Origin of the sequence: Marinobacter aromaticivorans (genome assembly GCF_002806975.1) — a bacterium.
Lineage (GTDB): Bacteria > Pseudomonadota > Gammaproteobacteria > Pseudomonadales > Oleiphilaceae > Marinobacter > Marinobacter aromaticivorans.
In genome coordinates this window covers 115,035-172,705 of the sequence record NZ_NIHD01000005.1, presented here as the reverse complement: position 1 = coordinate 172,705, position 57,671 = coordinate 115,035, and the positions used below count along the sequence as shown (strand labels likewise).

Sequence of the window (57,671 nt, the reverse complement as noted above, 5' to 3'; positions counted from 1 at the left end):
GCAAAGGGGGCAGGTCTTGCCCCCAGTCCGGATGACCTTCCGGGCGGGGGCGACGCAGGATCTTTTTGGGTGTCATTCCGGGTTAAGAGTTCTTCCAATGTTTTGCAATGAAGTCCTGAACGCCTGCCCTGTCGTTGTCGAGCACGGTATAACGCTCCTCGCGCTCAAACAGGTCCGCCATGTGGGCCGGAAGTTCTGGCTTAACTGTCAGGCCGGATTCAACGATGGCATCCGGAAACTTGGCCGGGTGGGCGGTTCCGAGGGTGATCATCGGAATCCGGGCATCGCGGCGACAGTCACGGGCAGCGCGCACACCAATGGCCGTGTGAGGGTCCAGCAGATATTCGTTCTGCTGGTAGACTTCACGGATGGTGTCACACGTCGTCTTGTCATCAACCGCAGCGCTGTCGAACAGTTTTCGTGCCTGTTTCCAGCGGTAATCTTCGATACTTACCGGGCCTTTCGCCGCGCTCTCCAGCAGTTCTTTAACGGCCCGTCCATCACGGCCATGGAGATCAAACAGCAAGCGCTCGAAGTTGCTGGACACCATTATATCCATGCTCGGCGACAGGGTATGCTCAAGCTGATGCTGCTCGTATTTGTTGCCACTCATGAAGCGGTGAAGAATATCGTTCCGGTTGGTGGCGATAACCAGCTGAGATACCGGCAGGCCCATTTTCTTCGCCAGATAACCGGCAAAGATATCCCCGAAATTACCGGTGGGCACCGAGAACGCCATGCTGCGATCCGGGCCACCGAGCGCCAGCGATGCGTGGAAGTAATAAACAATCTGGGCCATGATCCGGGCCCAGTTGATGGAGTTGACCGCAGCCAGCCTGGCCTTGCCGCCCAGGAACGACTGGTCGCCGAAACTCTCTTTGACCATGCGCTGACAATCATCAAAATTGCCCCGAACGGCAATGTTGTGGATGTTATCACCCTGAACCGTGGTCATCTGGCGGCGCTGCACTTCCGAAACACGCCCATGGGGGTGCAGAATGAAGATATCCACGTGCTCACAGCGGCGACAGCCTTCAATGGCAGCAGACCCTGTATCTCCGGAAGTGGCACCCATGATTACAGCGTGCTGCTTGCGCTTTCCAAGCACGTAATCCAGCAGGCGGCCCAGCAACTGCAGGGCGAAGTCCTTGAACGCCAGGGTTGGCCCGCGGAACAACTCCATCACCCATTCGTTGGTGTCGAGCTGAACCAGCGGCGCGACGGCCTTGTGGGCAAAAACACCATAGGTCTCGTCAAGCATCTGCCGGAAGTCCGCCTCGGGAATGGCTTCATCCACGAACGGATACATAATATTGAACGCAAGCTCGGTGTACGGAAGCCCGCGCCAACTGCGGATTTCTTCCAGACTGAAGTGCGGGAGCGATTCCGGAACATAAAGGCCACCGTCGGGGGCCAGGCCAGTGAGCAGAACGTCCTCAAAGCCCAGTGCGGGAGCTTCACCCCGCGTACTGATGTATCTCACGTGTATACCTGTCGGTTATCGTATTCTCAATTGAAATTTTCAGCGCGGATGCGAACAACCTTGCCATCAATATCGGAGAGGGATTCCATCTCTTCTATAGCCCGGTTAACCTGGCGCTCCTGTACAGTATGGGTCAGGATAATAACCGGAATACGGCCGTCCTTGAGCTCGGACTCCTTCTGCATGATGGACTCGATATTAATGCCGTGCTCACTCAGAATTGAGGCAATTTTTGCCAGCACACCCGGGCGATCCAGAGCAGTAATGCGCAGGTAATAGGCAGACTGGACTTCCTCCATGGAGAGCACGTCCAGGTTTTCCATGGCTTCCGGCCTGAATCCGAGATAAGGCACTCGCAACGCGCCTGTACTTGCGGAAATCCGTGCAACATCAACAATATCGGCAATAACGGCGGAGGCTGTGGCTTCTGCGCCGGCGCCCGGCCCGTAGTACATGGTCTGGCCAACGGCATCGCCGTCCATAAGAACAGCGTTGAGTACGCCGTCAACCTGGGCAATCAGATGGCTTTTGGGAACCAGTGTCGGATGCACCCGCAGTTCGATACCTTCATCCCGGCGGCGGGCAATACCCAGGTGCTTGATGCGATAGCCAAGCTGCTCAGCGTGGGCAATGTCATAGGGTGTGACCTCTGAAATGCCTTCGGTAAAGGCTTTATCAAACTGCAGGGGCACACCAAAGCCCGCCGAGGCGAGAATCGTCAACTTGTGGGCCGCATCAATACCTTCAACATCAAAGGTCGGATCCGCCTCTGCGTAACCAAGGTCCTGGGCTTCTTTCAGAACGTCGGCAAACGCCCGGCCCGCGCGCATTTCGGTAAGAATGTAGTTGCCTGTGCCATTAATGATGCCGGCAATCCAGTCAATACGGTTGGCGGCCATTCCTTCACGGATAGCCTTCATTACCGGAATTCCGCCTGCGACAGCCGCCTCGTAGGCAACCACAACGCCGGCTTTCTCTGCAGCTTCAAAAATCTCGTTGCCGTGAACTGCAACCAGAGCCTTATTGGCAGTCACAACATGCTTGCCGTTACCGATTGCCGCCAGCACAAGCTCTTTGGCGGTCTCATAGCCACCAATGAGTTCTACCACCACGTCAACCGAAGGATCGTTTACCACATCAAAAATCTCGGTGCTGAAGGGCACACTGCCAAGATCCATATCGTCACGGTGGCGCCGGCTGGCTACCCGGGTAATCCGGATATTACAACCCGCGCGGCCGGCAATAAGTTCAGCATTGCGAGTCAGTACATTGAATGTACCGCCGCCAACGGTTCCCAGTCCGCAGATTCCGACATTGACGTCTTTCAAGCTCTCACCTCTGATCCCGAAGGGGTGCTGATGAATTGTAATGTTGCAGCATTGCGATGTTGCGACGTTTAAAGGCCGCACAGTATACCGGTTCAGGGCCGATTGAATAAGCCCTGAACCAAAAGCCTGTCACATAACCGGGCCAGCCGGGAATTACATGGCCAGTGAAACGGACATTAAAGCAACCCCAGGCCTTCGGCCAGGTTCCTGGCAGGCAAATAACCACGCACCACATTACCATCTTCAAGCACGATCGCCGGCGTGCCCGTTACGCCAACACGCTGACCGAGCTGAAACTGTTCGAGAACAGGATTATCGCAGGTGGCGGAGGGCACGACTTTGCCGGCCTTGGCCGAATCCATCGCAGACTGCTGGTCTTCTGCGCACCAGACGGAAATGTACTTGGCAAAAGATGGCGTGCCCGGTCCGGAGCGCGGATAGGCGTAATAGTTCACGGTAATACCGTAATCATTAAGCTGCGGCACTTCATCGTGGAGCTTGCGGCAGTAAGGGCAGTCGATATCGGTGAAGACATCAATAACGGCTTTTTCATCACTGGCCCTGTAACTGATAACGCCTTCTTCACCATAACTCGCCATGGTTTTGTGGCGCTCTTTAGCTCTGGCTTCTTCCGTTACGTTGGCAATGCCATTGCTGGTGATCTTCAGCAAATCCCCGGTGAGCAGGTACTGGCCATCAGAGGTGGTATAAATTGTATCTCCGTTATTGCTCTGGACCTCGTACAACCCCTTCGCCTCGGATTCCCGAACAGACAAGACTTTCAGCCCGGGCACGGCTTTTGTAAGGCGCTCGGAAATGTTGTCTTCAACTTCCCCGGCCACACTGAAAGGCGAGCCCAGAATACCGGCCACCATTACTGCCACCATCACAAAACGTTTTATTTCCATCCTGGCAAACACACCTATTCAATCGGAGACCTGTTCAGCTTGCGGAACCACTCACGCCAGCCGTGAAACGAGCTTTGAATCAAACCGTGCGACACCGGCCCGCCACAAAAGTTCAACCCCCTACACTACCTGAAAACGCCACCCTCAACCACGGGGATGATGGGCCCGATGCAGCGCCTGCAAGCGCTGTTGCGCTACGTGAGTGTATATCTGGGTTGTTGACAGATCCGAATGCCCCAGCAGCATCTGGACAACACGCAGGTCTGCACCGTGGTTCAGCAGGTGGGTTGCAAAAGCGTGGCGCAGTGTATGGGGCGACAAGTGCTTGCGGGTACCAGTGCGCACGGCATAATGCCGGATGCGATGCCAGAACGTCTGCCGGGTCATGGCTGCGGCCCGGTTGCCCGGAAACAACGCATCACAGGCCCGACCTTTCAAAAGTTCGGGGCGCCCTTCTTTCATGTAACGGATGAGCCAATCCACCGCTTCTTCACCCAGCGGCACCAGTCGCTCTTTGTCGCCTTTACCGGTAACGCGTATAACCCCCTGCCGCAGATTCACCTGATCAACGCGCAAACCGGTAAGCTCGGAAACCCGCAAACCGCAACCGTAGAGAATTTCCAGCATGGCCTTGTCTCTCAGCTCAATCGGCAGGCCGGGGTCCGGTTCTGCCAGAAGTGCATCCACTTCCTCTTCGGTCAGTGAATCCGGTAAGCGCCGTGGCAACCGGGGGCTGTCGATCCGCAACGTGGGATCTTCAGCAATCAGCCGCTCCCGGAGCAAAAACCGGTAAAACCGACGAATGCCCGAGAGACGTCGCGCCGCAGTGGAGGTTTTTATGCCTTCTGCAAGCCCGCTGGCCATCCACGCCAGCAACTCGGTTCGCTTTGCTTGCGCCAGCAATGGTTGGCCGGGCTGATATTCCAGCCATGCTGCAAGGCGCTGCAAATCGCTCCGGTAAGCCTGGCGGGTCTTCTCACCCAAACCATCCTCAAGCCACACTGCATCCACAAACCGCGCAATAACAGCTTCATCATCCGGTCTCACACCATCGCCCTCTGGCATCCTCTGATCTCATGATTGCATTGTCGCCCGCCAGAAACAAAAACGGCAGCCCTCAGGCTGCCGTTTTCACTGCAAGGTTGCTCAGCAGCGTGCTGCTCAGCCCAGCTTTTCCTTGATACGCGCTGCCTTACCGGAGCGCTCGCGCAGGTAGTAAAGCTTCGCCTGGCGCACGGCACCACGACGCTTCACAGTAATGCTGTCAATCAGCTTGGAGAAGGTCTGGAAGGTACGCTCAACGCCTACACCGTAAGAAATCTTCCGTACGGTGAAAGAGGAATTCATGCCACGGTTGCGCTTACCGATTACAACGCCTTCGAACGCCTGCAAGCGCTCACGGTTGCCCTCAGTAACACGCACCTGAATAACCACGGTATCACCCGGCGCAAACGGGGGGATTTCCTTGGTCATCTGTTCTGCTTCAAGTTGATTGATGATGTTGTTCTTGCCGCTCATCGCTATGCTCCTGATACCCAATCTTTTAATGCCCTGATGATTCAGAGGCACACGGTTCGTTTAAAATCTCACCCAGCAACTCACGCTCTTCGTCCGTAAGCACCCGCTGTTCGAGCAGGTCGGGGCGTCGTTCCCGGGTTCGCCTCAGCGACTGCTTGAGCCGCCAACGCCGGATCTGATCATGGTGACCGCCCAACAAAATATCCGGCACCGCCTGACCTTCATAAACCTCGGGCCGGGTGTAGTGCGGACAATCCAGCAACCCGTCAGCAAAGGAATCCTGCTCTGCTGACTGCGCATGACCCAGCGCTCCGGGGATGAGGCGTGTAACCGCATCAATAACAGCCATGGCCGCCAATTCACCACCAGAGAGCACGAAGTCCCCCAGTGATATTTCCCGGTCCACCTCTGTTGCTATCAGGCGTTCATCAACACCTTCGTAGCGCCCGGCAACCAGAATCAGGCTATCTTCTGCAACAAGAGACTCGACAACTGCCTGATTCAGCGTTTCACCCTGGGGCGAAAGATACACAACACAGGCCTTTCCCGGTGCCGTTTCCCGCGCTGCATGAATGGCGTCCCTGAGCGGCTGAATTTTCATCAGCATACCCGGGCCACCACCATAAGGGCGATCGTCGACGGTACGATGACGATCGTGGGTAAAGTCGCGAGGGTTCCAGCTATTGAAGGTCAGAAGACCATCACGCACTGCCCTGCCTGTTACCCCGTAATCCGTCACCGCCTGAAACATCTCCGGAAACAGACTGACTGCGCCAATCCACACCTGTCAGAACTCCGGATCCCAGTCTACAACCAGCTTATGCCCAACAAGATCAACCTCCCGGACAACCTGATCAGGGAGATAGGGGATAAGGCGCTCCCGCTGATCAATCGAGCCCGCTGTCGCGTGCACGACCAGGACATCATTGGATCCTGTTTCGATCAGGTGATCCACCTGACCGAGGCATTCACCTTCAACCGTGAACACCTCAAGCCCCTGCAGCTGGCGCCAGTAGTACTCCCCTTCAGGGAGTTCGGGTAAATCAGCCGTAGGAACCCTGACCTCGGCACCACAATAGGTGCGTGCCAGCTCACGATCATTAATACCTTTAAGCCTGATGACAATCGCCTGCCCCTGGCGGCGACCTTCCTCAAGCTTTACAGGAATACGCTTTCCGTCCAGATCAAGAATCCAGTTGGGATAGCCAAGTATTCCTTCTTTAGGGTCGGTGTAGGAATAAACCTTAAGCCACCCTTTAACCCCAAATACCGAGGTAATCCGACCGACCACAGTTTCCTGCGAATCCTGCGTCATGCAACACCCCGGTGGTCAGTAAAGCTTACTCGGCAGCCTTCAGCAGCTGCGCAACACGATTGCTGGTCTGAGCACCCTGGCCAACCCAGTAATTTATACGGTCGCGATCCACACGGAGGCGCTCTTCCTGACCGCGGGCGATCGGGTTGAAAAAGCCAACGCGCTCAATGAAAGCGCCGTCACGTGAATTACGGCTGTCAGTGACTGTCAGATGATAGAACGGGCGCTTCTTGGAACCGCCACGAGCCAAACGGATTGTTACCATTTAACCAATATCCTGTTCTGTTATACGAACTTTGTACGTTTCACGCCGGCCACATAAAGACGACTGGCGCGATGACCCATACTCGAAAGGGGCGACATTCTATGCTAAAAACGCGCTAAAGAAAACAGGCAAACACACTGTTTCCAGGTTTTCCGTGTAAGGCTTTTTACATACGACCAAACGGCGGCATGCCACCGCCACCACCGCCCGGCGGCATCATACCACCAAGGCCGCGCATCATATTCGCCATTCCGCCTTTTTTGCCAAATTTTTTCATCATCTTCTGCATCTGCTTATGCTGCTTGAGCAGACGGTTCACATCCTGTATCTGTGTTCCGGAACCCGCTGCTATGCGACGCTTACGGGAGTTATTGATCACATCCGGATAGCGGCGCTCTTTCGGCGTCATCGAGCAGATGATCGCTTCCATCTGCCCCATGGATTTGTCATTGACCTGCTGCTGCGCCACCTGCGCCATCTGCCCCATGCCCGGCAACTTGTCCATCAAACCGCCGATACCCCCCATACTCTTCATCTGCTGGAGCTGGTCGCGGAAGTCCTCCAGATCAAAACTTTTACCTTTTTTGATCTTTTTGGTGAGCTTCTGGGCTTTCTTGTGGTCCAGCTTGCGTTCAGCTTCCTCAATAAGGGACAGCACATCGCCCATACCCAGGATCCGGGACGCAACCCTGTCCGGGTAAAACGGCTCCAGGGCATCCGATTTTTCACCAACACCGAGAAACTTGATGGGCTTGCCGGTAATGTGCCTGACAGAAAGTGCAGCACCACCGCGGGCATCACCGTCGGTCTTGGTCAAAACCACACCGGTCAGCGGCAGGGCATCGTTAAAGGCCTTGGCTGTATTTGCGGCATCCTGCCCGGTCATGGCGTCGACCACAAACAGGGTTTCGACCGGCTTGACCGCTTTATGCAGGCGGCCAATCTCGCCCATCATCTGCTCATCAACGTGCAACCGGCCAGCCGTATCAAGAATCACCACATCGATATGCTTCTTGCGGGCAGCTGAAACCGCACCCTCTGCAATAGCAACCGGATCCTGATCCGCACTGCTGGGGAAGAACTCAACGCCCACCTCACCGGCAAGCGTTTCCAGCTGTTTGATGGCAGCCGGCCGATACACATCGGCACTCACTACCATGACGGACTTTTTCTGCCGCTCTTTGAGGAAACGCGACAGTTTCGCGACCGTGGTGGTTTTACCGGCACCCTGAAGGCCTGCCATCATAATGACTGCGGGTGGCTGAACGGCGAGGTTGAGGGTTTCGTTGCGCTCGCCCATTACCCGCTCCAGCTCCTGCTGGACCACTTTGATAAACACCTGGCCGGGCGTGAGGCTGCGCTGGACTTCCTGCCCGATCGCCCGCTTACGAACACCCTCCACAAAGTCCTTGACTACCGGAAGTGCAACGTCTGCTTCCAGCAGCGCCATGCGCACTTCCCGCAGAGTGTCCTTTATATTGTCGTCGGTAAGCCGCGCCTGACCGGATATCTTGCGCAGGCTGCCGGAAAGTCGGTCCTGGAGGTTCTCAAACATGTTGCTCTTCCGTACCCCGGTTAAATTGAGTGCACAAACCCCGGAGCCAGTAGTGGCTCCTTGATTCCTGTTGCATAATCGCGACATTATAACCAGACTATCGCTCTGAAACGACCAGCCCGGTCAAATCGGCAGCCGTGTATGCCGATCTCCAGCCAGCACAGTGGTTAATAAGGAAGTCATGGGAACGCTGATTCTCGCGGTCACCTCTCTATTTCTGTACAGCGTCGGCACCGCTTTGCAGGCGCTTCACGTTCGTGGGCGCGTACACAGCAACATTGCGATCACAACCCTTGTTGGCATGCTCGCACTTACCGCCCACGGCCTTCTGATAACCCAGACAGTACTCCATGATGGTGGCGTCGATTTCGGGTTTTTCAAAAGCTCGGTGCTGATTTCCTGGCTGATCGTGTTTCTTCTGCTGGGCCTTAACCTTAAAAAACCGGTTCAAAGCCTGTTTCTGGGCGCTTACCCCCTGGCAGCACTCACCATCATCATGGCACTGATCACACATACACCATCACGTCTGGTTTCGGATGACAGTTATGGTGTGCTTTCCCACATCGCGTTATCGGTAACAGCCTACAGCCTGTTTACCCTCGCGGCCATACAGGCGAGCCTGCTTTATTTCCAGAACCGCCAACTGAAGCAAAATTATAACAGCCCCCTGGTGCGTAATCTGCCGCCGCTGCAAACCATGGAGTCCCTGCTTTTCGAGATGGTATGGGCCGGTGTTGTGATGCTGATTCTCGCAATTTTGACAGGGGCGCTGTTTATAGAGAACCTGTTTGCTCAGAACCTGGCCCACAAAACCGTTTTTTCCCTGCTCGCACTGCTGGTTTTTGTGGCACTGCTCATCGGCCGCTACACCAAAGGCTGGCGCGGTATAACTGCCAGCCGCTGGACACTGGCCGGATGCGCACTCCTTATGCTGGCCTTTTATGGCAGCAAATTCGTCCTTGAATTTGTCTTCAGACAGGCCGGCTGAATCTCCACGAGCAACGCCTTGACACCAGGCGCGATCACAACCTATTTTCGCTACTTGCCAGCAATATAAGGACACCCTTGGTTTGGACGGTACATCGCTCACTGCGCTGTCGATTATTCTCGTCGGGCTGATCATGCTTTCGGCATTCTTTTCCAGCTCTGAAACCGGAATGATGTCGCTCAACCGGTATCGCCTCAAACACATGGCAAAAACCGGCCACAAAGGTGCAAAACGGGCGCAGGCGTTGCTGCAGCGCACCGATCAGCTGATTGGCATCATTCTGATCGGCAACAACTTCGTCAATATCCTGGCGTCGTCCATAGCCACGGTTATAGCCATCCGGATCTGGGGTGATGCGGGCATTGCCATAGCCACGCTGCTGTTGACCATCGTCATCCTGATCTTCGCCGAAGTTACCCCGAAAACCCTGGCCGCCCTCTTTCCCGAAAAAATTGCTTTCCCGGCAAGCTACATTCTCGGGCCGCTGCTTAAAATCCTCTACCCGGTTGTATGGGCCGTGAATCTGTTTACCGGCGCCATTCTCAGAATCCTGCGAGTATCCCCAAGCGATGCTGCCAGCGACCACCTCAGCCGGGAAGAACTCAGAACTCTGGTGAACGAAGCCGGCGCCCTGATCCCTGCCAAGCACAAGGATATGCTTGTCAGCATTCTGGATCTTGAGAAGGTCACGGTGAACGACATCATGGTGCCCCGCAACGAAGTTTCCGGCATCGACCTGGATGACGATACGGACACCATCCTGCGCCAGCTCAGGAACAGCCAGCATACGCGTCTGCCGGTATTCAAGGGTGACATCAACGACATCCAGGGCATCCTGCACCTGCGCAGCGCTACCAAACTTCTGCAGCAGGAAGAAGTCAATAAAGCCATGATCCTGCAGCTTTGCCAGGAACCCTATTTCATCCCCGAAAGCACGCCTCTGAACACACAGCTGATCAACTTCCAGAAAGGCAAGCGCCGGTTTGGCATTGTGGTGGACGAATACGGTGATGTGCTGGGGCTGGCGACCCTGGAGGATATCCTGGAGGAAATTGTGGGCGAATTTACCACCGATTACGCGGCCACCAGCCCGGACATAATCCCCCAGGAAGACGGCACGTTCATTATCGACGGCACCGCTGCCGTGCGCACCATCAACAAAACCCTGGGGTGGAGGCTACCCACCGACGGCCCTAAAACGCTCAACGGCCTGATCACCGAGACCCTCGAGAACATTCCTGACACCAACGTCTGCATGAAAGTGGACGGTCATTGCGTAGAGGTTCTGCAGATCAAGGACAACGTTGTAAAAGCTGCCATAGTGCACCCGAAAAAACGCAAAAAACGACCCTTGCCCATCGTCTGAACCGCCACTTCTTACTCCGCCTTAGATAGTCCAGTTATAGCGGAGCAGGTTCTTGGAAGATCAAACTTTAACCATATCCTTGACGCATATCAATCCGCGACCAACACTGAGGGGGAACGTTAAACAACAATAAATTGGTAGGAGTTTGTCCATGAGCCTTACACATTCTTTCGGCCTTCTGACCAATCCGGACCAGGAATGGGAAGCCATACGGAAGGCATCCGAATCTGTTACCCGCCTCTACACAGGACACGTTCTGCTACTTGCGCTGATACCGGCTCTGGCAGGTTTTTTTGGAACCACTCAAATTGGCTGGCAAATAGGTGATGGCCAGGTAACCCGCCTGTCGCTAAGCAGCGGTCTCAGCTTGTCGGTACTGTTTTATGCTGCCATGCTTGCCGGTATTTTTATCCTGGGCAAATTCATTGATTTCTTTGCCGCAACTTACGACGCGGTTGATTCGACACCCCGGGGCGTCGCCATGGCGGCTTACACGGCAACCCCGATGTTCCTGATCGGCGTTATTGCTGCCTATCCGAACATATGGATTAATATGCTGGCGGGCCTGGTTGCCATAGCTTACGCGGTTTACCTGCTCTATGAGGGACTTCCCATCCTGATGAAAATTCCGGAAGAGCGCGGGTTCATGTTTGCGACTGCAGTACTCACCGTGGGTCTGGTGATGTTTGTTGCACTGCTCGCAATCAGTGTAGTGATCTGGAGCCTGGGCATCGGACCGGTCTACGTAACCTGACGCAAACACTCTGAAACCGCACTCCAGCAAAGGGCGCTCCAGCGGAACGCCCTTTATTTTTAAATTTGATGCCCTGGTTCCATTTTAATCATGTTAACCCGGTCAAAAATACGGTAAATTTGAAATGCAACCAAAAACAGTATAATCAAAACAGAAAGTCTAGCTCGGTCATGTACCCGGTTGAGCCGTAAACAGGAGTCGGCCATGAACAAGCAGTCCGGCATACATTACCTCCGTGAGCACAGAGAGGCGGGAAGCAGCAAACCCGTTCCTGTGGAGGTTACCCGTATTCGCGACACAGTTGTCGCCGGGCTCGGAGATCTGCTGCAGGGCGCCTTTGATGCCGTTGATGATTCGCTGTTCGAACTGGCCAATAATGCCCGCAGCAACAATGAACAAAACCGCTATTTTGAAGCCATGCGGGAAATCCGCATCAAGCGCAAGGGTGTGGAGCGCCACTTCCAGAATACCGTTGCGCAGTTTTTTGCCAACCCTCCTCACACAGGCCCGATACAGGAAGACACTCTGGGGCGACAGGCAAACGCAGACAGCCTTGCGCTGGTAGGTGATGACGATCTGGAAGAGCAGGTTGCCCTTAATGCCATGGTCACTAAAGCCAAAGCGCATTTCCAGGGTCCCCTTCTGCAACTTCAGGCCCGCTTCAGCAAGGTCTACGACGGTGCCTCTGACGATGCTCCCGTTAATCCCATGGCACCGGAGCACCTTTGCAGCGCTTTCACTGAGGCTATCCAGGCGCTGGAAATACAGATCCGGGAACGTTTGATCCTGCTCAAACAGTTTGACCGTTACGTTGTCTCAAACCTCGGCATGCTTCTGGATGAGGCCAACAGAATCCTTGTTCAGGCTGGTGTCATTCCCAATTTCCGTTACCACGGCAAAACCGGCGAACAGCATAGCGCCAGCGAAAGACAGCGCTCTGCCGATGGCCGGGAAGATCCGGCAGTATCAGAGGGCGCACGCCAGGATGGCGGCACCGCCAGCAATGCCGTATTTGAACAGATTCATCAACTGCTGGCGCGACAGAGAGCCAATGCGGGCATACCATCACGACAGCACGACCCCAACATTCGCATCATCGGTGGCCATGAGCTGGCCAACCTGCTGGCATCCCTGCCTTTCAGTACCCAGGCAGCTTCCGGGCACAATCTCAGTGAGGGCGAACCACTTACCATTGACCTTCGTGAGGTGGTGCAGCAGATCCTGGCACAGGCCCACACCAGCGATGGCAAGAAGCCGGCCCTGAAGGAAATCGACGAGGATCTGATCAACCTCGTCTCCATGCTCTTCGAGTTTATTCTGGACGATTACAACCTTTCCGCTCCGGTTCAGGTGCTGATCAGCCGGCTACAGATTCCGATTCTGAAAGTTGTCATCAAGGACAAGAGCTTTTTCAGCAAAACCACGCATCCGGCCCGCAAACTACTCAACTCGCTGGCGCGCGCAGGCATTGGCTGGAGCAACAGCGACGAGAAGGCCCGGGACAAACTGTACGAAAAGATACATGGCATTGTGCAAAGGATTCTCAGTGAGTTCGATGGCGACATTGCCCTGTTTGAAACCCTGAACGAAGAATTCGAGGAATTCCTTGCCAAGGAAAACCGGAAGTCGTCCCTGGTGGAACAACGCACCCGGGAATCAGAGCGTGGGCGGATCAAATCCCAGAAAGCCCAGGAACTGGTCGACAGGGTCATCAAAGAGCGCGTGGCACGCTATCGGCTACCGGAATCCGTACACAACATACTGCTCAATGGCTGGAGCCGGGTAATGTTCCTGGCCTACCTCCGCGATGACGTGGAGCATCGTTGGCAAGAGAGCGTAAAAGTTGTCGATGACCTGATCTGGTGCCTGCACCCGCATCAGGAAGATGCGGAAAGGGATCAGTGGGTACGTGTGGTTCCCGGCCTGCTCAAATCACTGCGCGCAGGGCTGGAAGAAGTTTCGTACAATGCGTCAAAGCTTGACGAAACCATGAGCCAGCTCAAACATGAATTGACGGATGCCTTCCGCACAACCTCGAGCCTGGAGATTGCGGAACAACCACCGGTTCAGGAAGAGGACCCGGATGAAGCAAGAAACAAAGCCCAGCTTCAACCAGAGGATGCAGCTGTTGCCGGGTTCATGGTTCAGATTGACGGCATTGAAATAGGCAACTGGGTTGAATTCCGGCTGGTGAATGGAGCAAGCTTCCGATGCAAGCTGTCCGCAATCATTGAGGAAGCAGACTGCTTTGTTTTTGTGAACCGCATGGGCCTGAAGGTTATCGAAAAGACCCGCCTTGAACTGGCCCATGAAATGCGACGCGGGCGACTGACACTGCTTGAGCAGGGTGCATTTATTGATCGGGCACTGGATGCCGTAGTCGGTTCTCTTCGCAGCAAAACTGCCTGAGTTGGCCCGGCCCCGCTTCTGTGGGCCCCGGGCCAGTAAAGGCAAGTTAAGGGAGTGATCTGGAATTAATGCTGGAGCATGGCAGCAACAACAGCCTTCCGGCGAAGTATCGGATCGCCCTCGCCTTATCAACCGCTTTGCTGATTCATACGTTGCTGTTATCCGGCATCCCTTCGCTTGTGCAGGACGCTCCTGTCAGGCACCGGGAGCAACTCACCCTGGAACTGGTGGCAACAACCACTACCCAGGCTACGCCCGCCCCCGATTCGTCCAGGCAAAACCCTGAACCCGATCCAGCGACCAACGCGGTTCCCGACAACAGCAATCCGGAGCCCATAAAGCCGGATATCCTGGCAAGCCAATCTCAGCAGAAAACCGGGCACCAGGATTTCAAAACCCGTGAAAACGCCCGAGCCTCCGAACAGACCGAAAAGACAGGGCCAGCGGAGGCGGCCCTGGCGTCACCTGCTTCCAGTTCGCCACCGGTAAGCGGGGCCCGTGGCCAGGTTGCAGAAAAGGAAAATACCGGGGAGCTGACCCGAATTACGCAATCGTCCTCGGAACAGGACCCCTACCTGGCCAAGCTGGCCATACACCTTGCCAACCAACTTGACGCACAGCGAATACCGGCAATCCGGGATCTGAGGGATTCCAGCACTATGGAACTGGAGCTTCAGTTACTGTCGAATGGAGCTCTGACCAGAGTAAGAGTGATCAGGTCAACGGGCATTGCTCAGATAGATCGTGCGGCCTACAGGGCCGCACTCGCGGCAAGCCCGTATCCGCAGCCACCGCCCGGCAAGCCGGATAACAGCCACTTTGAAGTAAAACTGGTGTTTGCTCCGTCGCGGCTGTAACCGACCTCCTGGCGGGCATAAGGAGGGATCAGGCCTCGGCTTGCCGGGCCGCTTCTTTTACCAAAGTGGCCAGCTCACCATTTTCAGACATTTCCATAATAATGTCGCAACCACCCACCAGCTCACCATTCACATAGAGCTGTGGATAGGTAGGCCAGTTCGAGTAGACTTTCAGAGCTTCGCGCAACTCCTGGTTATCCAGAATGTTCACAAACGCAAAGCGCTCTCCACAGGCCATCAAAGCCTGAGAGGTCTTGGCTGAGAAGCCACACTGCGGAGCCTGGGGCGATCCTTTCATGTAAAGAATAATGGGATTTTCCGAAAGCTGGGTCTTAATGGTTTCGTTAATGTCCATGAACATTTACCTCTGGTTAAAAAGGAACAGCATTCAGCTGTTGCACCTGTCTTGCCTGGGCACCATTGTACACGTCGCACAAGCTTCTCAACAAACATGGCAGTTTGATACAGCGCAAGCCTGCCAGCCGCAGCGTTGTCATCATTGGCGTGAACGGCTAGACTTGATGCCCCCGTTTTTATCACCAGTATTTATACTCATCCAGGGCTTAACCAAGGTAAGGGCCATCCCATGGCAGCAAGGCATTTTCTGACACTGAATGACATGACCACCGCTGAACTTGAGAGTCTGGCGGACCATGGAACCAGACTCAAAAAAGAACGGCGTCAGGGTAAAGTCAGGGACTCTCTTAAAAATCGCGTGCTGGCGATGATTTTTGAAAAGTCTTCGACCCGAACCCGGGTTTCTTTTGAGGCCGGAATGACCCAGCTGGGCGGCTCTGCCATGTTTCTTTCCCCTCGGGATACACAACTGGGCCGCGGGGAACCCATAGAAGATTCTGCCATCGTAATCTCCAGCATGGTCGATGCAGTGATGATCCGTACCTTTGCCCATAAAACGGTTGAAACCTTTGCAAAGGCCTCAAGTGCGCCTGTGATCAATGCCCTTACTGACGATTTCCACCCCTGCCAACTGTTAGCCGATATGCAGACCTACCGCGAACATCGTGGCAGCATCAAGGGTGCTACCGTGGCCTGGATTGGTGATGGCAACAACATGTGTCATTCGTACATCAACGCGGCCGCGCAGTTTGATTTCAAATTAAACATTGCAACGCCCGAGGGCTACGAGCCAGACGCGGAACTGATGAAAGCCAATAGCGACCGCGTCACTCTCATGCGCGAACCGGCAGAGGCTGCCCGGGATGCAAACCTCCTGGTAACCGATGTCTGGGCCTCCATGGGCCAGGAAGATGAACAGAAAGCCCGTGAGAAATCGTTCAGCCACTACCAGATCAACCCGGCATTGATGGAACTGGCTGCACCAGATGCACTGTTCATGCATTGCCTGCCCGCCCACAGGGGCGAGGAAATATCTGCAGACATGATGGAGCACCCGGGCTCGGTCGTCTGGGACGAGGCCGAAAACCGGCTCCACGCCCAGAAAGCCCTGCTGGAATTCCTGATTCTCAACCGCCTGGACTGACACCTATGAGCACGCCCGAAACAACCACCCACAACTGGCTGCTTGAAGTCAATAACCTGTCCTGCGGCTATGGTGGCGAAGCCGTTGTAAAAGATGTCAGCTTCGCGCTCAGTCACGGTGATATCGGCTGTCTGCTGGGGCCCAGCGGTTGCGGGAAAAGCACCATATTGCGAGCCCTCGCAGGGTTCCTTCCGATTACCAGTGGGGAAATACGCCTGCAATCCCGGCAAATCAGCCTGCCTGGCCGCACACTTGCGCCCGAAAAACGCCGCATAGGAATGGTTTTCCAGGATTATGCCCTGTTCCCGCACCTGACCATAGCCGATAACGTAGGCTTCGGATTACAGGGCCTCGACAAAACCGAGAAACGGCGCAAAGTCATGGAGTTGCTGCATGTGGTCCACCTGCAGGATCTGGCAGACAACTATCCGCACGAACTCTCCGGCGGGCAGCAACAGCGGGTTGCTCTGGCCCGGGCACTGGCTCCGGAACCCACGCTGATCCTTCTCGATGAACCTTTCTCCAATCTGGATGCCGACTTGCGCCGCAGGCTCAGCCTTGATGTTCGTGAGATCCTGAAAACGCTCGGCATCAGCGCCATTCTGGTGACCCACGATCAGCAGGAAGCCTTTGCCATGTGCGATCAGGTGGCCGTGCTCCAGAAGGGCAGAATCCAGCAGTGGGATGTGCCCTACAACCTGTATCACGAACCGGCCAACCGTTTTGTTGCCAGCTTTGTGGGGCAAGGCGGCTTTATACCCGGCAAGGCAATCGGGCCGGATACCATAGAATCCGAGCTCGGCATTATTCACGGCAACAGGGCCTATAAATGGCCCTCCGGCACCCTGGTAGATGTGCTTATACGCCCGGACGATATTGTTTACGATGCGGAATCAGATCTGCGCCCGAAGGTAGTGGAAAAAACCTTTGCCGGCACGTCCACGCTCTACCGCTTCCGGTGCTCCGAAGACACCGAGTTTGAAGGGCTGTTCCGCAGCCACCTTGATTTTCATCTGGGCGAGTCTGTGCCGGTGCGGGTAGAGGCCGACCATCTTATTGCCTTTGAACGCCATAGTGATGCGTCAATGCCCGCAAGTCTCTGAGCTTCAATTGTTACAGACCCGTTCCACGGCATCCAGCCAACCCGCATACAGCGATTCACGCAATGCCGGCGGCATGCCCGTGTGAAACTGCCTCTCGCACTCCCAAAGCTCCGAGATTTGTTCCAGGCTGTCAAAGACACCCGTTTGCAGACCGGCAAGGTACGCTGCGCCCAGTGCCGTGGTTTCGGTAATCCGGGGGCGATCAACGGTAACGTTAAGAATGTCTGCCAAAAACTGCATCAGCCAGTCATTAACCACCATTCCGCCATCCACGCGGACGGACGCCAGGACAGCGCCGTCATTCTGGATGGCGCGAACCAGATCCTTGGTCTGGTAACACACCGACTGCAGCCCGGCCGTAACAATCTCGCCTATGCCCGTATCCCGTGTCAGCCCCATGATGGCGCCCCGGGCATGGGGGTCCCAATGAGGAGCACCCAGCCCCGTAAACGCCGGCACCAGATAAACCTGATTATCCACACCTACCGACTGTGCGTGGGCGGACGACTCCGCTGCATCGCCAATCAGCTTGAGGCCATCACGTAGCCACTGCATGGCCGCACCCGCCACAAAAATACTGCCCTCTATGGCGTAACAGGGCTGGCCATTGAGGCGATAGGCTACCGTTGTGAGCAGGCGGTTCTCGGACCGAACGGCTTTGCTGCCCGTATTGACCATCAGAAAACAGCCGGTACCGTATGTGCTCTTGGCCATGCCCGGCTTAAAACAGGCCTGTCCTATAAGCGCTGCCTGCTGATCCCCTGCAATGCCGGCGATCCTGACCGGTGCACCCAGCCACCGGGCTTCGGCCTCACCATAATCGGCCGCACTGTCCAGCACATCAGGCAATAAAGGCCGGGGCACCCGGAACAGCTTCAGTAACTCGTTGTCCCAGTTCTGTTCATGAATATTGAACACCGCTGTTCTGGAGGCGTTACTGGCATCGGTAAAGTGTGAACGACCACCGGTGAAATTCCATAAAAGCCAGCTGTCTACGGTTCCAAACGCCAGCTCACCAGCTTCTGCACGGGCGCGCGCGCCTTCCACATGATCCAGTATCCAGGCGATCTTTGTAGCAGAGAAGTACGGATCGATCAGCAGGCCCGTGCGCTCTACCACGGTGTCTTCATGGCCATCGGTTTTCAGCTTGGTACACAGGGAGGCTGTACGCCTGTCCTGCCACACAATGGCAGGATGTATCGGCTTGCCCGTGGCCCGGTCCCAGATAACGGTAGTCTCGCGCTGGTTGGTAATACCTATGCCGGCCAGATCGGAAGCATCAAGCCCGGCTTTTTCAAGGACGCCACGGCACACAGCCAGCGTGCTTTCCCAGATTTCCGATGCATCGTGCTCCACCCTGCCGTCACTGGGGAAATGCTGTGTAAACTCCCGCTGATCTGTCGCAATACTGGCACCCTTCTGATCGAACACAATAGCCCGGGAACTGGTTGTGCCCTGATCAATAGCAAGCAGGTAAGGGGTCATGATGAATCCTGATGTCCGGTTGTTTACCGGATTCTAACAGCTGGTTTGCAGGAAGAAGAGCATTGCGCCAGGTTCAGCAGGAAATACGGAAGAAAAGATACAGAAGTGTCTAAAAAAAAAGGGTCGGAAACCCGACCCTCAAATGACGAATGAAACAAGGAAAGTTCGTAAGAACCACAACCTCAAAAGTCATCCCTTACAGTTCCTATTATCAAAACCTGTGGCCGGTTTTTCAGTAGTGCTTGTGTAGTCGCTTTGTTACATCTGGTGATGACCTGAGACCTGGCTCTCAAACCGACTCAGAACCCGGGCTCCAGTGGTTTTTTACGGGGCCACACAAGACTGAAACGCGCCCCGCCCAGGCTGTCACTGCGGCTTACAAAAGCCTGCCCGTTGTGCCAGTACAGGATTCGCCTCACGATTGAGAGGCCAAGCCCGTACCCGCCGGAGGTTCGGGTGCGGCTGTCGTCCAGCCGGGCAAAGGCCGTGAACACCTTCTCCCATTCATCTTCGGGAATACCCGGGCCATCGTCTTCCACATCGATACGGCAATGGTCTTCATCTATATGGCAACGGACAAGTACCTTACCCGCTGCGTAACGCCCGGCATTCCCGACAAGATTCTGGATAGCACGGTGAATATAACGGGGCTCCACGTCCGCCATGGCATAACGCTCCGAGGCCTCATCAATTTCACTTTCAATACTCAGGGCCGGGCGCACAAGCTGCTGTTCATCCACAACCTGTCTCACAATGTCGGTTACGGATGTTTCCTCAAGCGAAAATACCGGGCCGCCCTGCTCCAGCCGGGCGTAGGTCAGGATTTCGTCAATCAACTCATCCAGTTCCTGGATATCACCATCAATACCGTCAAGCTGCTTCTGCAGTGCTTTCTGGTCCTGGCAATCCTCAATCATCTGCACGCCAAAACGGATACGGGCTACGGGGGTTCTTAGTTCATGGGAGACCGCATGAATCATCTCGCGCTGAACGTTCACAAGGCGCTGTATGTGTTCCGCCATACCGTTAAATGCGGCTGCCAGGCGGGATACAACCGTACCCTCGCCTGCCTCGACCCGAGCGCCCATCTCTCCGCGCGCAATACGCACAGCAACAGACTCAACCTTGCGCAGGTTGCTGTCCAGGTCCCGGAGCACAAGAATCAGCACCAGCGCCAGAACACTCCCGGACACCAACAGTAATAACAGGATGACCGGCCAGGCCCACGGATTGAACGGTGCCGGCATGACAAGCTGCACCAGCTCACCGTCTGCTAACCGAACCAGTACACGCCCATCCCCGTTATCCTGATAAAAGGCGAAACCCTGGCTGGAAACACGCTCCAGCACCTCATCACCCGGCAGCGCTGACGGATCCTCAAGCCACATAACCCCAACATTCAACCCTCCGCTCAGCCGTTCCGCCGCCTTGGTGCGCTCTTCCGGATTAGTGCCATCGAGGTGCACGCGCAGAATCTGTGCCGAGACAACCGCAATATCCCGGTACGGATGAGACAGCCCGAGCTGCAGCGTTTCACCGTGGAAACCGGTTACCAGAAAGCGATAGCCCAGGCTGTTTTCAACAGCGACCACCTGGCCATAGCCCAGACGCTCGCGGGTAACCGGTGAAAGCGACAGCTCTTGCGCACTTGCAACCCGAAAGTCATGCCAGGGTGTCAGCCAGTGGTACTGTTGTTCCGGCGCCGGTGACGACGCAAGCCAACGCATCAATGGCTCTGAAACACGCTCATGCCAGAACTGGGAGCGCACGGAGTTGATACCAACAAAGAGAACCATGCAGAGCAAAACAACCAATGCTGAGAGGCCAGCCAGGCGGGCATACAATTTGAGGGAAAACTTCAGGGGCATGTCAATTAACCCTGCAGGAAAACGTCGGCAGGAGAGCCCGTGCCGACGCCAAAGACGGAATCGTCAGGCTTCCTTCACAAAAAGATAGCCTTTACTTCGAACGGTCTTGATCCTGCGGGGATGGATTGGGTCATCACCAATTTTCGGACGAATGCGGGAAACCCTGACATCAATGGATCGGTCCTGACCATCGTATTCGATGCCCCGTAAGGCCGTGAAAATTTCTTCCCGGCTCAATACACGACCCGCGTTACTGGCGAGCAGCCAGAGCAGATCGAACTCGGCGCTGGTCAGATCAATCCCTTCCTCGTTCAGCCAGGCCTCACGCATTGAGCGATCGACCACAAGATCATTGAACTGCAGCCGTGAAGGCTCCTCGCCGCCTGCTTCGTCTGCGCCACTTTGCGCATTTTCCGTCACACGGCGCAGCATGGCGCGGATACGGGCCAGTAGCACGCGGGGTTTTACCGGTTTGCCGATGTAATCGTCGGCTCCCATTTCAAGGCCAAGCACCTGATCCAGATCATCGGTGCGTGCCGTGAGCATAATAATGGGGCCGGAATAGAACGGGCGTACGCGGCGGCAAATGGAAAGACCATCCTCACCGGGCAGCATCAAATCCAGTACCACAAGATCCGGCTGTTCATTGCGGATTCGCTCGACGGCGGGGCCTCCATGGGTTTCGAGTGACACGGCAAGGCCGTTGCTTTCCAGGTATTCACGGGTCAGCTCGGCCAGCCGCTCATCATCTTCGACAATAAGAATTCGCCAACTTTCGTTTGTCTGTTCCACGCGGTCCATCTCTGATTTTGTTTTTCCGGGTTCCGATTTTTGCCTGCCTCCGACGATACAGGCAACCTGATGTAACAGCAATTATAGATGCTTTTCAGAAATATACATGGAACCACTCTGCGCTTACACCCGGTCACAACGACCGGGTACGGAATACCCTTGCGCAGGCAAACAAACACTCGCTCAAAACAGTGGCCGGCCCTGCGCAATTTCCTCATCGGTCGCTTCACGACGATCAATGATTTCCAGATCAAAATACAGGGTAAAACCGGCCAGTGGGTGATTGGCGTCAACCCGTATGAGATTGCCGTCAATGCCCACGACCTGGACGATCTGGGCATTTTCGCCGGTGTTGGTCTGGAATTTCATGCCCACCTTCAGGTTTTCAACACCTTCGAACATCGATCGGGGAATTTTCCGGACCAGATCCTCCCTGTGCTCACCATAAGCCATGGAGGGCGGAACCGTTACTTCCAGGCAATCCCCCGCATTACGGTCTTTCACCGCCTCCTGGATACCTTTGATGATATCCGGGCTGCCGTACAGAAAGTGCAGAGGCTCACTGCCCTCCGAAGTATCGACCAGCTCGCCGATTTTGTTCTTCAGCACATAGTGAACCGTAAAAACGTCAGGTTTTTTCTGGAAATCTTGCATCAGGCTTTCGAGTTCCCCGTATCTGATGAGTTTTCAGTCAGTTGCAGGCCATGAATCAGAAGGCGCTGATCCAGTTTGTCACGCATCCCGTGGGGCTGGTGAAGGCCCATTCGCTGCAGCAATTCGGTATACCGGCCCTGCTCGTCTTTGGTCCGAAGAGCCCGTAACAGCGTCGAAAGTTTACCACGGCGGGTCGCCGTTTCAGACTTGAGCCTTTTGAGCGCCTTGACCAGAACCAGTTCCTGATCAGTAAAGTCCCCGCCAAAGGGAAATGCCGGAAACCAGTCTTTGTCGCCGGCCACTGCCAGGGCCTCGGCGATGGCTTCCGGTGTATTGTTAAGCCAGCTGTCCGGCAACCGGAACTTTGCGTCCACTTTACCGGCTTTCTGCGCCTGGGTAAGCAGGTCCTGCTGAAAACGGGAATCTGCGATACGGATCAGGCGCAGGTACACCTGCTCATCGCGCTGGCCGCGCAGGTCTGCGATACCGTATTCGGTAATCACAACGTCCCGCAGGTGACGGGGAATGGTGCAATGTCCGTAATTGAACACTATGTTCGACACTACCTTTCCATGGCTTGTGCGGTTGCTGCGTAAAGTGATAATTGAACGGGCACCTGGCAGTTCGTGTGCCATGGATACGAAGTTGTACTGGCCACCCACACCGCTGAGCACCCTGCCATCCTCAAGCCCGTCGGAAACCGCGGCGCCGTTAAGGGTGTACATGATGGCTGTGTTAATGAACCGGGCGTGTATGCGTTGGGCAACCTTGAGGCGCTGATTACCAAACCGATGATCGTACAGGTGGTTAATAAACCTGACACTGGTCATGCAGATACGATCACGCTCCTCGTCCGGGAGTTCGCGCAACGACTGATAGAACTGCCGGGGGCCAACGTAAAAACCTCCGTGTATGACAACTCCCCCTGCAAGCCGTTCTCCAAGCACTCTTTTTTCAATAGCCTCGCGCGCTTCAGGGTCGTCCAGATCACCGTCCAGAGAGTGCTCACCAATACGAAGTCGACCACCCTTGAACTCAACCGAATCACGAAAGATTCCATAGCGAATCAGCCAGGCAACGTCCCTCGCCCGCAGGGGTGAGTCAATAAGCCCCTCGCGACGCAGCACATCAAGAGTCGCCAGGGAAACCTGCTGGTCAATTTCATTAGTATTAATCAACGTCTGAAGATCAGCATGATCAAATACCTCACGCCGGAGAAGCCCCGCTTCCATAAGATACAGGAAGCCGTCGACCATCATCTCGCTGCAACCGTAGAGCCCCTTCTCAAAAGGCCCGGTCCCACCTTCTTTTTCTACGATCGGGAAATGCTCAGCAACCTTCAGATAGTCAAACACCGCCCGCCATGTATCGTTATTCTTGTGGCGCAGGATGGCGCTGTGCACCAGTGCCGAACCAAGGGAGCCGATACCGAGTTGCAAGGTGCCGCCATCTTTCAGCAAGGTGCTGGCGTAAAAGCCGATCAGGTGATCTTCCGGGGTGATGTCCGTCTGGGGCGCAGAGAACAGCGGGTACTCCGAGGCCTGATGCTCATACATTATGTCGAACTCGGCTTCGGCAACTGCAGCATCGCGACCGAACCAGGGCAAATGACGATTGATTTCACCCACGATTGCCACCGGGGTGCCCGCGGCCTCTCGCTCCCGTATCAAGGGCAGCAAATCAATACTCAGGTCCGGGTTACAGCTGAAACTGACCATGCCCGGTGCAGCATGCAGCTCGCCAGGCGCCACCATCTGGGCAACAAGGTTAACCCCCAGATCCATAAGATCGCGAACCGCATGGGTATAATTGCTGGATACGTAGCGCCGTTGCTGATTGCGATTGTTGAGGTAACTACCTGCCTTGAAGAAAAACTCTGACACCTGAACGTTGGGGGGCAAGCTGTTGTTGTTGACGTCCCGGGCGTACTGCAACTCCGGAATACTGCCATAAAGGCGATCCGCAACGGGGCCCATGAAGCGCCTTTCCAGAGAAGAACCGCCCAGAGGCGCCAACAGTGAGAGCGCAGTAAAAATATGCAGATTGATCTCAGGGTCGTCCTTCGCCCTCTGATACAGCGCATTGACAAAATGCACCGGCTTTCCCAGGCCCAGAGGCAAACCCAGGATAATTGTCTTGCCTATCCGGCGGATAACTTCATCTACACAACCTTCCATGTCATTCAGTCGCGGCCTGCTATTTACTGCCATACAAGGATCCCCATCGATCATTCAGCATGTAAAATCATCGGGGAATCATCACATGGCCAATTCACGCAAACAATGCACGAGATCATGAATCCGGTGTTAACCGACGCCAGTACAAACTACACACACCGCAGGACACAATTTTTCTGGGAACGGGAGAGCAAGACGGGAAACACACGAAAGGGAGGGAATGAGTACCAGGGGTGGGAAAATCAGAAGTTCCATTTCAGATTGAGACAGGCTCCTTCATTCAAAAGCGCTATACCATGATCAGCCTGGGCAGGCTGGGAAGCATAGTGCTTGCCGGTATTCCTGGAACGCACCAGTGAAAGGCTCAACAGACGAGACCCGATTTCTGCAAAGGCATCAGCGTCGTCTTCTTCGAAGTCACCAGACATGCGCTGTTGCAGTTCATAGATACCCTCGACGGTCATGGTTTCACTCGCCGCATTATCGAACGCGCGCTCAGAAGCCTCTGCGCGAACCACAAACGCGGCAACGTTGAGAACAAGCAATGCGACGAAAATGCGAATAATCATGGTACTTGGAGCGACCTTTTTAACCGGAACGAAAGTTTACTTATGCACTAGGCTAAAGTCTAACTTCTTTACGGCAAAAAAATGTGAGATCGCACACAATGGCGCCGCTTTTTTGTCACCGGGCCGCCCACTTTTTGTCAAAAAATGATCCGCTTCATTTCCGTATGTAACCAAAAATCCGCCCATCGATGCCAACCCCCTTTGACATCAACATCTTGCCAAATAAAGAACCTGCAAATTTCTTCAAGGGCAAGGATAGGTAAATTCCTGATGAATTGCCTCAATGGCCTCCAGCGTATCGGGGCTAAGCGTCACACTGAGTGATCCCAGGTTTTCACGTAACTGGTCCATACTTGTTGCACCAATTATGTTGCTGGTTACAAAGCTACGGCTGTTCACATAAGCCAGTGCCATCTGCGCCGGGGAAAGATCATTTTGCCGGGCAAGCTCTACATAGGCCCGGGTAGCATCAAAACCACTTGCACTGGTGTAGCGGCTGAATCGCTCGAATAACGTCAGGCGTGCTTTTTCGGGCCACTTGCCTCCCAGATATTTACCCGACAGCATACCGAAGGCCAGGGGTGAGTAGGCCAGCAACCCTGTCTGTTCCCGGTGGGCAATTTCTGCCATACCCAACTCAAAAGACCGGTTCAGCAGATTGTAAGGGTTCTGGATACTGGCAATCCGCGGCCAGCCCCTTTCACTCGACAGGCGCAGGTACTCCATGGCACCCCAGGGTGTCTCGTTGGATATCCCGATGTGTCTTACCTTACCGGCCCTGACCAGCTCATCGAGTGCCTCCAGGGTTTCTTCAATGGGGGTAAATGTCTCTTTCGGATTGTGCTGGTAACCCAGCTTGCCAAAAAAGTTGGTCGTACGGTCGGGCCAGTGCACCTGGTACAGATCGATATAGTCGGTCTGCAGGCGCGTCAGGCTGGCGTCACAGGCCTCGATAATGTGATCGCGGGTCAGGCGCGGGCCATTGCGCAGGTAGCTCAAGCCGTTGCCTGGCCCCGCAACCTTGGATGCAATCACCAGATCGTCACGGCGCCCGCGCTGTGCCAGCCAGTTACCCAGGTAGGACTCGGTCAGGCCCTGGGTTTCTGCCCGCGGCGGCACCGGATACATTTCTGCAGCATCAATGAAATTCACCCCCTCCGAGGTGGCGTAATCCAGCTGCTCGAAGGCTTCCGACTCGGTATTCTGCTCACCCCAGGTCATGGTTCCGAGGCAGATCAGGCTGACATCAAGACCCGTGTTCCCAAGTTTTCGCGTTTGCATACCACCTCCAGATTCTTCATGTGTCGTCACTCTAACATTTGCGCATTGCGCTTTCTTCATTAAATCAACAGGGTGGGCAACTTCAGAAGAGGCTCTCCCGCGCCGGAATCTGGACTAGACTTGTAGTGGTAGAGGTTCACGCGTGCGGAGCGGTCAATGCGTATATGGAAGGTCCCTTTAGTGCTTGTCCTGATTGTAGCGGGCGCCACTGTGCTCTTGTGGCAACTTGCAAAACAGCCCCTGCGGAATGCCAGCGACAAAGCCCTCTCCCGCCCTTTAATGGCAGATCCGGAGGCAGGCGTAAATGGCCTGTCGGCGCGCGGAATAATTATGGCCGAAGACGACACACAGCTCACCGCCGAACAGCAGGCAATGCTTGATGACCCCAGGGTGATTGAGTTTGCAAAGCGGCTGGACTTCCAGGATGAGGTGCGCGGTTTCTTTTCCGATGCCGCTGCCCTGCCCCCCGATGAAACCAGGCGCAAGGCCACAGCCATTGGCAACCGGCTGAATGAATACGAAAACACCGGGCAAGTCAGTGCCCCGGAAGCCTTGGTGCTCCGGCTGGCCATGGTGCAACTACTGGAACCCGATGAAGCGTCGGCGAAAACGGCAGCGGCGGCCTTGATCGAAGAGTACCGAAGCGCTTCGGAGGCTCGCCTGGCGGACTGGAAATCCAGGCCGAAACCGGAGTTTGAGAGTTATAAAGACCGGGAACAGGCCATTGTGGCCGAAGTGATGGCCATGGAGCGCTTTCCCGACGGCCTTACCCGTGACCAGTATCTGCGCCAGCGCCTGCAAGAGGCCCGGATAGAAACCATGGGCCAGGGTGAACAGAAGTAACCCTGGCCCATGGTACCGGCAGGCTCCTCAGGTTCCGCCTGCCTGTGCTCTCAAAGCAGCTGGTCCAGTGACCAGTAAAGCAGGTTGAATGGCTTATTGTAATCCGCGACCGTATCGGTTTCCGATGCCTGCATAACGGCACCCTGCCCATTCAGAACGTTGCCGATAAAGTCGTCCAGCTCAAGCCCCAGCTCCTGAATATCGGCATTGGCAAACTCGATAATGGAAGTGCAGTGGCTTTCGTTCACATCGCGGAACATCGGCAGGTAATACCCGAAGTTGTCCAGGCCCGCCAGCGTGTTCTTGAGGCGCGTTGTGTCAGTGGCCCACTTGTCGTGCAGCAAGGATTCTTTTGTGGCCTGATCAGGTGCATTGGCAATCTCGGGATAGAAACGCTCATAGGAGTACGATGAGTAGTTCAGATCCCGCCAGAAATGCGTATGGCCCATCCGGTCGCCCGGGAGGGTTGCGGAAAGCGCACCATAGAGACTGCCCAGATCATTCAGATCCAGCGCCGGCAGGCCGGATTTGAGGTACGCCAGCGGACCACCAGGCTGGTCAAGCCCCCAGGCTTCACGGATATAGGTTTGCAGAAGCACCGACGGGTACTGCTGCGGGTCTGCCCCGGTGGGTGCACTGAACGCCGGACCCGAGTCGTTGATCAGGAAGCTGCGGGTTGGTGCCATATCCCGTCGCACAGGATGATAATTCGTAAGGCCGCCGATCCCGCCGGCACTGCAACCGGTAGCCAGCATCTGGCCGGGCCGCTGGAGATTGTCTTTCAGCCAGGAAATGACCGCACGGGTATTGCGCAAGCCATTGTGGTGCCACACCAGCGGCTCCCCGGCGCCCTCGGGGTCTTCATAAACCGCCACCCGATCGCCGGAATAGATATCACCGGTACAATAGGGCACATACACCATGTTCCAGTCCTGGGTTTTCACCCGGCTCCAGGGGTGCAAGCGCACCACAAAGGGGCTGACAAGGCTGGCGCCGGGATTGAGCAGGCTCAGATAATCGTCCGGAATCCCATCCGGATTGCGGGCGCCGCGAATGCCCGACTGCCCGCTGCAACTTTCGTAATCCCAGCAGGCTCCGCCGCCTTCAAAGTACACCACGGTATTGGAGGAGTTGGGCACCCGGTTTACAAAAAACTTGTAGGTTGAGCCGTTGCCACATACGGCGCCTGTTTCCGGTGCCAGCGGCACGGTTTGCCAGGTGTAGTACTCACCCGGGGAAAAGCCGTCACCAAACCCCGGAGGATTCGACAGCAAGGGATAGTTGCCCTGGCGTTGCTGGTCGGTTACCGGATTGTCCGGCCCCGGTGGCGAAAAAAGGTTGCCCAGCGTGCGCCAGAAGCCATAATCCCCCAGTTCGGCCAGTGCCGTTGCAGGCAAGGCAAAAACCAGCAGGCCGGCAACCAGGCCAGCCCGAAAGCAGCGATAAAACCCGTTCTTCCTCATCACTCATCTCCTGCGTTTTTCTTGTTGATTTTCCGGAGTAAACCTCCAGACGCCTAAAGCAGGAAAGCGTCAAATTCAAATTAGACGGGGCGGCTGATTACTTCAAAAAATATGGGCAGGCACAACAAGATCGATTTGGCCTAAGAAATGCCAGGTTATTCTGCAGCCGGTTGCAGCGCGGCGGCCCGGGTTAATCAAATAACCGCAGCTGGGTAACCGGCGCATCATCATTGCGAAACCGCACCCCCAGCCCCAGAAGGCGAACCGGGCGCTGGCGGTTGGTTACCAGTTCGGTGAGCAAAGGCAGGTAATCCTCGAACCCCGGCTCTTTTATATTTTCCCGGACCCGTTCCAGGGTATGGGTCGAAAAATCGCTGTAGCGTATCTTGATAAACAGCTTATGAATGGGCTTGTCCCGGGCCTTACGGGAAAGCCGGAGATTAAGATCCGCCGCCAGCGATGCCAGAACAGTCTCACAGGCTGTCAGATCCGGCAGATCCTGGGAGAACGTGCGCTCTACACTCACGGATTTGGCTATCCGTGACACCACAACAGGCCGTTCGTCCCTGCCGTGGGCCATTTCGTAAAGCCGGTAGCCCTGCTTGCCGAAATGTTCAATCAGCACATCGGCACCCAGCTCCTGCAAGTCGCCACAGGTCTGCGCTCCGAGTGCATGCAGCCTGGCCGCTGTTACCTTCCCGACCCCGAACAGCTTCTCGACTTTCAGACACCGGACAAAGCTGTCTACGTCGTCCGGCCGGATTACAAACAGCCCATCGGGCTTCTTCCAGTCGCTGGCAATCTTGGCAAGAAACTTGTTGGGTGCCACACCCGCCGATATGGTAATACCCACCTCTTTTTTTACCCGCTCGCGCAAATAGCGGGCCATCAGCGTAGCGCTGCCCCGGTGGTCGGTAATATCGGAGACATCCAGAAACGCTTCATCCAGAGAGAGGGGCTCAACAAGGTCGGTCAACTCCCGGAGAATACCCATGACCTGTTGCGACACCACCCGGTAGCGGGGGATATCCGTGGGTACCGTCACCAGGCCCGGGCACAGCCGCCGGGCCTCGCTGCCGGGCATGGCGGACCGCACACCGTATGCCCGCGCCTTGTAATTGCAGGTGGTAACAACGCCACGGCCTCCGGCACCCCCAACCGCCAGGGGCACATCCCTCAGAGACGGGTCATCACGCATCTCCACTGCCGCATAAAAGCAGTCACAATCCACGTGGATGATCTTGCGTTGAGGCATAATCACTGCGCTCGCGTCGGGTTTCTGTACATTTATACAGCCTTGTATCTTAAAGTAAGATGCTGAGAATGTCAGGAACCCTGATAACAACCATCGAACAGCATTGCGAGGCACCATGACTAACCCCATCCCGGAGTCTGAACGAACCGAAATAGAAGCCGCTGCATTTCGGCGCCTGGTCAGGCATTTGCGCGACAATACCGATGTCCAGAATATTGACCTGATGAACCTGGCCGGGTTCTGCCGCAACTGCCTTTCAAAATGGTATCGTGCAGAAGCTGCCGAGCGAGGCCACGAGATATCTGACCCTGCAGCACGGGAAGAAATCTACGGCATGCCGTATGAAGAATGGAAAAACCTGTATCAGTCGGGCCCGAAGCAGGCCCACAAATAATGTATGTAATTGAAGCCGGCGCCAGGGAAGAGATCCATTCATGAGCGACATCGCAACCCCGGGGATACAACAGGTGTTCCAACTGAAAAGTGCCAGCGTCTCGATGACCGCGCTGGAGCTGTACTATTTCGATAATGACGAATTCGAAGAAGCCCTGCGGGACAAGATCAGCCAGGCTCCCGGTTTTTTCCGGGATACTCCGCTTATAATCAGCCTGGAAAAATACGAAGGCCTCGACAGCGAACTGGATTTTTTCAAGATTATCGGCGCTTGCCGGCGCAACAACATCCACGTTATTGGCGTTCGCGGTGGCAATAGTGATCAGCGCCGCCTTGCCCGTGGAGCCTCTCTGGCGTTGATGCCCGGCAGCGGGCAGCGCGACCGGGCCCACGAAACCGAAAACCCTGGCGAGAAGGCAGAATCTGCCCCTGCTCCGGCGCCCCGGGCTGCACCGGAAGCATCGCCGGCCAGAATCATCAGCCAGCCGGTGCGCTCAGGCCAGCAAGTTCACGCACCGGAAGGTGATCTGATTATTCTGGCACCGGTTCAGGCAGGCGCAGAAGTACTGGCGGCAGGCAACATTCATGTCTACGGGCCGCTGCGAGGCCGGGCACTGGCCGGTATACATGGCGCCGAATCCGCAAGGATTTTCTGTCAATCCCTTGAGGCAGAGCTTGTGTCCATCGCCGGACACTATAAAATCTCCGAGGATCTTCAGGACAACGGCTGGAAAAACGCTGTGCAGATTCAGCTCAGAGACGACCTGCTGGTGGTGGCACCACTGGACAAGGCCTGATACTGGAATCGAACAGAATAATGTGACCGGGCCAAACCCGGCAGAAACGACGAATCCATCAAGACACAGGAAACATACCTTGGCTAGAATCATTGTCGTTACCTCAGGAAAAGGCGGCGTTGGTAAAACCACCACCAGCGCTTCCATCAGCACCGGCCTTGCCAAACGTGGCCACAAAACCGTAGTGGTAGATTTTGACGTGGGTCTGCGCAACCTCGACCTGATCATGAACTGCGAACGCCGGGTGGTGTATGACTTTGTTAACGTCATCCAGGGAGAGGCTTCGCTGACCCAGGCTCTGATTCGCGACAAACGGGTTGATACGCTTTATATACTTCCCGCCTCCCAGACCCGCGAGAAAGAAGCCCTTACCAAAGAAGGTGTTGAACGCGTCATCAACGAGCTGTCTGAGACCTTCGACTACATCATCTGCGATTCCCCTGCCGGTATTGAACACGGTGCTTTAATGGCCCTGTACTATGCCGACGAAGCCATTGTGGTGACCAACCCCGAAGTTTCATCGGTACGGGATTCCGACCGGATTCTGGGCATTCTGCAAAGCAAATCCCGCCGTGCGGAAATGGGCCAGGATCCTGCTAGGGAGCACCTGCTGGTGACCCGATACAACCCGGAACGGGTTGAGCGTGGCGAAATGCTTTCAGTGGCGGATGTCGAAGAAATTCTCGCGGTTCCCCTGCTGGGCGTGATCCCTGAAAGCCAGGTTGTCCTCAATGCATCGAACCAGGGCCTGCCGGTGATTCTCGAAGAAAACAGCGACGCCGGCCAGGCCTACGATGATGCAGTTGCGCGCCTTCTGGGCGAGGAACGGGAACAACGTTTCATGACGGTCCAGAAGAAAGGCTTTTTCTCCAGAATGTTCAAGGGAGGCTGACGGATGAGTTTCCTCGATTACTTCAGAGGCAAAAAATCGGGCTCTTCCGCCAGCGTGGCAAAAGAGCGTCTGCAGATCATCGTGGCCCATGAACGTGGCCAGCGTGAGCAGCCGGACTACTTGCCGCAGTTGCAGCAGGAACTGCTCGCGGTGATACGAAAATATGTACAAATCAGTGACGACATGGTTCAGGTAGAGGTGGACCGCAACGAAAGCTGCTCTGTTCTGGAGCTGAACGTTACCCTGCCGGAACGCTGATGCCGGCCCGGCTATCCCGGGCTATCCAGAGAGTGCCTGCCCCGGCCAGATACCTGGAAGATCTGCGGGCAGGCATTTTCGTTTTACCATCGGGCGAAGTGGTCTTCCATCAAACCCCGCAAGTCCTTAACAACAATGTGGTTGCCGGTCGCATCGGTAACGGTTCCGTTGAATGTGCCTGCGTACTGCCGGAAATTGGACGCCAGTATGCCTGCGTTGAGCTTTTCCTTGCGCACCGCAGCCGGTACAAAGTGCAGATCAACCCGGCCATCCTCCGTTGTTACGTGCCAGTCGCCGCCCTCATGATACCGATCAAAGCGGAAGCGGGCTGCAGCGAGTTTCTGGCACTGCCCGTCCAGCCATAATGCATTTTCAGTCATGCCGGTTTCGTTAACGCCGGCGGCCAGATTCAGCCCCAGTGACCGGCCGCCTGGCAGAGGCCCGGCCAGGCTCGCCCAGTTCCAGGCGGTTTCACGGCGCATGAAACCGCAACTCCAGTCAATGGCACCGCGAGTGTTGTCATCACACCGCCAGATACGATGATCCCAGCAAATTTCACCTTCCACGGGCAGACCCGCTGATTTGCGGGTGAACACCCAACCGTTATAACCCGCCGGGCAAACCAGCCGCAGGGGGTCGTTATCCTCTTTCAGCGTCAGCTCCACACGAATACCGCCTGGTGCCAGAACAGACACATTGCGACCACCGGAAACCGGCAGGATTCGCATGGCCACATCACCCTTGCTGAACGAGGCGGAACCGTGCTCCGGGTAGGGTTCAATCCGTGTGCCTAGTGCCAGCGGGCTCATAAAACTTTGTTCAAGCATTTGCCCGGATTCGAAATCATAGAGGTAGAAAAAACCGCTTCCCAGCAGCTTCAGATCGACCAGCGCCATACCGAATACCCAGCCGGGGCCAGTCGCACTCACAAACTGGAACTGGTTAAAACGCCAGCGCCGGGCCAGTTTCGAGCGCGGGCGATCCATCACTGTTCGCAGGTCGTAATCGAGGTAGTTGATTTCTTCTACCGGCTGCACCAGCACACCGGGTGCAATGTGTCCTTTTGCATCAATCAGCTTTTTTGTGGTCATGGTCATCGTCAATTCGGGCCAATTTAACGAACTGCTCCACCAGGTGGCTACCTGGTTCACAATCCCCTTCTTCGAGGCCCTGACGTCCAACGCCTCATGTTAGACTCGGCCCACCATCTTCAAGGAAGTGTAGCTTATGAGACAGACCGGAGCCCATGGCTTCAAAGGCTGGGCCTCAGTCATCAGCGGTGTGATCTGCGCCTTGCTGGTTTCTGCCATGGCGGCTGCCACGGCCCGTGCGGCTTTGCCCGCTGAAGACAGCGAGGCGTGGAGCTTGCGCAAAGAGACCGGCAACATTCGCATCTACACCATGGACCAGAGTGATTCCAGCTTTCAGGCATTCAAAGCCGAGGCCCTGCTTGACGCACCCATAGAATCCATCATGGCGGTTATGGTGAACCCTGCGTCCTGTATGGAATGGCTGCTTAACTGCACAGAGTCCTACGGGGTAGGTAAAGGCAGCTTTCACGAACGCTATGCTTACTCGGTAAACGACATGCCATGGCCGGTAACCGATCGCGACTATGTGCTGACCATCCGCACGCGGGGCAACGAGGCCTCCGGTGAGGTCATCATGGAAATGAACGCCACACCCGGCCTGCGGGCAGAGAATAGCAGCCGCATAAGGGTAGATCGTTCAGACACCTTTTACCGCTTCATTCCCGAGGGCAACAAAACACGGATGATCTGGTTGCAACACACCGACCCCAACGGCGCCCTGCCCGGCTGGCTGGTCAACACGCTGCTGATTGATATACCGGTGAGCTCCATGCAAGAGCTGGAGCGGGTGGCGGACCAGGACAACTATCAGGGCTATAATCTGATTTATGATGAGAGCGGTCGCCTGGTTGATGTGCGGCAACCTGACGGCAACTGAGGGGTGACGGGCAGGGCATGAAACGCTAAGCTCTGGCAAAGGACTGAAAAAGGCGGAAGACATCCGATGACCGTACTCGCTTACGAGATAATGACACCCAGCATAAAGGCGGTACCGCAGTCATGGACCATGGATCGTCTGGCCCGCTTTCTGACCGACAACGAAATCACCGGCAGCCCTGTTACCGACGAATCCGGCGAAATTGTCGGTATAGCCACGCTGAAGGACATTACAGAATTTCGCTGGAACGCCACCCGCTCCGATGCCGGCAAGGAGCTCACCACCGAAGAACAGCAGGAAGCCCGGCGCTTGCGCATGGTGCTTTTCGAGGAGATGGGCAAGGTACCGGTAGAAGTAAGGGATATTATGACTCCCATCGTATTATCGGTTGACGAGCGCACGCCGGTGCGCGACATTGCCAACATCATGATGAAAGAACACCTGCACCGAATTTTTGTTACCCGGGATGCAAAAATAACCGGCATAGTGACGACATACGATATGCTGAAAGTCATTTCAGATGAGGAGCTTACCGAACGCTGCGCCCGTAACAACTGAACCATAACAGAGGTAGCGCCCCCTATGCCCAGAACACCGGAAAGAGCACCGGCAATAGCACCGCAAGCTCGAAGAACCATGTACGTCCTCGACACCAATGTCCTGATCCACGATCCCAACGCCCTTCTCAACTTTGAAGAACACGATGTCATCATTCCGATGACGGTCCTTGAAGAACTCGACGGCCTTAAAACCGGCAAGCAGAGTGTGGCGGCGGATTGTCGCCAGGCCATCCGCACCATAGACAGGCTGCTTGGCGATGCGAGCCCCGGGGATATCGAAAAAGGTGTCCCCATCGTTCGTGCGAAAATGGCAGAGCCTCTGGGCACCCTGTCCATTTTGATGAGCACCGAGCACACAGGTAGCCACTCACTGCCGGAGCACCTGAACGACAACAAGATTATCAACACCCTCGCCGCGCTTCAGGAACGGCACAAGTCCCGGGATATCATTCTCGTCAGCAAAGACATCAACATGCGGCTGAAAGCCAGGGGCTTCGGCGTGGAAGCCCAGGACTACCAGAACGACCAGCTGGTTGATGACATTGATCTGCTGCCCAAAGGCTATATCGAGTTCCCCAACTCGTTCTGGGACACAATTGCAAAGGTGGAAACTGTGCAGCGGGAAGGGGTAACCGAGCACATACTCAAGCGCGAAGGCGAGCTGGCCAAACTCAACATCAACGAATTTGTGCTTGATGAGCAGGGGTTTATCGGCAGAGCCGTCGATATCACCGACACCCACGTCGTCATCCGGGATCTGCACCAGCACGATCTGATGAACGAAGAAGTCTGGGGTCTGGTGCCTCGGGATATCTATCAGGCCATGGCCCTGCACCTGCTGCTTGATCCGGATATCCATCTGGTCAATCTCACCGGCTCAGCCGGCTCCGGCAAAACCATTCTGGCGCTTGCCGCCTGCATCGAAATGACCGTTGCCAGCAAGCTCTACAAGCGGATCATTGCCACACGCTCAACCCAGGGCCTGGACGAGGATATCGGTTTTCTGCCCGGTACCGAGGCGGAAAAAATGGAGCCCTGGCTGGGGGCCATCGTGGACAACCTGGAAGCCCTGCACGAAGACGATGAGAACATGACCGCCAGTGTGGATTACATCCTCAGCAAGGTGCCCCTGCACTTCAAATCCATGAACTACATTCGTGGCCGCAGCTTCCAGCACAGTCTCATCATTATTGATGAATCCCAGAACCTGACACCGCACCAGATCAAGACGATCATCACCCGCGCGGGCAATGGCTCCAAGGTGATTTGCCTGGGCAACCTGGCGCAGATAGACACGCCCTATCTGAGCGCCTTGAGTTCCGGCCTGACCTACATGACCGAACGCTTCAAAAGCTTCAGCCACGGCGGCCACATTCATCTGCAAGGGGTGCCACGCTCGATACTGGCAGAGTTTGCGGAAGCCAATTTGTGAGCAGAGCCCTTAGTCTTTAGTCTAAGGTTTGTGCCGGAACACTCTCGTTCCGGCACAAATTAGATACACTGACGTTATCTGCCACCCTGGCAGCGTTCAGAATATAATCAACCATGTTCCGCAATATTTTATCGGAAAACACCGCTACACAAACACACAGGTAGGCATCGATGAGCTCTATTATATTGATGGTACTCGGGCTTGGTGGCATGGCGCTGGGCTTTTTCGTTTACTCGAAATTTCTCGCACATGTTGTTTTCAAGCTGAGTGACCAATTCAAAACTCCGGCCGTAGAATTTGAAGACGGCATCGACTTTGTCCCCACTAACAAGTTTGTACTCTGGGGCCATCACTTCACCTCGGTTGCCGGTGCCGCTCCCATTGTGGGACCTGCAATCGCTGTTATCTGGGGCTGGCTGCCAGCCTTCTTGTGGGTCACCCTGGGGACAATTTTCTTTGCAGGCGTTCACGACTTTGGCGCCATCTGGGCCAGTGTAAAAAATAAAGCCAAATCTGTGGGCACCCTGACCGGCGAAGTTGTTGGCACCCGTGCCAGAGCGATATTTTCCATCGTCATCTTCCTGGTTCTGTTGATGGTCAACGCGGTATTTGGCGTCGTTATCGCCAAGCTGCTGATCAACAACCCGGGCTCCGTTGTTCCTGTATGGGGCGCCATAGCCGTTGCACTGGTGATTGGCCAGGCCATCTACCGGGCGAAAATGAGCCTGCCGCTGGTTTCTCTGGTCGGCGTTGTTGCCCTGTACTTCCTGATCTACATCGGGCCATCCATGCCAGTTTCTCTCCCCGAATCCGTTGCCGGGCTTTCACCCAGTGCGGCATGGATCGTCATTCTGTTTGTGTATGCCGCCATTGCCTCGCTGCTTCCTGTGTGGGTGCTGCTCCAGCCCCGGGACTACATTAACGGCCTGCAGCTGTTCGTCGGGCTGGCGGCTCTGTATGCTGCCGTGCTGATTGCGAACCCCACAGTGGTCGCGCCCATGATCAACGTTGATGTGCCTGCCGGTACACCGTCCATGATTCCATTGCTGTTCGTCACCATCGCCTGTGGTGCGATATCCGGCTTTCACGGCCTGGTTTCTTCCGGCACAACCTCCAAACAGCTGGCCAAAGAAACCGACGCTCGTTTTGTTGGCTACTTTGGTGCCACCGGTGAAGGTGCACTGGCGCTGGCCGCCATTATTGCCGCCACCGCCGGCTTTGCCTCCCTGGCAGACTGGCAAGCCGTGTATCACTCCTTCGGCCAAGGCGGTGTACTCGCATTCGTAGAGGGTGGCGCGGCCATTCTGAGCGCCGGCACCGGTCTCGATATTGCGGTTGCCGCTACCATGCTGACCGTTATGGCGGCGCTTTTTGCCGGCACTACCATGGATACCGGCCTGCGTCTGCAGCGCTATATTTTCCAGGAATGGGGCGAGATCTATAACATCAAATGGATGGCCAAACCGCTGCCGGCAACCCTGCTGTCTGTAGGCACATGCCTGGCACTGGCTTTTGGTGCCGGCGGTGCAGATGGCTCCGGTGGCCTGCTGATATGGCCCCTGTTTGGCACCACCAACCAGCTCCTGGCCGGCCTGACATTGCTGGTTGTGACCGTTATGCTGGTACGCCGTGGTTCACCTACGTTTTTTACTCTGGCACCACTGGTCTTTGTACTTGCCATGACGCTCTTTGCGTTGCTGATTCAGCTTAAAGGCTTCTACGAGAAGGCAGACTGGTTCCTGTTTACCATGGACCTGGTGGTTCTTGTGGCAGCCATTTTTGTGACACTGGAGTGCGTTGCGGCCCTGAAACGGGCAAAAACAGAAGCACGCCTGTCATCCGCGGCGGACTGAGCACCCCCTGCAAAACTGGCCAGGCCAGCCCTGGCCAGTTTCATATTCCGGGAGTATTTGATGAAAAATACCCTTTCCCGCCTGAAGTACCTTTACCGGAAAGCCAGCCGTGCTGGTGCGGACTACTACAACGCACCCTACCGGGCCGCCATTGCCCGCGCCCGACGCGAAGAGGATGATCTTTTCATGCTTCTGGTTTTCAGCGAAATGATGGGCATACCCAACCCGGCAGGCTGGTACTGCATGGAACTGCAGCCGCTGATGCTGGAACGGTTCCACGACTGGCATACCCGCATGGGTATGGAGCGATCACCGCTCGATAATTTCCGCTGCTGCTGAGGACATCATGCCGCAAGATCACGATCTGGACATTCTGCAACTGATTACCCGCCGCAAACTGATCATGGTGGGAGGGAAAGGCGGGGTCGGCAAAACCACCACAGCCTCTGCCATTGCCGTTGCTGCAGCCAACCAGGGGCGCCGGGTATTGTTGATATCCACTGACCCGGCCCACAGCCTGGCAGATGCCTTTGACCGTACCATTGGAGGCCGGATAACACGCATGGCCCCCAACCTGGATGCCCTGGAGCTGGACCCGGATACAGAAGCGGAAGCCTATATGGACCGGGTTATGCAGCAAATGCGACGGTTCGCCGGGCCGGACCAGATTAACGAACTGCAGCGACAGCTCCGGCTGGGCGCCCAATCCCCGGGGGCCCAGGAAGCGGCCATTCTGGAGAGGATGGCCACGCTGATTGAAGACAGCGAAAACAACTACGACCTGCTGATCTTCGACACAGCCCCCACAGGCCACACGTTACGGCTGCTGACCCTGCCGGAAATCATGGCGGCCTGGACCGACGGCCTGCTGAAACACAACAAACGCTCTGAAAAACTGGGCAAGGCGCTGGCGCACCTGACACCCGGGCGCAGCGTCGACAATCCACTGAAAAGCCCGGAAGAAAATCCGGTGGAAGGTATGGACCAGCGAGGCCAGGAGTTAACCGAAACCCTGCTGCGCCGCCAGCGCCTGTTTCAGCGCACACGCCGCCGTCTTAACGATACGGAGCACACAGCATTTGTGTTTGTAATGACCCCGGAGAAGCTGCCGATTCTTGAAACCGGCAGAGCCATCGAAGCACTGGCCAGCGCAAACATACCCGTTGCCGGCGTGATCGTTAACCGCATCATGCCGGATACCGCCAGCAGTTCGTTCTGGCAGGCTCGTATCGAACGCCAGAGACGCTACCTGCAGGAAATCGACAGCTTGCTGAAAGGCCTGCCACAGAAGCGCCTGCCACTGATGGAAGACGATGTCAGTGGCCTTGAAGCGCTCTCAAACTTCGCGCACCTGATGACAGAAGAGCTGGCTTGAAAAAGCGTGGGCAAACCTCAGTCCTTGAACTGGGCCTTGTCCAGACCGTGCTTTTTCATTTTGTCGTAGAGCGTTTTACGGGCAACGCCCAGCTGCACCATGGTGTCCTTTATGCTGCCATGGCAGGCATTGAGAGCGCTGGTAAGCACCGAATGCTCAAAACTGTCCATCATTTCTGCCAGGGTGCGCCGGCCACTCACATCTGCTCTTGCGGCGGACTCGCTTTCATCCAGTGCTGCCGGCCCAAGCAGCACATAACGCTCCGCCAGATTGCGCAATTCACGGACGTTTCCGGGCCAGCTATGGTGCATTAACCGTGCGGCCTGGCTGGCATCAAGGGGGATGCTTTCCCGGTCATAACGGGCAGCGGCAATCAGCACAAAGTGGTGAAACAGCATGGGGATATCTTCCTTGCGCTCGCGCAAGGGCGGGATATCCACTTTCACCACATTCAGCCGGTAATAGAGATCGGCGCGGAAACTGCCCTCGTCGCTGAGCGCCTTCAGATCTGCCTTGGTGGCCGCAATAATGCGCACATCCACATCCTGCACCTGGTTGCTGCCCAGGCGCTCCACCTTTTGTTCTTCAAGCACCCGCAGCAGTTTGATCTGCAGCGGCATGGGCATGCTTTCCACTTCATCCAGGAACAGGGTGCCCTTGTGGGCGTGTTCTATCTTGCCGATTCGGCGTTTGTCGGCACCGGTAAAGGCCCCGGCCTCATGGCCAAACAGCTCGCTCTCAATCAGGTTTTCCGGCACGGCACCGCAGTTGATCGCCACAAAGTTGTAGGCACGCCTGGGGCTGTTCTCATGAATATAGCGGGCCAGTGCGTCCTTGCCGGAACCTGTTTCGCCAAACAGCAGTGTATTGGCGGAAATATCCAGAATCGGCGTGATGGTGTCCATCACCTTCCGCATGCTCGGGGTATCACCGAGAATCCTCGGGCCCGGGCGCGCAAGATGGCGTAACTGCGCCTTGAGCCGCCGGTTTTCCAGAGCGAGGTGACGTTTTTCCAGCGCGTGCCTGAGCAATTCAATAAGCTCGTCGTGATCAAAGGGCTTCTCGATAAAATCATAGGCGCCCTGCTGCATGGCGGAAACCGCCGTGCTGATGTCACCCTGGCCGGTGAGAATGATAACCGGGATGGTATTGTCGATAGCCTGAATTGCACTCAGCAACTCAAGCCCGTCCATACCCGGCATGTTGTAATCACACAGCACCACACCGTTGTATTCAGCTGTAACGGTTTCAAGGGCAGATTCTGCATTCCCGTAACAGCGCACCGGCATATCTTCCAGAGTCAACGCCTGGGCTATGGACTGGCGAATGTGGGGCTCATCATCCACAAAAATAACCGAGGGTTGTGTCATTCCATGGCCTCCCGCTTCTTCAGGTTAAATTCAAATTCGGCACCCGGCCCATCACTGCGATTGCGCCCGGTAAGCCGGCCACCCAGGGCATCGGCAATCTGCCTTGAGATAGACAATCCCAGCCCAAGCCCCTGTTTAACCGACTTGGTGGTGAAGAAAGGCTCAAAAATCTGTTCTGTATTTGCCGGCAGCCCCGTTCCGTTATCCCGGACAAAACAACGCCAGCACTCACCCTGCTCTTCAATATCTATGGTGATTTCCGGTTGCTCCCGGCTTTCCACCGCCTGAACGGCATTGGCCAGCAGGTTCACCATCACCTGTTCAATGCGAATCAGGTCGCCATGGCAAATCACCGGCTGCACAGGGCGGTTCCACCGGATATCAATACCTGCGCTGCTTTTCTGTGCCGCAACAATCTTCAGGGAGGCGTCCACCGCCAGGCGCAAATCCACAATGGTTGGCGGCCCTTCAGACTTGCGGGCGAACACCTTGAACTGACGGGTAAGCTCCGCCATTTTGTCGCACAGGAGTACAATTTCACTGAGGTTCGCATCCACCATGTCGGCCGCACCTTTTTCCAGAAAGCGCCTACTGTTTCTGGCGTAGGTCTGGATAGCGGTCAGTGGCTGGCTCATCTCGTGGTTAAGACCAGCCGACATCTGCCCCAGCACCGCCAGTTTGGCCGCCTGAATCAGCTCCTGCTGGGTTTCCCGCAACTCGCTCTGGGTGCGCTCCCGTTCCCGTATTTCATCCAGCAATTTGCGATTGGAGCGCTCCAGATCGGCTGTCCGTTCAGCAACCCGGAGCTCAAGCTGCTCCCCTCTCAGGGCCAGCTCCGCTTCACGGCGATAGCGTTCACGCACATACAGCCACGCCAGCAGAATGCCAAAATAAACGGCGATGCCACCTGCCACAAATCCCAGCCGTGTCCATACCACCGAACGGGTACTCACCATCACCTGCAGCGTCCAGTCCAGTCTCGGTAACGGTGTTCGAACACTCAGGTACTCGCGGCCCCCACCGTTTTCCCGGATGCGCAGGGTTCGGGACGAGCCCGACAGGCCGGATTGCCTGCCAAGATACTCAAGGGCGACCGGTTTCAGATCCCGGTCCGGATAACGTTGGCGAGACGCCTCCCCCGGCGCTTTTTCAGGGCTTCCGGTGAAGTCGCGATACAGCCATTCGGGCTTGCTGGCGAGAAAGCTCACGCCAGCCTCATCCAGAACCACCATTTCTGCTTCCCGCACGGAAGCGGGTCTGTGCCACTGGGATTCCAGCTCATGCACCAGCACTTTTACCGCAACAATGCCCAGAATTTCAGAATTCTGACCGCGCACCGGATGGGAAAAATAGAGGCCCCGAACACCCGACATAAGCCCGAGCGCAAAATACACCGCTGAATTACCGCTCTCCATTGCTTCATAGAAATACGGCCGGAAGGAAAAATTGCGCCCCACAAAGCTGTCCACCTGCTGGTAATTATTGGCGGCAATCGTCAGCCCCGTCGTATCCATGAGATACACATCGGAACTGCCCACGATCGTAGCCATACGCTGCATTTCTTCGTTGGCCTGGTGAATGATCTCAGGGTTATCCGGGGCGCTCAGGGCTGCTGCGAGCAATGGATGCTCCGCCATCAGCTCGGGAATGGGCAGGTACCGGTTAAGCTCGTTGCCAACAAGCTGACGGTAACGGAAAGATTCCTCCAGGCTGTCCTGTTCAACCACCCGGTAGCCAACCCAACCACCCAGCATCCAGGACACCACGAGGGTGGCCACAAAAACAGCAATAGCGCCTATCCGGTAGGACATAGCCCGGTTCCTGAAACACCGTTGAAAGGACGCCAGAGTATCGCCCACCCCCCTGAAGGACAAGGGAAGAACAGGGTGGGCGGGCGAGACCGGCAAGGCTCAGGCGGTAGCCAGGCGAACCTTGCGCTGGCGCTGCATCAGGAAGGCAACCACCGCAAGCCCTATGCCCATCATGTCGGATACCAGACCGCCCTCAATCATCAACAGCGCAGCGCCTATCAGCAGCAGCCGGGCTATCCAGGACGCCGACACATTGGCAAACCAGCCCAACACACCGCCAGACAACAAATAGACACCAAAGAGCGCGGTAACCAGTGCACGGCCTATATCGAACCAGCCTGCTTCCATCAACAGCGCGCCGTTGTAGAAAAACATGAAAGGAACAATGAACGCCGCGATACCGATGCGGAATGACGCCACAGAGGTCTCCATGGCATTGGCACCGGAAATCCCCGCTGCCGCGTAAGACGCCAGTGCAACCGGAGGTGTGATGGCCGAAACCACCGCAAAGTAGAACACAAAAAAGTGCGCCGTCAGTGGCTCAATACCCAACTGAACAAGGCCCGGAGCAACCACCGAGGCGGCAACGGCATAAGCGGCTGTGGTGGGCATGCCCATGCCCAGAAGAATGGAGATGAACATGGCAAAAATCAGTGCCAGAAGCTGGCTGGCTTCTGCCACATCAAGCAGCAGCACCGAGAAACGGGCACCGACACCGGTCAGGGAAATAACCCCCACGATAACGCCTGCCGCCGCACACACCACAATAATCTGTATGGCCATGTAGGAGGCAATTTCCAGCGCGTGCAGAATCTGCCGGATACCCATCTTGTTGGGCGAGAACCAACTGACCACCGCCGCAGACACCATCGCCAGAGTACCGGCACGAATCACCGAGTAGCCTATGAACAGTGCCACGATCAGAATAATAATCGGCAGGAACAGGTAGCTCTGCTTCACCATGGTCCGCAATTTTGGCAACTCATCTTCCCGCATGCCCCGCATGCCGGTTTTTGCCGCCTCGAAATCCACCATGAAGTACACGGACGCAAAATACAGTATTGCGGGAATAATGGCCGCAATGGCGATTTCGGTATAAGGAATGCCGGTAATCTCAGCCATGATGAAGGCACCTGCCCCCATGATCGGCGGCATGATCTGGCCACCGGTAGAGGCTGCCGCTTCTACAGCACCTGCCGACTTCTTGCTGTAACCCACTTTTTTCATCAACGGGATAGTCAGCGACCCGGTAGACACCACGTTACCTGCACTGGTGCCGTTGATCATGCCCATAAGCCCGGAAGCGAAAATGGACACCTTTGCAGGGCCACCCCGTGAGCGCCCGGCAGCCGCGAAGGCGAAATTTACAAAATAGTCGCCCACTTTTGACGACTGCAAGAACGCCGCAAAAACAATGAACAGAATAATATAGGTAGAAGAAACTGCCGTGGTGGGCCCGAGAATACCGGCATCGGTATAAACCTGGCTGAAAAACCGCTGCACCGACAGGCCGGGGTAACCAAGGAAGCCTGGCAAATACGGCCCGGCAAACACATACACCAGAAACACCAGGCCGATAATCACCAGCGCCAGGCCGGCCACCCGGCGTGTCAGCTCCATAATCAGCGCCGTGCCTGCCACAGCCGCAAAGGATATGCCCACAGGCGCAAACGAGGTGCCCGTAGACATACGCATGGGCGTGTTATAAGCCACAAGGAAATAGGCTGCCACGGCAATGGAGCACACAACCAGCACCAGATCCGGAACGCTGAAGCGCGAGCGCTCACGCTGGTGGAACCAGCTCATTACAATGCCTGTGCCCGTTGCCACCAGCAGAGGCCAGCCAAAATGCCAGGTTTCCAGATCAACAGGAATGCGCATGGCGCCGTTCTGAACCATCTGCCAGAAGGAGAATGTCTGATACAGCACATAAAAAGCTGGCAAAAGCGCTACAGCGCCTATCCAGGTGGTCCAGCGGTGGCGTGCAGAGCCTTCCTCGGCAGAAACAAAGCGGGCGCCGGCGAACAGAACAAAACCCAGAACAAGCGCCCCGGCAATGTGCACAATCCGGAACGACCAGGTTTCCAGGGGCGCAATATTCAGCGAATAGAGGTGAAACGAGGAGTAAACAATGGCAAGCAGAGTCACAAACTTCAGCATGCCGCCTTCAAACAGCCTGCGGTTCTCCTCTACAGGCTCTTCATCCACGTTATGGGCAAGCACGTGGTCTTCGGTTACCTCCACGTCAGAGAAGTCTTTGGGGTGTCGTTCGAGTGTCATCGGGAGTCCTGCCAGCAGACAAATCGGAGCCGGCAAGCTGCCGACTGTTATACGGGGGCCTTGCAGCCCCCTGTTTCAGGCCTGAAGATCAATCGTGTTATTTGATCTTGCTTTGTTCGATGGTATAGCCATTTTCGTTGAACCAGCGCGCAGCACCCGGATGCCAGGGCAGAACATTGTTCTTGCTGTAATTCTCGGGAATGGAATTGCGGGCTGCCTTGTGAATGGACACCATCTTGTCGTTATTCTCCATAGTCAGCTTGGTGATTTCATACACGAAGGTCTCCGGCACATCGCAGTTCACCATGGCAAAGTTCCACATGGAAACCACCCGCGACGGCTCATCCAGTGACTGATAGGTGCTGGCTGGAATAACGAATTCGGAAACCGGGAAATTATCCGTAATCTTCTTCGCTTCCGCATCGGTCATGCCAATGATATTTACATTGGTCTGGACTTCCAGCTGGCTCACCGCCGGAATGGGGATGCCTGCGGCAAAGGCAACAACATCAATCAGGCCATCCTGAAGCTGGCCACCAAGATCGGACCAACTGCCGTTACGACGCTTGAAGTTCACACCCAGGGTTTCCATCATGCGGGGGAAATAGGTGTCAGAGGTTGAGCCCGCGGGGCCGAAACCGATGGTGGCGCCATCCGGAATGTCAGAAATAGACTTGATTCCGGAACTGCTGAGCGCCGTCACCGAGAAAGGCGTCTCGTACATGGGGAACATGGCGCAAACGTTGTCCATCTTCATGCCCGGCGCCAGAGGGCTGTTACCTTCCATGGATTCCCGGGCCGGGCCCATGGTGGTGAGGCCGAACTTGAGATCACCGGTATGTACCAGCGCCATGTTCTGCATCGGACCACCAGTGATCTCGGCACCGCCGGAAACACCCAGATTTTCTGCAACAAAGTTGGCCCAACCGGAACCATAGGCAAAATAGGTTCCGCCCTGGCTGGCCGTTCCCACGGTAAAGTTATCCGGCCATTCAGAACGGTCCTGGGCAACAACAGGACCAGCAACAACAAGAGTAGAGGCAAATGCCACTGCCATAACGGCTTGGGTCTTCATAGAGAATGCTCCCTGGTTCATTTTGTTTATTGGGTGCTCAACGGAGCCCGGAGGGGCTGCGATGGTCTTTAAACAGCAAATAGCGGGCCAGATGAAATACCCTTTCAAAAACAAGAACCTTCCGCAAGGAGCACAAGACGCACGCCGACAAATGGGTGAAAACCCACCCATCAATATGAGCTGATGGGTTGAATTCCGCCAGCCACCCTCGACAGCATGTCCAGCAGACTTGCCGGGCTTTAGTCGAGCGCGCTCGGCAAGGAAACCGTTCGCCAACTCCGAAAGCTGCAACGGATCTGGCAAACGACACAGCTGCAACCTTTGAGTATCTGAGCGTAATCACGCAAAGTAAGTAGCTCGTAAACAATTGCGCACGCGATGAATCCCAAGCCAGGTCTCTGGTTATGCTCCGATGCTGGTTGCACCGTGCCTTGTGCGCAGCTTTTATGGTTACTAAATGACCCAACTGACCACACAGCTCAACACAGCCACTGATACCATCAGCGACTCCGACCGCTGGCGTGTTCTTGTGGTATTGCTCATGGCGATTTTTATGTCGCTGATGAGTGTGAGTGTGATTAACGTCGCTCTGGCATCGATCCAGGAAGGGCTGGATGCCAGCCAGTCTGATATCCAGTGGGTGTTATCCGGTTATGCCCTCACCTTTGGCGTGGTACTGGTCAGTGCGGGCCGTGCCGGCGACCTCATGGGGCGCGGCGGTTTTTTTATTCTGGGGGTTTCCATATTCACCCTCGCATCAGTTGCCGCGGGCCTGGCACCGGACGCGGACTGGCTGAATGCCGCCCGTTTTGTTCAGGGGGTCGGCTCGGGATTTCTCAACCCCCAGGGTATTGGCATGATCCAGCAGTATTTTCAGGGTCCGGATCGCGCTCGCGCCTTTGGTTTTTTTGGTACCACCGTGGGTGTTTCAGTCGCTGTTGGGCCGGTTCTTGGCGGGCTGCTAATTCAGTTGGGTGGTCCGGAGATTGGCTGGCGCCTGACCTTTCTTATTAACGTTCCCATAGGCCTGTTAACCATAGGGCTGGCGCTGCTGTGGTTTCCGCGCCCCCTGATACACAAGCCCAGACTCCTGGCAGATAAAGGCCTGGGCTCTCTGGACCCGGTGGGCGCCCTGCTACTGGGTTTGGGTGTGCTGGCCGTGCTCTACCCCTTTGTTGAATCACGTTCGTCCGGACTGATGTGGCTGTTGCTGCCCGCCGGACTGCTGCTGTTTTACCTTTGGGTGCGGTGGGAACGCTGGTACACCCGGCGCGGCTACAGCCCCATGGTGGATCTGAAAATTTTTGCCACCTCCAGCTACCGAAATGGCAGCGTCATAATGTTTCTGTATTTTTTGGGCATGACCAGTGTCTGGGTACTGATTCCCCTGTATGCGCAGCAAGCGGTTGGCTTTTCAGCATTTGAAGCAGGAACGATCGGTATTCCCTCGGCACTGCTCTCTGCCTGGTCGTCCAACTGGGCCGGTAAACGCGTCAACCATTACGGTCGGAAGGTTGTCATCGGGGGACTGATTTTTGCGGTGTTCGGATTGCTGTCCAGTATCGCGGTGGTGCTACTGCATGAGTATACCGGCCTGAGCATCTGGTGGCTGATGTTGTCTCTGGCTTTTTTCGGGCTTGGCCAGGGCTCGGTGATCAGCCCCAACCAAACCCTGACTCTCGCCGAAGTGCCGCTCGCCTACGCCGGCAGCTCCGGGGCCATTATGCAAACCGGGCAGCGTATTGGCACTTCGGTGGGCATTGCGGTTATCACCGCCATTGTGTTCTCGGTGCGGCCTTACAGCTCATGGCACAGCGCAGTGAGTATCGGGTTGCTCACGATCACTCTGATTACTCTGTTAGCATTAACCATGGCTTTTAAGGACTTACGGGACCGACACGCTCTGCTCGCAAAGCAAAGAACCAACCAATGAGTAACTGGCCTGCATGCTGCCGAAAGGCTGGAAGTGGAGCCCGCGTAATGGCGTCAGTTCTTGGCATATCTGCGCCTGCGCACCGGAAACGTACGACTACCCTATCAAGCGCTACACTATGAAGAAGTGAAGCGTCAGTGGGTGGGGAACCATTGCATCGCCAGCGGCTTTGAGCCGGGCACCCTGGGTAAACTCGAAAGCAAGAAATCTTGAGGAGCAAGAATGGCTGTACCTGTGGCGTTAACCGTGGATCAGATTTACCATCGCTGTCCGCCGGAGAAGCTGGACTTTGAAAGTACCGAAAACCTGGAAGATCTTGAGCTGCCTCTGGGGCAGGATCGCATGCTGCGGGCCCTGGAGTTCGGGGCCAGCATGGCTGTCAGTGGATTCAACCTGTTTGTGCTGGGGCCAACGGGCGCGGGCAAGCATCAACTGGTCAAGCAGTTCCTGGCCAATCACGCCGCTGGTAAGCCGGTGCCGTCTGACTGGTGCCATGTGTTCAATTTCCAGCACTCAGGCAAACCCAACGCCATTGAGTTGCCACCGGGGGACGGTCGAACATTCAGAGACGACATGAACGACCTGATCAGCGAGCTGAAAACCGCGATTCCGGCCACGTTCGAAAGCGAGGAATACCAGTCCCGCATTCAGGAGCTGCAGGAAGAAGTAACCCGCCGTCAGCAGAAAGGCCTGTTTGCCATAAAGGAGGAGGCGAACGCCAATAACATTGCCATGATAACCACGCCCGCCGGGTTTGCCTTTGCCCCTATGCGCAACGGTGAGGTGATTGAGCCGGAGGAGTACGAAACCTTCTCCGATGAGGAAAAACAGCTGGTTGAAGCCAAGGTGGAAGATCTCCAGAAAAAGCTTCAGCAGGCTATTCAGCAGGTCCCCCGTTTGCGTAAAGAGGTGCGGGAGCGAATTCACCAACTGAATGAAGAAATGGTGCAGCTTACGCTGGGGGGCCCCATTGGTGAGTTGCGCGGGAAGTGGGAGCATGTGCCTGCGGTGGTGACGCATCTGGATTCAGTGTGCAACGATGTGGTTGAACACGCAGAGGCGTTTCAGGACAGTGAAACCGGCGCTCCCGGCGGTTTGCTGAACCGGTACCGGGTCAATCTTCTGGTGGATAATGCCGAAACCCGGGGCGCTCCGGTGGTTTATGAAGACCTGCCTACCCACCAGCACCTGACCGGGCAGATCGAACACAGAGCCCACCAGGGCAACCTGTATACCGATTTCACCCTGGTTCGTGCCGGTTCCCTTCACCGGGCCAACGGTGGCTACCTGATTCTGGACGCCCGCCGCATTCTTACCCAGCCTCTGGCCTGGGAAAGCCTGAAGCGTGTTTTGTTCTCCGGCGAAATCCGCATTGAATCACTGGAGCGTCTGTATGGGCTGGCGACCACGGTCAGCCAGCAACCAGAGCCGATTCCGCTGAACGTGAAAGTGGTTCTGCTGGGCGACCGTATGCTGTATTACCTGCTTTCCCATTACGATCCGGACTTTCTGGACCTGTTCAAGGTGGAAGCAGATTTCGAAGACGATCTGGACCGGGATGATGGCAGTTACACGCTCTACGCCCGCATGATTGCCACCATGGCCCGGGCTTCCGGGCTGAAGGTGCTCGACAGGGCTGCGGTGGCCAGGGTGATCGAGCATGCAAGCCGTTTGGCCAGTGACCAGAAAAAGCTCACAGCCCACGACAGGGTGCTGAAAGACCTGCTTGCCGAGGCCGATCATTGGGCCAGTCAGGCTGGAGAAGACCTCATCAGTGTGGAGCACGTGCAGCAGGCCATTGATGAGCGGGAGTACCGGGCCAGCCGTATTCGTGAGCGCAGTCTGGAGCAGATCCGCCGGGGCGTAATGATGATTGCCACCGAGGGCAGTCAGGTGGGGCAGGTAAACGGCCTTTCCGTATTCCAGATTGGCGCCACCCGGTTTGGCCAGCCAACCCGCATCACCGCTACCGCGCGCCCCGGAAAAGGGCAAGTGGTGGATATCGAACGGGAAGCCAAGCTGGGTGGGCCGATTCACAGCAAGGCCGTGATGATTCTGTCCCGCTTTCTGGCCAACCGCTATGCCCCGATGGGGGAGCTTTCGCTGTCTGCCAGCTTGGCGTTTGAACAGTCCTACGGTGGTGTGGAAGGGGATTCCGCCTCGGTGGCAGAAACCTGCGTGTTGTTGTCCGCTATTACCGGCGTTCCTTTGAGACAGTCACTGGCGGTGACCGGTTCGATGAACCAGCACGGCGAGGTTCAGGCCGTGGGTGGTGTAAACGAGAAAATCGAGGGTTTTTTCAATGTGTGCGCACAGTCTGCAGGCGTGGATGGCCATGGGGCACTGCTTCCGGCCAGTAACGTTGAGCACCTGATGCTCAACGAGCAGGTTCGGGAAGCCGTGCAGGACGCGCGGTTCAGCATTTACCCCCTCAGCCATATCGATCAGGCCATTGAGCTTTTGACCGGCATGGAAGCCGGCGTTGCAGGTGCCGATGGTGTTTACCCGGAAAACACCTTTAACCGCCGGGTAGCAGATCGGCTGGCGGAGTTTGCGGAAGTCAGCAGAAAAAAAGACGACGACGGGGCGAACGGTAGTGGAGGCAATGGTGGTAACAACAACAGCGACGACTGACAAACCGACAGTGTCAATTCCGGCTGGCCGGGTACTGATTCTGCTGGACGGTTCACGCCTGAGCCTTGCTGCGCTGGAAGCTGCCGCCGAGATTGCCTCGGCTCGTAACGCCGAAGTTCTGGGTATTTTCGTGGAAGAGCTCAACCTGCTGCGCACGGCCGGTTATGGCTTTGCCCGGGAAGTCGGCGGCAGTTCCGGCCTGGCCCGACCGCTGGAGGCGACAGTGCTGCAGGCCCGCATGCAGGCTCTGGCAGAACAGGCACGGCGTTCACTGCAGCACGCGATGGCTCGCCGGGGGCTGGTACAAACCCTCAAGCTTTGCCGGGGGCGGGTTGCGGAAGAGGTATTGAATCTGATGCAGCCGGAAGACCTTGTGGTGCTCGGGCGGGTCGGCTGGTCCGGTATTCCCGGAACCCGGCTGGGATCCACCGCCCGGGCTCTGCTGCGACAGGCACCGGGCGATGTTCTGCTGTGGGCGGAACCCCGGCCCCGGCGCCAGAATCGCGTGGTGGTTCTGCTCAATCATGATCAGGGTGCCAATCACCGCGCACTGCGTGTAGGGGCCGAGCTGGCCCGCCGCAGCAATCAGCCATTGAGTGTGTTACTGCGCACCAGCCCTGAGGATGATCCGTCGGTGGCGGAGGACATGCTAACCTTCCTGCAGCGTGAAGGTCTTGCTGCCCGTGTAAGGCGCATACCGGTGGCCAGTGCCGGCGCTGCTGTACGAGCCATGCAGGAAGAGGGCGCCGCCCAGTTGGTAGTCAGCCGCACCTGCAGCCTGTTTGCCGATCAGGGCGCGGAAGTCCTGCTGTCGGAACTGAACCTGCCGATTACTGTTACGCCCTGAGCGGCTCCGGACCGCTCAGCAATAGAGACTGTTAGATTATTCCGAGGCCTGTAGTGACAACACCCTGTGATGATGATTTTGTTGTAGTGACCACCGCCGAAGCGGCGGTTGATCGTCTTGCGGCTCTTTATGAACAAGCCACCAGCGCTCTGCGCACAGCGCTGAAACAGTATCTTGCTGAGCGCCGGCTGCCGCAGGATCCCCAATGCGCCTTCCGTTACCCGGAGCTGCGCCTGACGTATCAGTCCCAGGGCGAGGTGCCCAGCAGCATACGTGCCTACGCACGGCTGCAGGTGCCCGGTATTTACACTGTTACGGTAACTCAGCCAGAAGCCTTCAGGCGTTATCTGGAGAGCCAGCTGGGGCACATGATGAGGGATTTCACCGTCGTCGTGGAGGTGGGCTGGAGCCAGGTCAACATCCCCTATCCTTATGTTGTTGAGCAGGGTGACGAACTGGGCGCTTCAGGCGTGACGGCCAGTGAGCTGGCGCGGATATTCCCCAGTACAGACCTCTCCGCCATCGACGATGGCACCGCCGATGGCCTGTACGACTGGCAGGAACTTGAGCAGTTGCCTTTAGCCCTGTTCAATGCGGCGCGCACGGATTTTTCATTGCGCCGGCTGGTGCACTACACCGGCAGTGACTGGCAGCATGTGCAACGGTGGATACTGTTGACGAACTACCATCGCTATGTTGACCAGTTCATTCGCCACGGGCTGGACATGTTGCAGGGCGACTCACGCTTTCAGAGCATGGTATTGCCCGGTAACGTGGTGATTGAGCGGGGCATGACCGAAGAAGAAATGCAGGCGATTGTCGATTCTGTGGTCTGGCACAGATTCCAGATGCCAGCCTATCACCTGGAGGCGACGGAACCCGGGCAGGGTATTACCCTGGTCAACATCGGCGTGGGCCCCTCCAACGCCAAGACCATCACCGATCACCTCGCCGTAATGCGCCCGCACTGCTGGCTGATGATCGGTCATTGTGGCGGGCTGCGGCAGTCACAGATAATTGGTGACTATGTGCTGGCCCATGCCTACATGCGCAGGGACGGCATCCTTGACCGGGTGCTGCCGCCGAACATTCCGTTACCAGCCCTGGCCGAAGTTCAGCAGGTGCTTCAGCAGGCCGCCGCGGAGATCACCGGCGCCCAGGGCGACACCCTGCGGCGCCGGCTGCGTACCGGCACCGTATTAACCTACGATGACCGTAACTGGGAGCTGCGCTGGGCGCAGGAGCGCTCGCAGATTAACCTGGCCCGCGCCATCGCGGTTGATATGGAGAGCGGCACCATCGCCGCCCAGGGTTACCGGTTTCGCGTACCTTACGGCACCTTGCTGTGCGTCTCCGACAAACCACTGCACAGTGAGATCAAGCTGCCCGGGGCCGCAGGGGCTTTCTACGAGAGCGCAGTTACCCAGCATTTGCATATCGGCATCCGCGCTCTGGAGCTGATGCGCAGTGAGCGCTACACCCTGCACTCACGCAAACTGCGCAGCTTTGATGAGCCGCCGTTTCGCTGAGTGCAGGCCCCGCGCTTACCAGCGCCCCTGCAATGTAGCCACAATCCGGCGGCCATCGGCCCTGTCCCGGTGCTCACACAGATAAATGCCCTGCCAGGTTCCAAGCGCCAATCGCCCGTGGTGCACGGGCAGCGTAAGCGAAGGGCCTATAAGAATGCTCTTGATATGGGCCGGCATGTCGTCCGGCCCCTCCATCACGTGCTCATAGTATGGCGCCCGCTCGGGCACCATCACGTTGAAGTGGCGCTCAAGATCGCCGCGCACGTCCGGGTCTGCGTTTTCGTTCACCGCCAGCGAGGCTGAGGTGTGCTGGATAAACAGGTGCAGCAGCCCTACCTCGCAGTTGGTCATCTCCGGCGCCTGGGCGAGGATTTCCCTGGTTACCAGATGAAATCCCCTCGGCATCGGCGCAAGGTCAATAAACGTCTGATCCCATATCATGGCGGCTCCTGTGGTTTATTTTTGCAGTTCATCCCAGGGGTGCATGGGTACAACGGCTTCACTCACTTCGGCTTCGAAGGAGCTGCGGAAATAGTCCATGGCTTTCTCGGCTTCGCTCAGTTCGTCGAACCGGGCAATGTGGTAGATCGCTTCGCCTTCGTTTACCAGAGGCAAATTGTTCACACAAATCACAATACCGGAGCACGGCGAGGTAATCGCCGTTTCGGATTCGCCAAAGGGGTCGGCCACCATGGCCAGCTTCTGGCCTTTGCGCACTTTCTGCCCGAGCTTGGCGACGGGGCGCATAATGCCGTCAATGTCTGCCCTCACCCACTGGGAACTGGCGGCTATTTCCGAGCGTTTTTTCGGGGTTTTCCGGCCTTTTCGCGGTGGCACCATTTCCAGCTCGCGCATCACGCGCATCACACCTTTTACGCCACTGCCGATAACCACATCATCGAAGCGCAGGGCTTCGCCACCTTCGTAGGTGATAACGGGAATATCCAGAGAATCCGCATAGGCACGCAAGCTGCCGTCACGCAGGCCGGCATTGATGATCACCGGCGCAGCAAAAGCTTCGGCCATGCGGGCGGTTTCCGGGTTTTTAAGCTCCGCCCGGATTTGCGGCAGGTTAAAACGGTGAATGGCACCTGTGTGCAAATCGATGATATGGGTTACGTGTTCCATGATCTGGGTGCGCAGCAGATACGCAATACGCCCTCCGAGGGAGCCGCTTTCGCTGCCGGGGAAACAGCGGTTGAGGTCGCGCCTGTCTGGCAGGTAACGGGTACGATGCACGAAACCGAAAATGTTAACAATGGGTACGGCCACCAGTGTGCCACGCAGGTGGCGAAGTGCGGAATTGGTGAGCACACGGCGCACGATTTCAACGCCGGCAATTTCATCACCATGTATGGCACCACACACCATCAGTACCGGGCCTTCCCGGCGTCCATGTACAATTTCTACGGGCATGTACAACGGAGTGTGGGTATACAGCTTGGCAACGGGAATTTCTATGGTTTGCCGGGTGCCGGGCTGAACCTGCACCCCGGCCATTTCAAAGGGCGCTCGCGCCATCGATCAGCCTCTGCCTTTGGTTTTCGTGCGCCAGGGCGCCTGATTTTTTTCAATCCAGTTAACAATCATCCCCGCCACGTTTTTGCCGGTGGCGTTTTCAATGCCCTCCAGGCCGGGCGAGGAATTCACCTCCATTACCAGCGGGCCACGGCTGGAACGCAGCAAGTCCACACCGGCCACATTCAGGCCCATGGATTTGGCGGCGGTGATGGCGGTTTTGCGCTCCTCCGGTGTAATACGCACCAGGGACGCGCTGCCTCCACGATGCAGATTGGAGCGGAACTCGCCCTCGGCACCCTGGCGCTTCATGGCCGCGATTACTTTGTCGCCAATCACGAAACAGCGGATATCCGCGCCACCGGCCTCCTTGATGAACTCCTGCACAAGAATGTCCGCTTTCAGGCCCATAAAGGCTTCAATCACACTTTCAGCAGCCTTGCGGGTTTCTGCCAGCACCACACCTATGCCCTGGGTTCCCTGCAAAAGCTTGATGACCACCGGCGCGCCACCCACCATTTTCAGAAGCTCCGGCACGTTATCCGGCTTGTTGGCGAAACCGGTCACCGGCATACCCACACCCTTACGCGCGAGTAACTGCAGGGAACGCAGCTTGTCCCGGGAACGGGTAATGGCAACGGACTCGTTCACCGGGAACACGCCCATCATTTCAAACTGGCGCAACACGGCAGTGCCATAAAAGGTAACGGAAGCCCCGATACGGGGAATCACAACATCAAAGTCTTCCAGCACCTCTTCATGGTAATGGATTTTGGGTTTGGCAGAGGTGATGTTCATGGAGCAGTGCAGGCAGTCGATCACCCTCACTTCATGGCCACGGTTAACCCCTTCTTCCACCAGGCGGCGGGTTGAGTACAAGTGGCGGTTACGGGACAGAACTGCAATTTTCATGTTTCAGACCTTACAGCCGGTTCCCCGGCCAAGTAGGAAGCTTCAGGATAAATCATCGAGCGACCCGCCATGGCGGTGCGCCCGAGCAGCATGCGAAAGCGCATGGAATCCCGGTTTGTCAGCGTCATTTCAATGGGCCAGCTCTGGCCGCCTATTACCAGTGTGGTCTCGATAACCAGCCGCAACTCTTTATGGCCACCGGAATCCGACACATCTCGCTCATCAAGCACACGGGCATCGCACTCCACCACCTGGTGCAGGTCGTTCTGCACCGGGTGCACCCAGAACCTGACCCGGCGCTCGCCGTCTTTGGTATACGGCTCTGTGCGGAACGTATGCAGGCAGGAGGTACGGGCTCCGGTATCCACCTTTGCCTTGATGCGGTTAATATCCAGATCCGGCAGCGCCACCCACTCCCGCCAGCCCAGACGGATTTTGTTTTCAGCCGGTGTCGGCTCAACGGTTTTGATTGCTTCAGGCGTCTTTGTCGACATCCAATGGTTCTTCCTTTTCAGTGGCTTTTTCCGGTGCTATCAACTGCACACGGAATGGCTCAGAGTGACTACCTGCATAAACGCTGGTGTGTGGGAAAGGTATTTCTATGCCTGCCTTGTCCAGCGTTTTTTTAATGGCTACCAGCATGCCGCTTTTCCCCTCAAGCACCTTGTCTTTTGGTACCCAGAAGGAAAACTGCAAATCTACCGAGGAAGGGCCAAACGCGGTTACCAGCACAAATGCTTTCGGCTCTTCCAGGCAGACAGGATTCTTTTCTGCCAGTTCCAGCAGCAGCTTTTCTACCTTTTCTGCATCTTCAGCATAGGCAATCCCCACCTGAAGGTCGATTCTGCGAATGGGAAAACGTGAGCGGTTAACAACCGGGGTCTTGATCAGGGTTTCGTTGGGAATGCGCACATACAGGTTGTCTCTGGTGCGCAGTTTTACACTGAGCATGTCGATCCCCACCACTTCACCCATGATGGTTTCCACTTCTATGAAATCACCGATTTCAAATGGCTTTTCAACCAGCAGAAACAGACCGCTGATCATGTTTGATGCCGACGTTTGCGACGCAAAGCCGATGGCAACGGTAAGAATACCCGCCGCGCCCAGGACTACATCCAGCGAGAAGCCGGCCTCCCGGAGCGCCGCCACGCCGAACAGCATAAAGATGAGGTAAAACACCAGCCGCCGAACCATAACGGTATGGTGCCGGGAGCTGCGTTTGGCCATTACCCGGGACACACTGCGCGCCGCCACTGATGCGAGTACAATGCCGATCACCAGCAAAAAACCGGAACTGATCCACTGCCCCCAGGCTATGCCGGTAAACACATTCAGTGCCCCCGTTTTCAGCTCTTCAGCCACAATTGTTACTCCATGGAATATTCATTAGCCAAACACCCGGTCGATAGCCCGAACCAGGCGTCCTTTTGCAGCCTTTTCCCGGGCCGGCGCCACCTGCCGGCACGGGCCGGCTGCAACCAGCAAGCCTTCATCCATGTGCAGGCTGGCAGAGTTCATATCGGTGGCCACCTCTACCACCACGCCCGGTGTCCACAGTTGACCACGCTCATTCTGATGCAGTGACAACAACGGCGTGGGCAGGCTGAAACGCTCCAGCAGCAAAGGCTCGGTTCTGCGGTTAATAATCGTGACCGGAGTGGTTGCCCGCCATGCCCGTTTTGGCAAGGCTTCAAGCACCAAACGGCCAAAGCTCGACGACGAATAACACAACTCGCCTTCCATGGTATTCCTGCCCACCCAGGTAAGCGATGGCACCGCCAGCGGAATCTCTGTTAGCAGGGTCTGCTTCGCCCCGACACAGATCTTCATCCACACCATGGTTCCCACATAGATGGTGCACCGGGTGCCGCCGGGGATGGTCAGCGGGTGATAAGGACGAATTACTGTCGGAAGAGTGGCTACCGCAGGTATGAACGTTACCGCGGAAGACTCGCCCTCACGGACAAACCGTTGCAGGGATACGTTGGCCTGTGGCAACTGGTGGCCTATGGATTCTGTCCAGCCCACAGGGTCGGTCTCGGGCTCCCGGGTTTCGGAACGCACCTGCCATTCTTTTTCCAGCAGCGTAATCCATAACCGCACATGCCCAAGCTTATGGTGCTGCGTTTGGCCGATTGCCAACTCATACTGCTGAGCCCAGACGCCATCACGCCGGTTTTCACTTTCATTGGCCATAAATGCTGCGAATCTTCCTGTAACAGGGGGCTAAAGTTGTAGCCACTATAATCCAATCACAGACCCCGGGCGAATAACCAGAGGCGTGATTTTATTGCTGCTGTGCGCTGTAATTACCCCTACTTTCAAAGCCGGAACCTGATACGGAATAACCCATGACGCAACTGGTATGGTTCAGAAACGACCTGCGAATCGCCGATAACCCGGCCCTGACCGCTGCCTGCAAAGAAGCGGACCAGGCAGAAAACACTGCAAAGGTTCGCGCCTGCTTCATACTCACTCCGGAACAATGGCAGGA

General features: G+C 56.2%; 54 protein-coding genes (2 of these 54 cut by a window edge). 23 read left to right on the top strand and 31 right to left on the bottom strand.

What is annotated here, in order from left to right; translation table 11 throughout:
* The 10 genes from recJ to ffh form a co-directional block, all read right to left on the bottom strand.
* Positions 1-76, bottom strand: the start of a protein-coding gene (gene recJ / locus CDH48_RS09540; protein ID WP_100688500.1) for a single-stranded-DNA-specific exonuclease RecJ. 1,658 nt of this gene lie to the left of the window's left edge; 76 of the gene's 1,734 nt are visible here — the first part of the coding sequence; it begins with the start codon at positions 74-76; its stop codon lies off the left edge, out of view.
* Positions 77-82: 6 nt separating this feature from the next.
* Complete coding sequence (thrC, locus tag CDH48_RS09535; RefSeq protein ID WP_100688499.1) at positions 83-1,483, bottom strand: threonine synthase; 1,401 nt, start codon at positions 1,481-1,483, stop codon at positions 83-85.
* 26 nt (positions 1,484-1,509) lie between these two features.
* Complete coding sequence (locus CDH48_RS09530; RefSeq protein WP_100688498.1) at positions 1,510-2,811, bottom strand: homoserine dehydrogenase; 1,302 nt, start codon at positions 2,809-2,811, stop codon at positions 1,510-1,512.
* A 176-nt stretch (positions 2,812-2,987) separates the two neighbouring features.
* Positions 2,988-3,719, bottom strand: coding sequence for a DsbC family protein (locus tag CDH48_RS09525; RefSeq protein ID WP_100688497.1), 732 nt, complete (start codon positions 3,717-3,719; stop codon positions 2,988-2,990).
* A gap of 144 nt (positions 3,720-3,863) precedes the next feature.
* A complete protein-coding gene (gene xerD / locus CDH48_RS09520; protein WP_188437697.1) occupies positions 3,864-4,784 on the bottom strand; it encodes a site-specific tyrosine recombinase XerD in 921 nt (306 codons plus the stop codon).
* 96 nt (positions 4,785-4,880) lie between these two features.
* On the bottom strand, positions 4,881-5,237 hold the full coding sequence (rplS, locus tag CDH48_RS09515) for a 50S ribosomal protein L19 (protein ID WP_100688496.1): 357 nt from the start codon (positions 5,235-5,237) through the stop codon (positions 4,881-4,883).
* Between the two features lie 25 nt (positions 5,238-5,262).
* On the bottom strand, positions 5,263-6,021 hold the full coding sequence (gene trmD / locus CDH48_RS09510; protein ID WP_100688495.1) for a tRNA (guanosine(37)-N1)-methyltransferase TrmD: 759 nt from the start codon (positions 6,019-6,021) through the stop codon (positions 5,263-5,265).
* A 3-nt stretch (positions 6,022-6,024) separates the two neighbouring features.
* Positions 6,025-6,552, bottom strand: a complete 528-nt coding sequence (rimM, locus tag CDH48_RS09505; RefSeq protein WP_100688494.1) for a ribosome maturation factor RimM — start codon at positions 6,550-6,552, stop codon at positions 6,025-6,027.
* Between the two features lie 25 nt (positions 6,553-6,577).
* Positions 6,578-6,817: a 30S ribosomal protein S16 gene (rpsP, locus tag CDH48_RS09500; RefSeq protein WP_100688493.1), complete on the bottom strand. Its 240-nt coding sequence runs from the start codon at positions 6,815-6,817 to the stop codon at positions 6,578-6,580.
* 166 nt (positions 6,818-6,983) lie between these two features.
* Positions 6,984-8,372 carry a signal recognition particle protein gene (gene ffh, locus CDH48_RS09495; RefSeq protein ID WP_100688492.1) on the bottom strand — a complete coding sequence of 463 codons (1,389 nt, stop codon included), beginning with the start codon at positions 8,370-8,372 and terminating at the stop codon, positions 6,984-6,986.
* Positions 8,373-8,553: 181 nt separating this feature from the next.
* Here ffh and CDH48_RS09490 point away from each other — a divergent pair, with 181 nt between their 5' ends.
* The 5 genes from CDH48_RS09490 to CDH48_RS09470 all read left to right on the top strand — a co-directional run bounded on the left by CDH48_RS09490 (position 8,554) and on the right by CDH48_RS09470 (position 14,746).
* Positions 8,554-9,360, top strand: coding sequence for a cytochrome C assembly family protein (locus CDH48_RS09490; RefSeq protein ID WP_100688491.1), 807 nt, complete (start codon positions 8,554-8,556; stop codon positions 9,358-9,360).
* An 82-nt stretch (positions 9,361-9,442) separates the two neighbouring features.
* On the top strand, positions 9,443-10,726 hold the full coding sequence (locus CDH48_RS09485; RefSeq protein ID WP_100688490.1) for an HlyC/CorC family transporter: 1,284 nt from the start codon (positions 9,443-9,445) through the stop codon (positions 10,724-10,726).
* Positions 10,727-10,877: 151 nt separating this feature from the next.
* A complete protein-coding gene (locus CDH48_RS09480; protein ID WP_100688489.1) occupies positions 10,878-11,480 on the top strand; it encodes a Yip1 family protein in 603 nt (200 codons plus the stop codon).
* A gap of 204 nt (positions 11,481-11,684) precedes the next feature.
* A complete protein-coding gene (locus CDH48_RS09475) occupies positions 11,685-13,889 on the top strand; it encodes a DUF1631 domain-containing protein (protein ID WP_100688488.1) in 2,205 nt (734 codons plus the stop codon).
* 68 nt (positions 13,890-13,957) lie between these two features.
* Positions 13,958-14,746: a TonB family protein gene (locus CDH48_RS09470; protein ID WP_100688487.1), complete on the top strand. Its 789-nt coding sequence runs from the start codon at positions 13,958-13,960 to the stop codon at positions 14,744-14,746.
* 28 nt (positions 14,747-14,774) lie between these two features.
* On the opposite strand, the gene grxD is transcribed toward CDH48_RS09470, so the two are convergent.
* Positions 14,775-15,101, bottom strand: coding sequence for a Grx4 family monothiol glutaredoxin (grxD, locus tag CDH48_RS09465; RefSeq protein WP_100688598.1), 327 nt, complete (start codon positions 15,099-15,101; stop codon positions 14,775-14,777).
* Between the two features lie 231 nt (positions 15,102-15,332).
* On the opposite strand from grxD, the gene argF reads away from it, so the two are divergent.
* Together argF and CDH48_RS09455 are read left to right on the top strand one after the other, a co-directional pair.
* Positions 15,333-16,247, top strand: coding sequence for an ornithine carbamoyltransferase (gene argF / locus CDH48_RS09460; RefSeq protein WP_100688486.1), 915 nt, complete (start codon positions 15,333-15,335; stop codon positions 16,245-16,247).
* A 5-nt stretch (positions 16,248-16,252) separates the two neighbouring features.
* Positions 16,253-17,350 (top strand): ABC transporter ATP-binding protein, encoded by a 1,098-nt coding sequence (locus CDH48_RS09455; protein ID WP_100688485.1) that lies wholly within the window; start codon positions 16,253-16,255, stop codon positions 17,348-17,350.
* Between the two features lie 3 nt (positions 17,351-17,353).
* On the opposite strand, the gene glpK is transcribed toward CDH48_RS09455, so the two are convergent.
* The 7 genes from glpK to CDH48_RS09420 form a co-directional block, all read right to left on the bottom strand.
* A complete protein-coding gene (gene glpK / locus CDH48_RS09450) occupies positions 17,354-18,835 on the bottom strand; it encodes a glycerol kinase GlpK (RefSeq protein WP_100688484.1) in 1,482 nt (493 codons plus the stop codon).
* Between the two features lie 299 nt (positions 18,836-19,134).
* The gene (locus CDH48_RS09445; protein WP_100688483.1) at positions 19,135-20,703 is read right to left on the bottom strand and encodes an ATP-binding protein; all 1,569 of its coding nucleotides are present in this window, start codon (positions 20,701-20,703) and stop codon (positions 19,135-19,137) included.
* 63 nt (positions 20,704-20,766) lie between these two features.
* Positions 20,767-21,504: a response regulator gene (locus CDH48_RS09440; protein ID WP_100688482.1), complete on the bottom strand. Its 738-nt coding sequence runs from the start codon at positions 21,502-21,504 to the stop codon at positions 20,767-20,769.
* A 174-nt stretch (positions 21,505-21,678) separates the two neighbouring features.
* Positions 21,679-22,149 carry an FKBP-type peptidyl-prolyl cis-trans isomerase gene (locus CDH48_RS09435; RefSeq protein ID WP_100688481.1) on the bottom strand — a complete coding sequence of 157 codons (471 nt, stop codon included), beginning with the start codon at positions 22,147-22,149 and terminating at the stop codon, positions 21,679-21,681.
* Positions 22,149-24,359: an acetyl-CoA hydrolase/transferase C-terminal domain-containing protein gene (locus CDH48_RS09430; protein ID WP_100688480.1), complete on the bottom strand. Its 2,211-nt coding sequence runs from the start codon at positions 24,357-24,359 to the stop codon at positions 22,149-22,151. The genes CDH48_RS09435 and CDH48_RS09430 overlap by 1 nt, the downstream gene beginning before the upstream one ends.
* Positions 24,360-24,568: 209 nt before the next feature.
* Positions 24,569-24,895, bottom strand: coding sequence for a hypothetical protein (locus CDH48_RS09425; protein ID WP_100688479.1), 327 nt, complete (start codon positions 24,893-24,895; stop codon positions 24,569-24,571).
* Positions 24,896-25,138: 243 nt separating this feature from the next.
* Positions 25,139-26,176, bottom strand: a complete 1,038-nt coding sequence (locus CDH48_RS09420) for an NADP(H)-dependent aldo-keto reductase (RefSeq protein ID WP_100688478.1) — start codon at positions 26,174-26,176, stop codon at positions 25,139-25,141.
* Positions 26,177-26,332: 156 nt separating this feature from the next.
* Here CDH48_RS09420 and CDH48_RS09415 point away from each other — a divergent pair, with 156 nt between their 5' ends.
* Positions 26,333-27,019: a hypothetical protein gene (locus CDH48_RS09415; RefSeq protein WP_157807813.1), complete on the top strand. Its 687-nt coding sequence runs from the start codon at positions 26,333-26,335 to the stop codon at positions 27,017-27,019.
* Positions 27,020-27,069: 50 nt separating this feature from the next.
* Here CDH48_RS09415 and CDH48_RS09410 read toward each other — a convergent pair whose 3' ends face one another.
* Together CDH48_RS09410 and dinB are read right to left on the bottom strand one after the other, a co-directional pair.
* Positions 27,070-28,482: a pectin acetylesterase-family hydrolase gene (locus CDH48_RS09410; RefSeq protein ID WP_100688476.1), complete on the bottom strand. Its 1,413-nt coding sequence runs from the start codon at positions 28,480-28,482 to the stop codon at positions 27,070-27,072.
* Between the two features lie 190 nt (positions 28,483-28,672).
* The gene (gene dinB, locus CDH48_RS09405) at positions 28,673-29,737 is read right to left on the bottom strand and encodes a DNA polymerase IV (protein ID WP_100688475.1); all 1,065 of its coding nucleotides are present in this window, start codon (positions 29,735-29,737) and stop codon (positions 28,673-28,675) included.
* 115 nt (positions 29,738-29,852) lie between these two features.
* On the opposite strand from dinB, the gene CDH48_RS09400 reads away from it, so the two are divergent.
* The 4 genes from CDH48_RS09400 to minE all read left to right on the top strand — a co-directional run bounded on the left by CDH48_RS09400 (position 29,853) and on the right by minE (position 32,077).
* Positions 29,853-30,131, top strand: coding sequence for a DUF1244 domain-containing protein (locus CDH48_RS09400; protein ID WP_100688597.1), 279 nt, complete (start codon positions 29,853-29,855; stop codon positions 30,129-30,131).
* Between the two features lie 40 nt (positions 30,132-30,171).
* A complete protein-coding gene (minC, locus tag CDH48_RS09395) occupies positions 30,172-30,927 on the top strand; it encodes a septum site-determining protein MinC (protein WP_100688474.1) in 756 nt (251 codons plus the stop codon).
* Positions 30,928-31,006: 79 nt separating this feature from the next.
* Positions 31,007-31,819: a septum site-determining protein MinD gene (gene minD, locus CDH48_RS09390; protein ID WP_100688473.1), complete on the top strand. Its 813-nt coding sequence runs from the start codon at positions 31,007-31,009 to the stop codon at positions 31,817-31,819.
* Positions 31,820-31,822: 3 nt separating this feature from the next.
* Complete coding sequence (gene minE / locus CDH48_RS09385; protein ID WP_100688472.1) at positions 31,823-32,077, top strand: cell division topological specificity factor MinE; 255 nt, start codon at positions 31,823-31,825, stop codon at positions 32,075-32,077.
* A gap of 83 nt (positions 32,078-32,160) precedes the next feature.
* Here the strand turns inward: minE and CDH48_RS09380 are convergent, their stop codons facing one another.
* Positions 32,161-33,168: a DUF2804 domain-containing protein gene (locus tag CDH48_RS09380; protein WP_100688596.1), complete on the bottom strand. Its 1,008-nt coding sequence runs from the start codon at positions 33,166-33,168 to the stop codon at positions 32,161-32,163.
* 136 nt (positions 33,169-33,304) lie between these two features.
* On the opposite strand from CDH48_RS09380, the gene CDH48_RS09375 reads away from it, so the two are divergent.
* The 6 genes from CDH48_RS09375 to CDH48_RS09350 all read left to right on the top strand — a co-directional run bounded on the left by CDH48_RS09375 (position 33,305) and on the right by CDH48_RS09350 (position 39,265).
* Positions 33,305-34,045, top strand: a complete 741-nt coding sequence (locus tag CDH48_RS09375) for an START domain-containing protein (protein ID WP_100688471.1) — start codon at positions 33,305-33,307, stop codon at positions 34,043-34,045.
* A 66-nt stretch (positions 34,046-34,111) separates the two neighbouring features.
* A complete protein-coding gene (locus CDH48_RS09370; protein WP_100688470.1) occupies positions 34,112-34,603 on the top strand; it encodes a CBS domain-containing protein in 492 nt (163 codons plus the stop codon).
* A 78-nt stretch (positions 34,604-34,681) separates the two neighbouring features.
* On the top strand, positions 34,682-36,037 hold the full coding sequence (locus CDH48_RS09365; RefSeq protein ID WP_100688469.1) for a PhoH family protein: 1,356 nt from the start codon (positions 34,682-34,684) through the stop codon (positions 36,035-36,037).
* A gap of 170 nt (positions 36,038-36,207) precedes the next feature.
* Entirely contained in the window at positions 36,208-37,890 is a 1,683-nt protein-coding gene (locus tag CDH48_RS09360) for a carbon starvation CstA family protein (RefSeq protein WP_100688468.1), read from the top strand.
* A 60-nt stretch (positions 37,891-37,950) separates the two neighbouring features.
* Positions 37,951-38,229 (top strand): cory-CC-star protein, encoded by a 279-nt coding sequence (locus tag CDH48_RS09355; protein ID WP_188437694.1) that lies wholly within the window; start codon positions 37,951-37,953, stop codon positions 38,227-38,229.
* A 7-nt stretch (positions 38,230-38,236) separates the two neighbouring features.
* Positions 38,237-39,265 (top strand): ArsA family ATPase, encoded by a 1,029-nt coding sequence (locus CDH48_RS09350; protein ID WP_100688467.1) that lies wholly within the window; start codon positions 38,237-38,239, stop codon positions 39,263-39,265.
* A 17-nt stretch (positions 39,266-39,282) separates the two neighbouring features.
* Here the strand turns inward: CDH48_RS09350 and CDH48_RS09345 are convergent, their stop codons facing one another.
* From CDH48_RS09345 to CDH48_RS09330, 4 genes are all read right to left on the bottom strand, one after another.
* A complete protein-coding gene (locus tag CDH48_RS09345; protein ID WP_100688466.1) occupies positions 39,283-40,635 on the bottom strand; it encodes a sigma-54-dependent transcriptional regulator in 1,353 nt (450 codons plus the stop codon).
* Entirely contained in the window at positions 40,632-42,446 is a 1,815-nt protein-coding gene (locus CDH48_RS09340) for a sensor histidine kinase (protein WP_100688465.1), read from the bottom strand. Before CDH48_RS09340 ends, CDH48_RS09345 begins: the two co-directional genes overlap by 4 nt.
* A gap of 99 nt (positions 42,447-42,545) precedes the next feature.
* Complete coding sequence (locus tag CDH48_RS09335; protein ID WP_100688464.1) at positions 42,546-44,726, bottom strand: TRAP transporter permease; 2,181 nt, start codon at positions 44,724-44,726, stop codon at positions 42,546-42,548.
* 97 nt (positions 44,727-44,823) lie between these two features.
* On the bottom strand, positions 44,824-45,801 hold the full coding sequence (locus CDH48_RS09330; RefSeq protein WP_100688463.1) for a TAXI family TRAP transporter solute-binding subunit: 978 nt from the start codon (positions 45,799-45,801) through the stop codon (positions 44,824-44,826).
* Between the two features lie 457 nt (positions 45,802-46,258).
* On the opposite strand from CDH48_RS09330, the gene CDH48_RS09325 reads away from it, so the two are divergent.
* The 4 genes from CDH48_RS09325 to amn all read left to right on the top strand — a co-directional run bounded on the left by CDH48_RS09325 (position 46,259) and on the right by amn (position 52,744).
* Positions 46,259-47,734, top strand: a complete 1,476-nt coding sequence (locus tag CDH48_RS09325; RefSeq protein WP_100688462.1) for an MFS transporter — start codon at positions 46,259-46,261, stop codon at positions 47,732-47,734.
* A 222-nt stretch (positions 47,735-47,956) separates the two neighbouring features.
* Positions 47,957-50,368: a Lon protease family protein gene (locus CDH48_RS09320; RefSeq protein ID WP_100688461.1), complete on the top strand. Its 2,412-nt coding sequence runs from the start codon at positions 47,957-47,959 to the stop codon at positions 50,366-50,368.
* The gene (locus CDH48_RS09315; protein WP_100688460.1) at positions 50,340-51,215 is read left to right on the top strand and encodes a universal stress protein; all 876 of its coding nucleotides are present in this window, start codon (positions 50,340-50,342) and stop codon (positions 51,213-51,215) included. Before CDH48_RS09320 ends, CDH48_RS09315 begins: the two co-directional genes overlap by 29 nt.
* 53 nt (positions 51,216-51,268) lie before the next feature.
* Positions 51,269-52,744 carry an AMP nucleosidase gene (gene amn, locus CDH48_RS09310; protein WP_100688459.1) on the top strand — a complete coding sequence of 492 codons (1,476 nt, stop codon included), beginning with the start codon at positions 51,269-51,271 and terminating at the stop codon, positions 52,742-52,744.
* A 15-nt stretch (positions 52,745-52,759) separates the two neighbouring features.
* On the opposite strand, the gene CDH48_RS09305 is transcribed toward amn, so the two are convergent.
* The 6 genes from CDH48_RS09305 to CDH48_RS09280 are packed head-to-tail and all read right to left on the bottom strand — an operon-like array spanning position 52,760 to position 57,373.
* Positions 52,760-53,185, bottom strand: a complete 426-nt coding sequence (locus CDH48_RS09305) for a secondary thiamine-phosphate synthase enzyme YjbQ (RefSeq protein ID WP_100688458.1) — start codon at positions 53,183-53,185, stop codon at positions 52,760-52,762.
* A 15-nt stretch (positions 53,186-53,200) separates the two neighbouring features.
* On the bottom strand, positions 53,201-54,265 hold the full coding sequence (locus tag CDH48_RS09300) for a succinylglutamate desuccinylase/aspartoacylase family protein (RefSeq protein ID WP_100688457.1): 1,065 nt from the start codon (positions 54,263-54,265) through the stop codon (positions 53,201-53,203).
* 3 nt (positions 54,266-54,268) lie between these two features.
* A complete protein-coding gene (gene rimK, locus CDH48_RS09295; protein ID WP_100688456.1) occupies positions 54,269-55,174 on the bottom strand; it encodes a 30S ribosomal protein S6--L-glutamate ligase in 906 nt (301 codons plus the stop codon).
* A complete protein-coding gene (locus tag CDH48_RS09290; RefSeq protein ID WP_100688455.1) occupies positions 55,171-55,668 on the bottom strand; it encodes an ATP-dependent zinc protease family protein in 498 nt (165 codons plus the stop codon). Before CDH48_RS09290 ends, rimK begins: the two co-directional genes overlap by 4 nt.
* Positions 55,649-56,539, bottom strand: coding sequence for a mechanosensitive ion channel family protein (locus CDH48_RS09285; protein ID WP_227521025.1), 891 nt, complete (start codon positions 56,537-56,539; stop codon positions 55,649-55,651). The genes CDH48_RS09290 and CDH48_RS09285 overlap by 20 nt, the downstream gene beginning before the upstream one ends.
* A gap of 24 nt (positions 56,540-56,563) precedes the next feature.
* On the bottom strand, positions 56,564-57,373 hold the full coding sequence (locus CDH48_RS09280) for a hypothetical protein (RefSeq protein ID WP_100688454.1): 810 nt from the start codon (positions 57,371-57,373) through the stop codon (positions 56,564-56,566).
* Between the two features lie 155 nt (positions 57,374-57,528).
* Here CDH48_RS09280 and phrB point away from each other — a divergent pair, with 155 nt between their 5' ends.
* On the top strand, positions 57,529-57,671 hold the beginning of the coding sequence (phrB, locus tag CDH48_RS09275) for a deoxyribodipyrimidine photo-lyase (RefSeq protein ID WP_100688453.1). Its footprint extends 1,294 nt past the window's final position; the window shows 143 of its 1,437 coding nt (coding positions 1-143); its start codon is at positions 57,529-57,531; its stop codon lies beyond the right edge, outside the window.

Bases quoted from the DNA above. Each gene is read 5' to 3' on its own strand.
- CDH48_RS09525 (WP_100688497.1), bottom strand. From the start codon at position 3,719: ATGGAAATAAAACGTTTTGTGATGGTGGCAGTAATGGTGGCCGGTATT.
- xerD (WP_188437697.1), bottom strand. From the start codon at position 4,784: ATGCCAGAGGGCGATGGTGTGAGACCGGATGATGAAGCTGTTATTGCG.
- rplS (WP_100688496.1), bottom strand. From the start codon at position 5,237: ATGAGCGGCAAGAACAACATCATCAATCAACTTGAAGCAGAACAGATG.
- rimM (WP_100688494.1), bottom strand. From the start codon at position 6,552: ATGACGCAGGATTCGCAGGAAACTGTGGTCGGTCGGATTACCTCGGTA.
- rpsP (WP_100688493.1), bottom strand. From the start codon at position 6,817: ATGGTAACAATCCGTTTGGCTCGTGGCGGTTCCAAGAAGCGCCCGTTC.
- ffh (WP_100688492.1), bottom strand. From the start codon at position 8,372: ATGTTTGAGAACCTCCAGGACCGACTTTCCGGCAGCCTGCGCAAGATA.
- CDH48_RS09490 (WP_100688491.1), top strand. From the start codon at position 8,554: ATGGGAACGCTGATTCTCGCGGTCACCTCTCTATTTCTGTACAGCGTC.
- CDH48_RS09480 (WP_100688489.1), top strand. From the start codon at position 10,878: ATGAGCCTTACACATTCTTTCGGCCTTCTGACCAATCCGGACCAGGAA.
- CDH48_RS09475 (WP_100688488.1), top strand. From the start codon at position 11,685: ATGAACAAGCAGTCCGGCATACATTACCTCCGTGAGCACAGAGAGGCG.
- CDH48_RS09470 (WP_100688487.1), top strand. From the start codon at position 13,958: ATGCTGGAGCATGGCAGCAACAACAGCCTTCCGGCGAAGTATCGGATC.
- grxD (WP_100688598.1), bottom strand. From the start codon at position 15,101: ATGGACATTAACGAAACCATTAAGACCCAGCTTTCGGAAAATCCCATT.
- argF (WP_100688486.1), top strand. From the start codon at position 15,333: ATGGCAGCAAGGCATTTTCTGACACTGAATGACATGACCACCGCTGAA.
- CDH48_RS09455 (WP_100688485.1), top strand. From the start codon at position 16,253: ATGAGCACGCCCGAAACAACCACCCACAACTGGCTGCTTGAAGTCAAT.
- glpK (WP_100688484.1), bottom strand. From the start codon at position 18,835: ATGACCCCTTACCTGCTTGCTATTGATCAGGGCACAACCAGTTCCCGG.
- CDH48_RS09445 (WP_100688483.1), bottom strand. From the start codon at position 20,703: ATGCCCCTGAAGTTTTCCCTCAAATTGTATGCCCGCCTGGCTGGCCTC.
- CDH48_RS09440 (WP_100688482.1), bottom strand. From the start codon at position 21,504: ATGGACCGCGTGGAACAGACAAACGAAAGTTGGCGAATTCTTATTGTC.
- CDH48_RS09435 (WP_100688481.1), bottom strand. From the start codon at position 22,149: ATGCAAGATTTCCAGAAAAAACCTGACGTTTTTACGGTTCACTATGTG.
- CDH48_RS09430 (WP_100688480.1), bottom strand. From the start codon at position 24,359: ATGGCAGTAAATAGCAGGCCGCGACTGAATGACATGGAAGGTTGTGTA.
- CDH48_RS09425 (WP_100688479.1), bottom strand. From the start codon at position 24,895: ATGATTATTCGCATTTTCGTCGCATTGCTTGTTCTCAACGTTGCCGCG.
- CDH48_RS09420 (WP_100688478.1), bottom strand. From the start codon at position 26,176: ATGCAAACGCGAAAACTTGGGAACACGGGTCTTGATGTCAGCCTGATC.
- CDH48_RS09415 (WP_157807813.1), top strand. From the start codon at position 26,333: ATGCGTATATGGAAGGTCCCTTTAGTGCTTGTCCTGATTGTAGCGGGC.
- CDH48_RS09410 (WP_100688476.1), bottom strand. From the start codon at position 28,482: ATGAGGAAGAACGGGTTTTATCGCTGCTTTCGGGCTGGCCTGGTTGCC.
- dinB (WP_100688475.1), bottom strand. From the start codon at position 29,737: ATGCCTCAACGCAAGATCATCCACGTGGATTGTGACTGCTTTTATGCG.
- CDH48_RS09400 (WP_100688597.1), top strand. From the start codon at position 29,853: ATGACTAACCCCATCCCGGAGTCTGAACGAACCGAAATAGAAGCCGCT.
- minC (WP_100688474.1), top strand. From the start codon at position 30,172: ATGAGCGACATCGCAACCCCGGGGATACAACAGGTGTTCCAACTGAAA.
- minE (WP_100688472.1), top strand. From the start codon at position 31,823: ATGAGTTTCCTCGATTACTTCAGAGGCAAAAAATCGGGCTCTTCCGCC.
- CDH48_RS09380 (WP_100688596.1), bottom strand. From the start codon at position 33,168: ATGACCACAAAAAAGCTGATTGATGCAAAAGGACACATTGCACCCGGT.
- CDH48_RS09375 (WP_100688471.1), top strand. From the start codon at position 33,305: ATGAGACAGACCGGAGCCCATGGCTTCAAAGGCTGGGCCTCAGTCATC.
- CDH48_RS09370 (WP_100688470.1), top strand. From the start codon at position 34,112: ATGACCGTACTCGCTTACGAGATAATGACACCCAGCATAAAGGCGGTA.
- CDH48_RS09365 (WP_100688469.1), top strand. From the start codon at position 34,682: ATGTACGTCCTCGACACCAATGTCCTGATCCACGATCCCAACGCCCTT.
- CDH48_RS09360 (WP_100688468.1), top strand. From the start codon at position 36,208: ATGAGCTCTATTATATTGATGGTACTCGGGCTTGGTGGCATGGCGCTG.
- CDH48_RS09355 (WP_188437694.1), top strand. From the start codon at position 37,951: ATGAAAAATACCCTTTCCCGCCTGAAGTACCTTTACCGGAAAGCCAGC.
- CDH48_RS09350 (WP_100688467.1), top strand. From the start codon at position 38,237: ATGCCGCAAGATCACGATCTGGACATTCTGCAACTGATTACCCGCCGC.
- CDH48_RS09345 (WP_100688466.1), bottom strand. From the start codon at position 40,635: ATGACACAACCCTCGGTTATTTTTGTGGATGATGAGCCCCACATTCGC.
- CDH48_RS09340 (WP_100688465.1), bottom strand. From the start codon at position 42,446: ATGTCCTACCGGATAGGCGCTATTGCTGTTTTTGTGGCCACCCTCGTG.
- CDH48_RS09335 (WP_100688464.1), bottom strand. From the start codon at position 44,726: ATGACACTCGAACGACACCCCAAAGACTTCTCTGACGTGGAGGTAACC.
- CDH48_RS09330 (WP_100688463.1), bottom strand. From the start codon at position 45,801: ATGAAGACCCAAGCCGTTATGGCAGTGGCATTTGCCTCTACTCTTGTT.
- CDH48_RS09325 (WP_100688462.1), top strand. From the start codon at position 46,259: ATGACCCAACTGACCACACAGCTCAACACAGCCACTGATACCATCAGC.
- CDH48_RS09320 (WP_100688461.1), top strand. From the start codon at position 47,957: ATGGCTGTACCTGTGGCGTTAACCGTGGATCAGATTTACCATCGCTGT.
- CDH48_RS09315 (WP_100688460.1), top strand. From the start codon at position 50,340: ATGGTGGTAACAACAACAGCGACGACTGACAAACCGACAGTGTCAATT.
- CDH48_RS09305 (WP_100688458.1), bottom strand. From the start codon at position 53,185: ATGATATGGGATCAGACGTTTATTGACCTTGCGCCGATGCCGAGGGGA.
- CDH48_RS09300 (WP_100688457.1), bottom strand. From the start codon at position 54,265: ATGGCGCGAGCGCCCTTTGAAATGGCCGGGGTGCAGGTTCAGCCCGGC.
- rimK (WP_100688456.1), bottom strand. From the start codon at position 55,174: ATGAAAATTGCAGTTCTGTCCCGTAACCGCCACTTGTACTCAACCCGC.
- CDH48_RS09290 (WP_100688455.1), bottom strand. From the start codon at position 55,668: ATGTCGACAAAGACGCCTGAAGCAATCAAAACCGTTGAGCCGACACCG.
- CDH48_RS09280 (WP_100688454.1), bottom strand. From the start codon at position 57,373: ATGGCCAATGAAAGTGAAAACCGGCGTGATGGCGTCTGGGCTCAGCAG.